The organism is Streptomyces sp. NPDC057702, from assembly GCF_042799315.1.
GTDB lineage: Bacteria > Actinomycetota > Actinomycetes > Streptomycetales > Streptomycetaceae > Streptomyces.
The window spans coordinates 76,424-118,228 of sequence record NZ_JBHVJC010000031.1; the positions used below are offsets into that span (position 1 = coordinate 76,424).

Annotated in this window: 36 protein-coding genes, 3 tRNA genes and 1 pseudogene (1 of these 40 running past the window's edge); 22 read left to right on the top strand and 18 right to left on the bottom strand. The window is 74.3% G+C overall.

Going from position 1 to position 41,805, the window contains the following annotated elements:
• Nucleotides 1-24, top strand: partial view of a MarR family winged helix-turn-helix transcriptional regulator gene (locus ACFVFR_RS23510; protein WP_383704914.1) — the 3' end only. Its footprint begins 387 nt before the window's first position; only the last 24 of its 411 coding nucleotides appear in the window; its start codon lies off the left edge, out of view; the stop codon is at nt 22-24.
• A 38-nt stretch (nt 25-62) separates the two neighbouring features.
• On the opposite strand, the gene ACFVFR_RS23515 is transcribed toward ACFVFR_RS23510, so the two are convergent.
• The 3 genes from ACFVFR_RS23515 to ACFVFR_RS23525 all read right to left on the bottom strand — a co-directional run bounded on the left by ACFVFR_RS23515 (nt 63) and on the right by ACFVFR_RS23525 (nt 2,088).
• A complete protein-coding gene (locus ACFVFR_RS23515; RefSeq protein WP_383704838.1) occupies nt 63-977 on the bottom strand; it encodes a class I SAM-dependent methyltransferase in 915 nt (304 codons plus the stop codon).
• Nucleotides 978-1,143: 166 nt separating this feature from the next.
• Nucleotides 1,144-1,809, bottom strand: coding sequence for a helix-turn-helix domain-containing protein (locus ACFVFR_RS23520; protein WP_383704840.1), 666 nt, complete (start codon nt 1,807-1,809; stop codon nt 1,144-1,146).
• Between the two features lie 60 nt (nt 1,810-1,869).
• The gene (locus ACFVFR_RS23525; protein ID WP_383704842.1) at nt 1,870-2,088 is read right to left on the bottom strand and encodes a hypothetical protein; all 219 of its coding nucleotides are present in this window, start codon (nt 2,086-2,088) and stop codon (nt 1,870-1,872) included.
• An 830-nt stretch (nt 2,089-2,918) separates the two neighbouring features.
• Here ACFVFR_RS23525 and ACFVFR_RS23530 point away from each other — a divergent pair.
• Nucleotides 2,919-3,795: pseudogene (locus tag ACFVFR_RS23530) on the top strand (GNAT family N-acetyltransferase); the annotation flags it as partial.
• A gap of 714 nt (nt 3,796-4,509) precedes the next feature.
• On the opposite strand, the gene ACFVFR_RS23535 reads toward ACFVFR_RS23530, so the two are convergent.
• From ACFVFR_RS23535 to ACFVFR_RS23545, 3 genes are all read right to left on the bottom strand, one after another.
• Entirely contained in the window at nt 4,510-5,499 is a 990-nt protein-coding gene (locus ACFVFR_RS23535) for a CU044_5270 family protein (RefSeq protein ID WP_383704844.1), read from the bottom strand.
• A complete protein-coding gene (locus ACFVFR_RS23540) occupies nt 5,496-6,146 on the bottom strand; it encodes an RNA polymerase sigma factor (RefSeq protein WP_383704846.1) in 651 nt (216 codons plus the stop codon). The genes ACFVFR_RS23535 and ACFVFR_RS23540 overlap by 4 nt, the downstream gene beginning before the upstream one ends.
• Nucleotides 6,147-6,346: 200 nt before the next feature.
• Nucleotides 6,347-8,344, bottom strand: coding sequence for a hypothetical protein (locus ACFVFR_RS23545; protein WP_383704848.1), 1,998 nt, complete (start codon nt 8,342-8,344; stop codon nt 6,347-6,349).
• A gap of 677 nt (nt 8,345-9,021) precedes the next feature.
• Here ACFVFR_RS23545 and ACFVFR_RS23550 point away from each other — a divergent pair.
• The 7 genes from ACFVFR_RS23550 (at nt 9,022) to ACFVFR_RS23580 (ending at nt 15,493) form a co-directional block, all read left to right on the top strand.
• On the top strand, nt 9,022-10,551 hold the full coding sequence (locus ACFVFR_RS23550) for a hypothetical protein (RefSeq protein ID WP_383704850.1): 1,530 nt from the start codon (nt 9,022-9,024) through the stop codon (nt 10,549-10,551).
• Between the two features lie 158 nt (nt 10,552-10,709).
• Entirely contained in the window at nt 10,710-11,546 is an 837-nt protein-coding gene (locus ACFVFR_RS23555) for an NUDIX hydrolase (protein ID WP_383704852.1), read from the top strand.
• A gap of 253 nt (nt 11,547-11,799) precedes the next feature.
• Complete coding sequence (locus tag ACFVFR_RS23560; protein ID WP_176162760.1) at nt 11,800-11,964, top strand: hypothetical protein; 165 nt, start codon at nt 11,800-11,802, stop codon at nt 11,962-11,964.
• Between the two features lie 88 nt (nt 11,965-12,052).
• Nucleotides 12,053-12,346 carry a Dabb family protein gene (locus ACFVFR_RS23565; protein WP_383704854.1) on the top strand — a complete coding sequence of 98 codons (294 nt, stop codon included), beginning with the start codon at nt 12,053-12,055 and terminating at the stop codon, nt 12,344-12,346.
• A 779-nt stretch (nt 12,347-13,125) separates the two neighbouring features.
• The gene (locus ACFVFR_RS23570) at nt 13,126-13,983 is read left to right on the top strand and encodes an RNA polymerase sigma factor SigF (RefSeq protein ID WP_383704917.1); all 858 of its coding nucleotides are present in this window, start codon (nt 13,126-13,128) and stop codon (nt 13,981-13,983) included.
• 186 nt (nt 13,984-14,169) lie between these two features.
• A complete protein-coding gene (locus tag ACFVFR_RS23575) occupies nt 14,170-15,000 on the top strand; it encodes an RNA polymerase sigma factor SigF (protein ID WP_383704856.1) in 831 nt (276 codons plus the stop codon).
• Between the two features lie 151 nt (nt 15,001-15,151).
• Nucleotides 15,152-15,493, top strand: coding sequence for a DUF5713 family protein (locus tag ACFVFR_RS23580; protein WP_383704858.1), 342 nt, complete (start codon nt 15,152-15,154; stop codon nt 15,491-15,493).
• A 199-nt stretch (nt 15,494-15,692) separates the two neighbouring features.
• On the opposite strand, the gene ACFVFR_RS23585 is transcribed toward ACFVFR_RS23580, so the two are convergent.
• Complete coding sequence (locus ACFVFR_RS23585; protein ID WP_383704860.1) at nt 15,693-15,896, bottom strand: hypothetical protein; 204 nt, start codon at nt 15,894-15,896, stop codon at nt 15,693-15,695.
• 667 nt (nt 15,897-16,563) lie between these two features.
• On the opposite strand from ACFVFR_RS23585, the gene ACFVFR_RS23590 reads away from it, so the two are divergent.
• The 3 genes from ACFVFR_RS23590 (at nt 16,564) to ACFVFR_RS23600 (ending at nt 21,269) form a co-directional block, all read left to right on the top strand.
• The gene (locus tag ACFVFR_RS23590) at nt 16,564-17,175 is read left to right on the top strand and encodes a MarR family winged helix-turn-helix transcriptional regulator (RefSeq protein ID WP_383704862.1); all 612 of its coding nucleotides are present in this window, start codon (nt 16,564-16,566) and stop codon (nt 17,173-17,175) included.
• A 15-nt stretch (nt 17,176-17,190) separates the two neighbouring features.
• Nucleotides 17,191-20,025, top strand: a complete 2,835-nt coding sequence (locus ACFVFR_RS23595) for an MFS transporter (protein WP_383704864.1) — start codon at nt 17,191-17,193, stop codon at nt 20,023-20,025.
• A gap of 278 nt (nt 20,026-20,303) precedes the next feature.
• Nucleotides 20,304-21,269, top strand: a complete 966-nt coding sequence (locus tag ACFVFR_RS23600; RefSeq protein WP_383704866.1) for a YceI family protein — start codon at nt 20,304-20,306, stop codon at nt 21,267-21,269.
• 112 nt (nt 21,270-21,381) lie between these two features.
• On the opposite strand, the gene ACFVFR_RS23605 is transcribed toward ACFVFR_RS23600, so the two are convergent.
• From ACFVFR_RS23605 to ACFVFR_RS23615, 3 genes are all read right to left on the bottom strand, one after another.
• Entirely contained in the window at nt 21,382-22,188 is an 807-nt protein-coding gene (locus ACFVFR_RS23605; protein ID WP_383704868.1) for a TetR/AcrR family transcriptional regulator, read from the bottom strand.
• Nucleotides 22,189-22,232: 44 nt separating this feature from the next.
• Nucleotides 22,233-23,705 (bottom strand): MFS transporter, encoded by a 1,473-nt coding sequence (locus ACFVFR_RS23610; protein ID WP_383704919.1) that lies wholly within the window; start codon nt 23,703-23,705, stop codon nt 22,233-22,235.
• Between the two features lie 553 nt (nt 23,706-24,258).
• On the bottom strand, nt 24,259-25,161 hold the full coding sequence (locus tag ACFVFR_RS23615) for a dioxygenase (protein ID WP_383704870.1): 903 nt from the start codon (nt 25,159-25,161) through the stop codon (nt 24,259-24,261).
• A 227-nt stretch (nt 25,162-25,388) separates the two neighbouring features.
• On the opposite strand from ACFVFR_RS23615, the gene ACFVFR_RS23620 reads away from it, so the two are divergent.
• Nucleotides 25,389-25,928: a MarR family winged helix-turn-helix transcriptional regulator gene (locus ACFVFR_RS23620; RefSeq protein ID WP_383704872.1), complete on the top strand. Its 540-nt coding sequence runs from the start codon at nt 25,389-25,391 to the stop codon at nt 25,926-25,928.
• Between the two features lie 269 nt (nt 25,929-26,197).
• Here the strand turns inward: ACFVFR_RS23620 and ACFVFR_RS23625 are convergent, their stop codons facing one another.
• Entirely contained in the window at nt 26,198-26,998 is an 801-nt protein-coding gene (locus ACFVFR_RS23625; RefSeq protein ID WP_383704875.1) for a response regulator transcription factor, read from the bottom strand.
• A gap of 286 nt (nt 26,999-27,284) precedes the next feature.
• Between ACFVFR_RS23625 and ACFVFR_RS23630 the strand changes: the two genes are divergently transcribed.
• The 3 genes from ACFVFR_RS23630 (at nt 27,285) to ACFVFR_RS23640 (ending at nt 29,447) form a co-directional block, all read left to right on the top strand.
• The gene (locus ACFVFR_RS23630) at nt 27,285-28,184 is read left to right on the top strand and encodes a TIGR03620 family F420-dependent LLM class oxidoreductase (RefSeq protein WP_383704877.1); all 900 of its coding nucleotides are present in this window, start codon (nt 27,285-27,287) and stop codon (nt 28,182-28,184) included.
• Between the two features lie 224 nt (nt 28,185-28,408).
• The gene (locus ACFVFR_RS23635; RefSeq protein WP_383704879.1) at nt 28,409-28,951 is read left to right on the top strand and encodes an NADPH-dependent FMN reductase; all 543 of its coding nucleotides are present in this window, start codon (nt 28,409-28,411) and stop codon (nt 28,949-28,951) included.
• Nucleotides 28,952-29,084: 133 nt separating this feature from the next.
• Nucleotides 29,085-29,447, top strand: coding sequence for a DUF4180 domain-containing protein (locus tag ACFVFR_RS23640; RefSeq protein ID WP_383704881.1), 363 nt, complete (start codon nt 29,085-29,087; stop codon nt 29,445-29,447).
• 50 nt (nt 29,448-29,497) lie between these two features.
• Here ACFVFR_RS23640 and ACFVFR_RS23645 read toward each other — a convergent pair whose 3' ends face one another.
• The 5 genes from ACFVFR_RS23645 to ACFVFR_RS23665 all read right to left on the bottom strand — a co-directional run bounded on the left by ACFVFR_RS23645 (nt 29,498) and on the right by ACFVFR_RS23665 (nt 33,534).
• Complete coding sequence (locus ACFVFR_RS23645) at nt 29,498-30,469, bottom strand: amidohydrolase family protein (RefSeq protein WP_383704883.1); 972 nt, start codon at nt 30,467-30,469, stop codon at nt 29,498-29,500.
• 118 nt (nt 30,470-30,587) lie between these two features.
• Nucleotides 30,588-30,661 (bottom strand) — tRNA-Met (locus ACFVFR_RS23650).
• A gap of 131 nt (nt 30,662-30,792) precedes the next feature.
• A complete protein-coding gene (locus tag ACFVFR_RS23655) occupies nt 30,793-31,584 on the bottom strand; it encodes a DUF4097 family beta strand repeat-containing protein (protein WP_383704885.1) in 792 nt (263 codons plus the stop codon).
• 437 nt (nt 31,585-32,021) lie between these two features.
• Entirely contained in the window at nt 32,022-32,549 is a 528-nt protein-coding gene (locus ACFVFR_RS23660; protein WP_383704887.1) for a hypothetical protein, read from the bottom strand.
• Nucleotides 32,550-32,856: 307 nt separating this feature from the next.
• Nucleotides 32,857-33,534: a hypothetical protein gene (locus ACFVFR_RS23665; RefSeq protein ID WP_383704889.1), complete on the bottom strand. Its 678-nt coding sequence runs from the start codon at nt 33,532-33,534 to the stop codon at nt 32,857-32,859.
• Between the two features lie 745 nt (nt 33,535-34,279).
• Between ACFVFR_RS23665 and ACFVFR_RS23670 the strand changes: the two genes are divergently transcribed.
• The 4 genes from ACFVFR_RS23670 to ACFVFR_RS23685 all read left to right on the top strand — a co-directional run bounded on the left by ACFVFR_RS23670 (nt 34,280) and on the right by ACFVFR_RS23685 (nt 37,846).
• Nucleotides 34,280-35,290, top strand: a complete 1,011-nt coding sequence (locus ACFVFR_RS23670; protein WP_383704891.1) for an aldo/keto reductase — start codon at nt 34,280-34,282, stop codon at nt 35,288-35,290.
• 40 nt (nt 35,291-35,330) lie between these two features.
• Nucleotides 35,331-35,750 carry an SRPBCC family protein gene (locus tag ACFVFR_RS23675; protein WP_383704893.1) on the top strand — a complete coding sequence of 140 codons (420 nt, stop codon included), beginning with the start codon at nt 35,331-35,333 and terminating at the stop codon, nt 35,748-35,750.
• Between the two features lie 140 nt (nt 35,751-35,890).
• Nucleotides 35,891-37,084: a low temperature requirement protein A gene (locus ACFVFR_RS23680; protein ID WP_383704895.1), complete on the top strand. Its 1,194-nt coding sequence runs from the start codon at nt 35,891-35,893 to the stop codon at nt 37,082-37,084.
• A gap of 228 nt (nt 37,085-37,312) precedes the next feature.
• On the top strand, nt 37,313-37,846 hold the full coding sequence (locus ACFVFR_RS23685; protein ID WP_383704897.1) for an NUDIX domain-containing protein: 534 nt from the start codon (nt 37,313-37,315) through the stop codon (nt 37,844-37,846).
• Nucleotides 37,847-37,987: 141 nt separating this feature from the next.
• On the opposite strand, the gene ACFVFR_RS23690 is transcribed toward ACFVFR_RS23685, so the two are convergent.
• Together ACFVFR_RS23690 and ACFVFR_RS23695 are read right to left on the bottom strand one after the other, a co-directional pair.
• Nucleotides 37,988-38,060 (bottom strand) — tRNA-Arg (locus ACFVFR_RS23690).
• 467 nt (nt 38,061-38,527) lie between these two features.
• A tRNA-Ser gene (locus tag ACFVFR_RS23695) sits at nt 38,528-38,617 on the bottom strand.
• Between the two features lie 260 nt (nt 38,618-38,877).
• Here ACFVFR_RS23695 and ACFVFR_RS23700 point away from each other — a divergent pair.
• Both ACFVFR_RS23700 and ACFVFR_RS23705 read left to right on the top strand, forming a co-directional pair.
• Nucleotides 38,878-39,324: an SSI family serine proteinase inhibitor gene (locus ACFVFR_RS23700; RefSeq protein WP_383704899.1), complete on the top strand. Its 447-nt coding sequence runs from the start codon at nt 38,878-38,880 to the stop codon at nt 39,322-39,324.
• A 749-nt stretch (nt 39,325-40,073) separates the two neighbouring features.
• The coding region (locus ACFVFR_RS23705; RefSeq protein ID WP_383704901.1) for a PAS domain-containing protein at nt 40,074-41,805 on the top strand (1,732 nt) is incomplete at its 3' end.

Genomic DNA, 41,805 nt, shown 5'->3' on the forward strand with positions numbered 1-41,805 from the left:
CTGGAGAGCCTGCCCCCGACCTGACGCGGGCGCGGTGGGTGAGACGGGCGGGAGGGGGTGGGTCAGCGCGGCTTGTCGAGGACGAGGGCGGTGTAGCCGACGCGGCGGCCGGCCGTCACGTGGGCCGCGACGACCGGGAGCAGGGCGTCCCAGTCGGCGGGGGTGAAGTCCCGCAGGCCCGGCCAGCGCAGGCACAGGGCGCGGCGGCCGGCCCGGTGGGACGCCAGGGCCCCGACGGCGCCGATCAGCCGGGCCGAGCGGCGGACCACGGGGCGCGTCCAGTCGTGCGCCGCCCGCACCCGGAAGCCGGTCGCGGTGGCGCTGGAGACATAGCGGCCCCGTCGCTCGACGTCCTCGAACCGCCAGGCCGCGCGCACCAGATGGGCCGGGTCGAGCTGGTCGATCCGCGGCGCGTCCCCGTCCGGCCAGGTGAAGTCCACCAGCACCAGGCGACCGCCGGGACGCAACAGGCGGTGGCTCTCGGCGAGGAAGGCGTCCCGCCCGGCCGGGCCGAAGTGGAACGCGGCCTCCAGACAGTGCACTCGGTCGAAGGTGCCGGCCACGAACTCCGTACCGCCCGCCTCCGCCGGCAGCCGGGTCGCGTCCGCGACGGCGAAGGAGACCCGCGGGCGGTGCCCGAAGCGGGCGCGGGCCAGGTCGATCTGCCGTTCGCCGATGTCCACGCCGAGCGCCCGGCAGCCGGCGTCGGCCAGCCGGGCGGTGGTGTAGCCGTGCCCACAGCCCGCGTCCAGGACCAGGTGGCCGGGGCCCGCGCCCAGCAGGGCCAGCGAACGGCGCACCAGGGCGCGCTGGAAGTACGCGCCGTCCCACAGCCCCGCGGGGAGCGTGAGCAGCGTGACGTAGCCGACGTTCAACAGGTCGTCCCAGCCCAGGTGTTGGAGGAACCTGAGAAAGATGTTGACCTCGTCGTACCCGTCGGCGCGGGGCGTCCCGCCCGTACGCGTGTCATCCGTCATCCCGCTCCGCTCCCCGCCCGCCGCCAGGCCCCCGCTCCGGCCGCGAGCATCGCACAGCCGGCCGCCCCGGGGCGGCCGGTCACGGGGGCCATAGGGCGCGCTCGCCCGACCGCCGGCCGGGCGGCCGGCGCACGGGAGGGAGCCGGCGCCCGCCCCCCCCCGCGCGCTACCGGCCGCGCGCCCCGGGCGGGCGCGGGGCGCTCGGCGGCGCCTCCGCCGCCAACAGCACCCCCCGTACGTGGGGCGCCTCTTCGGGACGCACCCGCGCCAGGGCCAGGAACCAGCGGCGGGCCGGCGCCCGGCGTACGCCGCAGGCGTGCAGGACGGCGGCCAGGACGTCGGCGGTCACCGGCCGGTCGCCGCGCAGCACGGCCCCGTACGTGTGGTGGGAGAAACCCGTACTGCGGCAGGCCAGGCCGCGCAGGCTCAGGCCACGGAAGCGGCGCATGTGGTCCAGGAGCAGGGCCAGTTCGGCCGGGTCCCGCACCCACTGCGGCGGCGTGATCTCGCGGGTGGTGGCCCAGCGCTTGAGGACGGCCGTATGGCGTACGTCGGCCCGCGCGGTGCGCTGGGCCAGGCGCAGCCCCTCCCACCGGGGGCGCAGGGCGACCGGGTCAGCGCCGCAGGCGCGCAGATAGCCGTCCACCGTGCGCCAGGTGGGCAGTTTGCGCCCACCGTGCGCGTCCGAGAGCGAGGCGACGCAGACGCCGCAGCGCAGCGACATCTCCGCCAGACTCGGCGCGCCCGCCCGCTCCCGTGCCGCACGCAGTGCGGCGGCGAAGCTCACCAGTCGGCCGTCATCGACGGGCAGCGCGTTCATGGGGCGGGCCACCGCAGCTCCTTCCCTTGGGCCGTGGCCCGGAGCGGCGCGCGCCCCGGGCCACGGAGTTCGTCAGGTCTCCGAGAATCGACGGCGCATCTCAGCGGTCACCAGACCCGCCACGCCCACCACGGCCACCGCCTCGGCCAGGGCGACGCCCAGCGCGAGAAGGGTGACGAGCGCGCCCAGGACCACGACCAGGAGCACGAGGTCGATCCAGGACAGACGCGCGCGGTGGGTCGTGGACTCGGAGGGGTGGCCGCTGGATTCCTCGGGGTGGTTCAGGGACAAAGAAGACTCCAAACCGGGAGACGAGAGATCGCTGTGGATCGGCCCTTTCCGGTTGCAGCCGAAAAGGGGCCGACAATAAAGCTACTGCCGTCCACGCGGGTACGTGTGGGCCCGGTTCTGCCCATTCACGGCTTGTCAAGACGCTCCGAATACCGGCACAGGCCCGCTACGCTGCACGGAAATCAAGGTTGTGGCGGTATGCCAGAATTGCGAGACCAAGCGATCGAGAAGACCCCGTCCCCACAGGTCAGGCCGCATATCGCCACACACAAAGAAGATCTTGGAATTCGTCGACAACGCGCGAACAACCCTCTGCGGAGGGCCTGTTCGGGACAGTGTGTACCTCATCGCGGCGCACTCGGGTCCGCTCGCCCCGGCCGCTTCGGGTCGATATCGCGATATCCGTGAACGACCTGAACCGGTGGCGTACGGAGCGACGGCGCGGCTGGCAGGGGATTGCCATTCGTCGATTTTCGCGCCACACTAGAGGACATGGAGTTGCACGCCATGCGTGCCCCGGATGACGTTCCGTATCGCTGTGGACATTCCAGGGACTACCAGGGGAATTTTCGTTGCAGCGAAACCCCCGTCCTTTTCTGAGTCCGCCGCGCCCCGCGAGGGCACGGCGGTGGCGAGCACAGCCAGTGGCCCGGCCGACGACGGCCGGGCCACTCGCCTGTCCGGGCCCCCGCCCGCCCGGGGCCGGGCCCACGCCCCACCGGCTGGCACCCCACCGGCCCCGCGCCCCTCCCCGCACACCCGCCCCACCACGCCGCCTCGGCCCCGACGCCCCATAGCGCCGCACCACTTACCTGACTAGGGTCAGAGGAATGGACGCGGCGGAGATTCAGCGAGTGCGACGGTTCAACCGCACCGTCACCGAGCGCGTGGGCGTGCTCCACGACCGCTACCTGGGCCGGGACCGGCCCGTCGGCGAGGCCCGCCTGCTCTGGGAGATCGGCGAAGGGGAGCGGGACGTCAGGGAGTTGCGCGAGCGGCTCGGGCTCGACTCCGGATACGTCAGCCGCCTGCTGCGCGCGCTGGAGCGCGACGGGCTGGTGACGGTACGACCCCAGGACCGGGACCGGCGCGTGCGCGTCGTACGGCTCACCGACGCGGGCCGCGCCGAACTCGCCGTCGTCGAGCGACGCAGCGACGAGGTGGCCGGCTCGCTCCTGGCGCCGCTCAACGCGGACCAACGGGCCAGGCTGGTCGCCGCCATGACCGAGGTGGACCGGCTGCTGACCGCCGCGACGGTCACCCTGGACGTGGTCGACCCGACCACCCCGACGCCCGGGGGTGCCTGCGGTCGTACGCCGCCGAGATGGCCGAGCGCTTCGACGGCGGCTTCGACCCCGCGCACAGCCTGCTGCCCGACCCGGGGGAACTGCGCCCGCCGCGCGGCCTGTTCCTGCTCGCCCGGCTGCACGGCGAACCCGTCGGCTGCGCCGGCCTGAGACTGCCGGCCCACGCCCCGGCCGAGATCAAGCGGTTGTGGGTGGCGCCCGCCGCCCGTGGCCTCGGACTCGGCCGCCGGTTCCTGACCGAACTGGAGACCCGGCCGCCGCACACGGCCGCGACGTGCTGCGCCTGGACACCCACCGCGCGCTCACCCCGGCCATCGGCCTCTACCACGCCCACGGCTTCCACGAGGTGCCCGCCTTCAACGACGAGCCGTACGCCCACCACTGGTTCGCGAAGCGCGTGTCCCGCACCGGCCCCCACCCCCTCCCCGGTGCCGACCCCGGGTCCGGCACCGGTGCCGGACCCGATCCCGGGCCCGCCCCACCCGCCCCCCACTGATCCCGGAACCACCCCCGATACCCCTCCGGGGGCGGCGGCCCCCACCCGACCACCTCGCGGGACCCACCCCGGGAGCGACCCTGACAGGGGCTGACCCTGAGGAGACGCGGCCAGCTCACGAGCCCCACCCCGGACGCGGAACCGGCCCCACCCCCGAGGCCGGCCCCGGTCCCACCCCGTACGACCCCGACCCCGCCCCGTACCGGAACCCGGCCGACCCGACCCGCCGACCCGCACGCGACGGACCCAGCCGACCCGACCTCGGCCCCACCACTCCGCACCGGAACCCGCACCGGCGTCAGCGTCGGCGTCAGCGTCCGCGTCGGTCACCGAACTCGAACGCCTCCTCCCCCCACCCGGCCCCGTCGGGCGGTGGTCGGCGCCTGCCATCCCCTCCGCGGCAAGCGCCGACCCCTTCCCCCGCACTCCGGTCGCGGCCCGTGGCCCCCACCACGGAGGTCGCCGGTGACCGGGTGTCGCTCCGCGCCGTCGGCCACCCCCGTGGCCGGTCGCGCGGAGTACCGGTGGGGCCCGTACGGGCCCCGGCTTCGGGCGCGGCGCGGGCCGCCGCGCCCGAAGGGCTGAGCGCGCCGCGGGTCGCCCCGGCGCGCGCCCTGGCTACGTCCGGTGGTGCGTGGTGGGCCCGCGCGGCACCTGCGCCCGCCGGTCGACCACGGTCACGTCCAGCAGCGCGGTGTTCTTGGTGCCGAGGTAGGCCAGGCTCTGGGTGTCGAAGACCCAGGTCGTCGGCTCGGTGTCGGGGAACCGGAAGGTCAGCCCCACACCGTGGCGGCCGGCCCCGTCCGCGACCCGTTCCGTGACGGTAACCCCCGGCAGTCGGGAGGCCACCCGGTAGAGCGCGGCGTTCAGGTCCGGTTCCAGGGCGGCGATGTCGAGCAGGCTGGCGATCAGCTCGAAGACGACCTGCCCCCGGTCACCCCCCTGGCCCTCGGTCCGCTCGTACAGCCACGCGCGCAGGGCGGTCGGGTCGGTGGGCAGGTCGCGCAGCCGGTCCGCGCGCCACGGCGGCACTGCGGAGTTGGCCCCCGTCTCGCTCCGGGCCGTCGGCGGGTAGCGGCCGAGCCGCGTGGCGGCCCCCAGCTCCAGCGGCGTGACCCGGATGAGGGCGTCCGGCTTGCCGTTCGCCGGGAACCAGTCCTCCCGCTGACCGAAGCCGCGCAGCCCGAAACCCAGCACGTGCCCCTTCCCCAGGTGGCGTACGTACACGAACTGATCGGCGCGCACGGGGACCGGCGGGCGGCCGTCGAGCGCCGCCGCGGCCTGGTGCAACACCTGCGCCGCCTGCTCGCCGTCCGTCGGGCCCGCCGGGGGCGAGTCGCCCTGGCCGACGGCGCGCACGGACAGGGCGGCCACGGCCAGGGCCACCACCGCGAGCGGCACCACCACGATGGACAGCCGGTGCCAGGAGTACCGGCGGGCCGAGTCCGACGCCCGCTCGGCCGCCCGCCGCTCGATCTCCCGTACGAACCCCTCCCGCAGCTCCCGGTGGCGGCCCGCCCCCAGCGGCCTGACCCCGGGCGCCGGCAGCAACGCGGCCAGTTCCGCGCGCTCCGTCTCCTCGTCCTCCTGGCACGGATAGCCGTTCATGACGTCCTCTCTGTCGCCGCGCCGGGCCCGTATCCGGCCGCGCACGGGCCCGCGTCCCAACGCCCCGGCTCCGGTGCGCCGGCCGCCGCCCGGGGCCTCCTGCGCAACTCCGCCTCGGTGAGCTTGCGCAGCCGCTTCCGGGCGCGCGAGAGCCGCGAACGCACCGTGCCCACCGGTACGCCGAGCGCGGCGGCCACCGTCGTGGAGTCCAGGCCCTCCCACACGCACAGCGTGACCACCTCGCGCTCCAGGCGGCGCAGCCCGGCCAACGCGCGACGGGCGGCGGCCAGTTCCTCGCCGTCCACCATCCGCTGCGCCACCTCGTCGGCGAAGTCGGGCACGGCGCCGCTCACCGGGAGCCGGGCGAGGGCGCTACGGTGCCGGCGCGCGGCCCGCGTGGTGTTGCGCAGCACGTTGGTGGCGATGCCGAGCAGCCACGGGTGGAGGTTGTCGTCCCCGTCGGGCAGCACCCGCTCGCGCAGTCGCCACGCCTCCAGGTACGTCAGCGACACGACGTCCTCGGCCGTGGCCCAGTCGCCGGTGAGCCGCACGGCGTGCCGGTGGACCGCCGCCGCGTGGTCGTCGAACAGCCTCCTGAACGCGTCCGGCTCCCCGGCCCGCACCCGCTCCCGTAATGAATGCTCCACACCCTGAACTGTCCACCCCGGCCGCCGAGTTCACGTGATCTGCGCCACACGGCCCGGCGCGGGGTGGCTGGCCTGCCCGGACACGGCGACGGCCGGGCGGGGACGCGCCCCGCCCGGCCGTCGTACGGGGCCGCCGTACCGGGTCGTTCGCCCCCGACCGGCGTCCCGGGTCGGTGCCCGGGGGCGCCGACCCGGCCGCGTCAGGTGGCCGGGCCGATACCGAAGGGGCTCACGACGTAGGCGCACTCGGTGTAGGTGTAGCCGGGCTCGATACGGGCCGTGGCCGCGCCGGCGTCGTTGCCGGTGCCCTTGGACTTGTGCAGGAAGTAGGTGGTGCCGACCGGCAGGGTCAGGGTGCGCTGCGGATAGCTTCGGCCGCTCTCGCACGCCTTGCCGCGCGCCTGCTCACGGCTGGCGTACGTGGTGCAGCCGGCGCACGCGGCGAGGTCGAACTTGCCGGTGACCGGGCCGGTGTAGAGGATCTCGACCGCGTTGGGGCTGTCGTTCTTGACCGTGACGGTCACGCTGCCGCCGCTGTCCGTCGTGGGCCGCCGCTTGCCCGCGGCGGGCAGCTTCTTGGCGACCTCCGCGGCGATGACGACTTTCTGGGCCAGCGGCCGGTTCCGGTCGTCGGGGTAGGTGCGGGCGAAGCCGTTCATCGTGGTGATGGCCTGAGCGAACTGGCCGTCGTCGTACTGGTCGAGACCACACGCGTACGTGCCCGCGCGCACGTGCCCGCCCGCTGTGCCGACGTCCCTGGTCAGCGCGGCCGACGCGGCGCCACCCGCCTTGGCCAGCGTGGCGGCCTGGGTGCGGAGCACGCGCAGCCGGTCGGTCGCGGCGCACGGCGCGGGCCCCTTGACCCCGTCCCCCGCCGTGCTGATCGCGGCGCTCACCGCCGGCTCCACCCTGGCCGCCTGCGCGGAGTCGGGGAAGTCGGCGAGCAGGGTGCCCAGGTGCTGGTCCTTGCCGTCGCCGGCCGAGCCCGCCGTGCCGAGCCCGCCCACCCCGCACTCGTACAGCGAGGTCGCCAGCCGGCCGTCGGGCCAGTTCACCAGCTTTCCGAGATGCTTCTCGTCGATGCGCTTCGGCACCGTGCGCAGGAACGTGAGGGGCGTGATGGCCGCGCAGTAGTCCTTGTCGCCGTACGTCGCCCCCACGCTCTCGTAGTACGTCCTCATCCGCTCCGGCACCCGCTTCGCGGCCCGCGAGCCGGGGTGGTCGTCGGCGAGGGCGGCGTAGCCGTCCAGGGCCCGCCGGTAGTCGGCCTCGGCCGCGTCGAACGGCTGCCCGGACCGCGCGCTCACCAGCTCGTCGACCTCCGCGAGGCGATCCAGCAGCATCTCCTCGGTGGCCTCGTCGCGCGCGCTGTCGTACGCGAGGTAGCCGCCGCCCGGCGCGGCCAGCAACGCCACCCCGAGCACCACGGCCACCGCGGCGCGCGGCGGCCACACCAGCGGCCGGCGCAGCCCGACGTAGGCGCCGTGCGCCGCGGCCCCCACCAGCAGGACCAGGTATCCGGCGACGACACCGCCGGCCACCCCGTCCGGCTCGGCGGGCAGGGCGACGACCAGCAGGCCGGCCGTGGCCAGCCAGCACAGGGCCACCGCCCACCACAGGCGCGTCAGGGCGTAGCCCACGCCGAGCCCGCTGAGGTTGAGCAGCCCCACGGCCACGGCCCGCGCCGGAACGGGCGGCCCGGCCGGCGCCGGCGGCGCGCCGTGCGGCATCGGCGGCAGCGCGCCCAGTCGCAGCGTGGGCGGCGACACGCCCCCCTCCGGCGCCGCGACGGGCGCGGGCGCCACCGCGTCGGAGGGCGGCTCCGCCGCCGAGAGCGACACCGTGTCGGAGGGCGCGGGCGGGTACGCGGCGTGCGGGCCGACGGGCCCGGCCGCCTCGGGCGCGGCCCCGGGCGAACCGGCGCTCGGCGGCACCCCATCCGGCGAGCCCAGCGCACCCGCGTCGGGCGGCGGGGGCGCGGCGGCCCCGGCCGGCGGGGTCGCGGGCTGCCCCGGTGGGACGGCGGGTCGGCCCGGCGTCGCCCCGTACGCGGGCGGCGGGGGCGGCGGGGTGTCGTACGGGTGGGGCGGCGGGGCGGGGCCGAAGCCGGGCGGGGGCGGCGGCGGGGTGGGAGGCGGCGGCTCCCCGGCGCCCCCGCCCTCGCCTCTACCGGTCGCGTCCCGCTCGTCCCACACCATGGCGCTCCCCCCACGACGTCGCTGCCGTTCGTATCCCCGGCCGGCCCCGCCCGACCGCGCACGCGGCCACGACACCGACCCCCGAACCGGGCCCGGTCCGGGCCCCAGCCACCCCGCTCCCCAGCCGGACGGGCGGCGCGTACGACCCTACGGGGTGGGCGGTCGGACGGACAGCCGATGGGGGCATCAACTCGCTCTGCGGCGCTTGCACTTGGCCGAAGAGCGCAAGACATGCGGTGGTCTGCACCGGGCGATCCGGCGGCCCTGGCGCCCAGCCTCCGTGCGGGTCGACGCCCGCACCCCGCGAATTCGGCCAACTACCCACGATTCACCCCCTCTTGGACGCGAGCGAGCGCTAGCGTGAGGGGTCGCGAAACAACGGGGCCACGCGGGCGCCCGCATCCGGGCCAGGCGGGTCCGTACGTCCGTCACCAGCGGAACAGAGGTGCGCGTGGGGGCGCGCCGCGACCAGTCACGCCCCTACGCGCGCGGCGGGAACCAGCGCGACCCGTCCGGGCCCGGGCCCCGTACGGCCGCGCCTGGACGCGCCTGCCGCCGAGGGAAGCCGACCCGGGGTGCGCCGCGCCGACTTCCCTCGACGCCATCGCGCCACGGTGAACGAGGCGGCCGGCGGCCGAGCGGGAGCTCCGCGACATCTGCGGGGACGAGGGGGAGTCATGGCACGACAGCACGACGAGCAGGTGGCCAGAGTGCGGCCGAGCGGTCTGAGGAAGGGCGCGGTCATCGCGCAGTCGCTGGACAACCAGTGGGTCAACGCGGAACTAACCCGGGAGATGGTCGCCCGCGGCCGGTCGCTGAGCGAAGTCGACGACCTACGCGGCAAGGAGGTGCGGGCCGAGTACTTCCGGAGCCTCATCAACACCCGGCAGGTCGTGGCCAACCGCACCTATTTCTATAACAACACCGCCGTCAGCCGCGATTACTTGTACGACGACGACGCCCGCCGGGCCCACCAGAAACTCCTGGCCGACGGGTCCCTGGTCCCCTTCCTCCTACACGAACGGGAGCCGACCGACCGGCCGGCCAACGTCGACCTGGACGAGACAGCCTTCACCGCCTGGCAGGAGACCACGGCGACGCTGCCCGCCACGGCCCGCATGACCTGCCTGCGAATGTCCTGGGACGACGAGCAGAACCGGCTGGACACCCGGAACGCCCTCTTCCTCCCCTTCGCTGCCCGGGTGCAGGCTCTGACGGCCAAGGATCTCCCGCTGCTGGCCCAGCAGCTCGGCGTGCCGGCCGAGCGGCTGCCCGCCTTCGCCCACCGCATCGGCCAGGTCGTGGACCACAGCAACCAGCTCAGCGTCGAGGGGCGCCCGGTCACCCGCAACGTCCTGTACGAGCAATTCGTCTCGGTACCGGGCCGGCCGGTGTCGGAAGGCCGGTACGACCGAGACAAGCCGTTCGCTGGGGAGATCAAGCAACTGCTCGACCTGATCTACAACGTCAACCTCGCCGACGCCCTGAACATGTATCCGCTGACGCCGGGCGGCAGCTTGCAACGCCTCGCGCTCCAGGAGTGGCGTGACCTGCGGGGTGCCGCCTCCTCCTCGGGGGCGGGCCGGGTCGTCGAGGACCCGGACGAACTCTCCGAACTGCTGCGCTTTCTCCGGCGGCAGGCGTTCAGCACGGTGCAGGACGGCCTCACGCCGGCCGAGCTCGACACCCTCGAACTCAGCGACATCGCCACCCTGCGGGAGACCGGCGCGTGGAACGCCTACGTCACCGCGTTCGACGGCCTCCTCGCGGACCCGGCCACCTTCAACGACCGCGTGGGACTCGTCTTCGACCGTTACGTCGCGCTCAACCGGAAGATCGTCCACCTGGCGGCGGCCCGGCGCGGCGCCCGCTCCACACCCTGGGCCCCGGTGGTCGAGCTGGTCGTCAACGTCGGGGGTTCGGTCGTCACAGCCGTCACTGGCGACGAGACCTGGTCGCTGACCGGCGCGCTGGGCGCCAACGCGCTCGATGTATACGGCGGTTCCGTGCGGCTGGTCCTGCGCAACCGGGTCGCCGGGCACCGCGAGCAGAGGTTCGCGCGCGAGATCGCTGCCGTACGACTGGAGACTCTGGCCGCGTGGGAGCGTTTCCAGAGCCTGGTGGAACGGCTCCCCGACTACCGCGAGGTCGCCCCGAATCCGGGTGCCAGCGGCTCCACCACCATGCGGGACGACCTGGAGTACTGACGGCTCGGGGCCGCCTCGGGCAACGCGGGGGCCGGGTACCGGTGTGGCGAGGCGCGGGCCGTCGCGCGCCCGGCCACACGGGGTGGGCTGAAGCCCAGACGGCAGGCGCCCGCGCGACGGATACTAGGGGCGGAACGCCGTCCGCCACGAAAGGCACCATGAACCGCTACGACCAGCTGCGCGCCGAGCGCCCCGACCTGTTCGTCAACAGCCCGGACGGCATCGACCTACTGTTGACCCCCGAGGCCGTCGAGGCCGCCCGGCGGGGCGCCGGAGCCGCCCCCGACGAGCCGGTCGGTGTGGTCTACGAGGACGCCTACGTCACCGCCGTACGCGACGCGGTGCGCTTCCCCGACGGCTCGCACGGCCTCTACCTGCGGATACTCCCCCGCGCGGCGGGCCCCGGTGTGGTTATCCTGCCGCTCACCCCCGCCGGGCGCGTCGTCCTCGTCGAGCATTACCGGCACGCCACTCGGGCCTGGCACTGGGAGGCCCCGCGCGGCATGGGCGAGGCCGACTCGACGGGCGCCGAGAACGCCGCGCGCGAACTGCGCGAGGAGATCGGCGCCCGGGCGACCGAGCTGGTCCCACTCGGCGACCTCCACCCCGACACTGGGCTGCTCGGGAGCCGTGTCGAACTCTTCGCCGCTCGCCTCCCCCACCCCGCACCCGTCGCTTTCCCACCGTCCGGGGAGACGACGAGCCGCGAGCGCGCTCACGAGCAGGGCAACCAGCACGAGGAGCGGAACGGAGCGGAGCGTGATGTCGGGCCCCGGGAGGAGGGCACCGCGGACATCCGCGCGTACGGCGGCCAGCCGTACGCCGGCACGTGGGACATCGCCGAGGGCATCCGGCGCATGGTGACCGTCTCGTACGCCGCGCTGGGGGAGATGATCGCCGTCGGCGCCGTCACTGACGCGTTCACCATCGCCGCCTACACCCGCGCCCGTCTGACCGGACTCCTCGACACCCCCGCGCCGGCCGCTGCCGACTGACGGCTCGACGCGTACGGAGGCGTCCGGGGCCGCGAGGGGGCGATGACGAGGAGGGCGGCCGACGGCTCCGACACGCCGGTGCGCACACGCGTCAACAGGAGCCCGCGACCCGGCGGGAGGCCCGGCCGCCCGGCCTCCCCCGCGTCCACACGTCCCTGAAGAGCGCGTGAACGATCGCACTAGTCACTCGTTCGGCCCACCCCTGTGGATAGACTCACGCGAGCTCACAGAAGACGCAGGGGAGGCGGACGGTATGGCTCAGGCGAGGAAGATCGCGACCTACATACTCGTCGTCTTCGTGCTGTACACCATCATCAACTCCCCGGCTCGGGCCGCCGAGCTCGTCCAGATAGGCTTCGAGGGCATCTCGGACGCGGCCAAGGGCATCGGCGACTTCATGACCGAGCTGGTCAAGTGACCGGTGGGGCGCCGGTCCGGCCGCCCGCCGGACCGCCCCCGTCACCCGTGTCACCGTCACCCCCGGCATCTGCGCGAAGGGCAGCCCCGTGATCCGTCATCTGGTCCTTTTCAAGCTGAACGAGGGCGTCTCGCGCGACGAGGAGCGCGTGATCGCCGCCGCGAAGGCGCTCCAGGAGCTGGACGGGGTCGTCCCCGAGTTGACGTTCTGGGAGAGCGCCTGGAACATCACCGACCGTCCCATCGCGTACGACTACGCCGTCAACTCGGCCGTCGCCGACCGGGACGCGCTCACCCGCTACCTCGAACACCCGGCCCACCAGGCCGCCGCCGCCCGGTGGCGGGAGTTCGCCACCTGGGTGATCGCCGACTACGAGTTCTGACCCGCTCCACGCACCACACCGACAGCCCCTCGCCACGCGGCGGGGGGCTGTCGGCCGTACGGGGCACCAGGATCGGGCCGGCCACGGCCACCTACGCGCGTCAACTCGCCCGTCAACTGTCCCATCAACACGGAGCTATGCGGTGCTTGCACACAGCGGACATGTCTTGTGATGCTATGACCGCTTTTGCCGGATGCTTGGAGTGGGACGACCTGAAGGGTGGCGTGACCGTGACGGCCCGTACTGCACCCAAAGCCCCATCCCAGGGCGGCACCGGCGAGCGCGCGGAACGGGCCGATCGCGCGGCGGACCCGAACCCCGCCGCCCCCGACACCGCCGACCCGGCCCCCGCACCCCCGCCCCAGCACCCCGACGCCGCCCCGCCCGACGCCCCCACGGCCGCCCGGACGCCCCCCGCGCCCCCCACCCCGACCCCGGAGCCCGAACCGAGCGCGGCGAGCACCCCGGACCCACCGGACAGCGCGGACCCGGCGTACGCGGACGCCCCGAGGGAGCCGGCGGGTCCGGAGCACGCCCACGGCGCGGCACGGCCACCGACCACGACCGGCCCGGCGCGCCAGGCGGGCCCGGTGGACGCCGACCAGGGGCCGGGCACCGGCGAGACCGGGGCCGGCGCCGTCCACCCCCCACGGGACGGCACGGGGCCCACCCGGGGTGACCCCCAGGCCCTCCCGGGCGCCAGCACGCCGCGCCGCGCCGAAACGATCCGGCCCCCCGCCGAGCCCCCACCCCCGACCACCGAACCCCACGCGGCGCCCATCAGCCCGCCCGCGCCCGCACCCGCGCCGGACGGCGGCGCCGGGGGCAGCGATCCGGAGGCCGGTGGCGAAACCGGGGTCACCGCGCGCGAGCGGCGCAGCGCGGACGCGCGGGCGCTGACGCAGGTGCTGTTCGGCGAGCTGTCCGGGCTGGAGCCGGGGAGCACCGAGCACACCCGGGTACGGACCGCGCTGATCGAGGCGAACCTGCCGCTCGTGCGCTACGCGGCGGCCCGCTTTCGCAGCCGCAACGAACCGATAGAGGACGTCATCCAGGTCGGCACCATCGGGCTGATCAACGCCATCGACCGCTTCGACCCCCACCGCGGCGTGCAGTTCCCGACGTTCGCCATGCCCACGGTCGTCGGCGAGATCAAACGTTACTTCCGGGACAACGTACGCACCGTCCACGTGCCGCGCCGGCTGCACGAGCTGTGGGTGCAAGTCAGCGGCGCGACCGAGGACCTGACGGTGCTGCACGGCCGCTCCCCGACGACGGCGGAGATCGCCGAGCGGCTGGGCATCGGCGAGGACGAGGTACTCGCGTGCATCGAGGCCGGCCGCTCGTACCACGCGACGTCCCTGGAGGCCGCGCAGGAGGGTGACGGGCTGCCCGGCCTCCTCGACCGCCTCGGCTACGAGGACCCCGCCCTGGCCGGGGTCGAACACCGCGACCTCGTACGCCATCTGCTCGTCCAGCTCCCGGAGCGCGAACAGCGCATTCTGCTCCTGCGCTACTACAGCAACCTCACCCAGTCGCAGATCAGCGCCGAGCTCGGCGTTTCCCAGATGCACGTCTCGCGGCTGCTGTCACGCAGCTTTGCTCGGCTACGTTCCGCAAATCGGATCGAGTCTTAACTCGCCAAGGGGACCCCACGATCGGCCCGCAGGCAGTAATGTCGACATGGCGCTACAGCGTGTTGCCGACATGTGACATTCTGCAGAAACGGTGTTTGACGCGACCGCTCTTCCGGTATTCAGGGGGAGGTTGCGCCTTCACCCGAGAGCGCTACCGCGACCGTCCGCGACCTCAAAGGGGGTGGCATGTCCGTAGATTTGGGCAGCTCGAAGGTGCTCACCACTGACGCATCACGCGTGCTCGACGACGGCGACGCCATCGACACTCGCACCCTCTCCCGCTCCCTGTTCCTGCGGCTCGCCGCGCTCGACCAGGACAGCGCGGAGCGCACGTACGTACGTGACACCCTGATCGAGCTGAACCTCCCCCTGGTCCGGTACGCCGCGGCGCGCTTTCGCAGCCGCAACGAGCCGATGGAGGACATCGTCCAGGTCGGCACCATCGGCCTGATCAAGGCGATCGACCGGTTCGACTGCGAACGCGGCGTGGAGTTCCCCACGTTCGCGATGCCCACGGTCGTCGGCGAGATCAAGCGGTTCTTCCGTGACACCAGTTGGTCGGTGCGCGTCCCGCGCCGCCTCCAGGAGCTGCGACTGGCCCTCACCAAGGCCAGCGACGAGCTGTCGCAGAAGCTCGACCGCTCGCCCACCGTCCCCGAACTCGCCACGTGCCTCGGCGTCTCCGAGGAGGACGTGGTCGACGGCCTCGCCGTCGGCAACGCGTACACCGCCAGCTCCCTCGACTCGCCCTCCCCCGAGGACGACGGCTCGGACGGCTCGCTGGCCGACCGGCTGGGGTACGAGGACAGCGCGCTGGAGGGCGTGGAGTACCGCGAGTCGCTCAAGCCGCTCCTCGCGCAACTGCCGCCGCGCGAGCGTCAGATCATCATGCTCCGCTTCTTCGGCAACATGACGCAGTCGCAAATCGGCGAAGAGGTGGGCATCTCCCAGATGCACGTCTCCCGGCTGCTGACGCGCACGCTCGCGCAGCTCCGCGAGGGCCTCATCGCCGACTGACCCCGGCTCGCACCCCGCCCCACCGACCCCACCCGCCCGGACATCACCCGGGCCCGGGAGGGGGCGGCCGGGGCGGGGCGGACGCGCGGGGCGTTGTCAGTGGCCCGGTGCATGATCGGCGCGTCAGTTCTCCTCCGGCGACGGGCTCATCATGGCGATCACCAACCAGCGGGTAGTTCAGTACGCGTTTCTGTCCGAGATGTACGCGGACCCGTACTTCCCCCCGCACGTCGTCGACAAGGGCGTGGCCGTGTTGCGGCGGCTCTGCGAGCGGATCGAGGCCGAGCGGCCGGCCGACCTGCCGGCGCTGCACGCACTCACGCACCCGGCGACGGAGGAGTTCAACGCGCTGGAGGAGGACTTCGAGGAAGCCGGCAGCGAGATCGAGACGGCCGCGCGCGACGCGATAGCCGAGGACTTCTGGTTCATCGCGACGGCGTACGGCTTCGCCGACGTGGACGTGGAGGAGCTGATCGCGCCCCGGGACTGGTGAGCCGACACCGGAACGCCGGCCGCCGGTAGCCGCCCCTCCGCCGAAGCGCGGCCCCGCGCGACCCGCCCCCACGCCCGCCGCCCGCTCCGCCCCACTTCGCCCGGAGAAACGGTCCGGCAGCCCGTCGAGGAGCCGCGCGCGGGGCGCGGGCGGTGGCGGGCTGCCGGAGGGGGCGTACGGGGCGGTCGAGCGCGGTGGATCAGGCGAGGGCGAGCCAGGCGACCGCGGCGACGACCGCCACCGCGACGACCACGCCGATGATCACGCCGAGGCGTGGGCCGGACGAGGTGGGCCCGGCGGCGGGCTGAGGCCGCTGCTGGGTGCCGTCGTCGACGAAGGCGCGGAACATCTGGGTGCTGCCAGCCGGGTCGTGGTTGCCCTCGGGGCCAGGGTTGTTCGCCATGGGGCCAGACCCTAGCGAACCCGCGGAATCGCGCACACCCCCGGGGTTTCCAGGGGGTTTGACGGGCCCTTTCCCGACTTGACCGGAGGCCGGCACAGCCTTTGTCGGGTGTTTACTCCGCGACCCCCGATTTCATTTGCCTGTAGCAACTAACTTCCTTATGGTTGCCTTAAGCAACTTGATCACCGGACCCGACGAGCTCGCCGCCAGCGACCGTCCACCGGGCCGTCGAGCCGAAGGGCGCTACCGGGGGCCGGTGGCCACGCCCGGGCCCGGCAGCACCCGCCCCGGGTCGGCCGTGGCGGACCCACTCACCGACCCGAGCCCACCGGGGCCGGGGCGGGCCGTGCCGGGCCCGCTCCCCACGGGGCGCCAGCCGTACCGTCCGGGCGGTACGGGGCGGGGCGTCCACCCGGTCGGGCGAACGCCACGACCACGGCCGCGGCCACCGTGGCCACGCGACACCAGGACAACCGGACATCCGCCCCCGGGCCGGGGCCGGCCGCCGCCGCGCGAGACGGCGTGGGGAGGGGCCGCGCCGGCCCGGTCCCGCGCCGCCGCCCCGGGCGCGACGGACGGCGTACGCCGGGGCCCACGGGCCGCCCCGGGGCCCACGGGCCGCGCGGCGGCCAGGGCACGAGACCACCATGTGACGGAAGGAGCACCGATGGCGACGCGGGAGCAGTACCGCGAGTTGGCCCGACAGCTGTCGGCCACCGCGGCCATCCAGCGCGACCTCGGCCGCGCCCTGCCCGCGGACTGCCCGCCGGCGTCGGCCATCGTGCTGATGGTCCTGAACCGGCACGGCGAGATGCGCATGAGCAAACTCGCCGAGCTGCTGTCCATCGACATGTCCGTGACCAGCCGGCACGCGGCGCACGTCGCCGACCGTGGCTGGATCGACCGGCAGCCCGACCCGCAGGACAAGCGCTCGCGGCTGTTGCGGATCAACGAGCGCGGCAGGGCCCTGCTGGACGAGGTGGCCGACCGGTACACCGAGGTCCTCGCGCAGTACCTGAGCGACTGGTCGGACGCGGACCTGGGGCAGCTGAACGCGCTGCTCGCGCGGTTGCGGGGCAGCTTCGGCGACTGCCGGGCCCGCCCCGCGCCGGCCACGGCCGCCACCCCACGCGCCCCCGGGCCCCCGGACCCGCACCCCGACCCGGGCCCGGCCGCCCGGCCGGCTCCCGCCCGCGCGCCGGAGGCCGCCGCGTCGGCCCCGGCGCAGCCGCCCCCGTCGGCGGACCACGACATCACCCGTACACCCGCGAAGCGATAGGCGAGAAGGAACTCAATGGCAACGACCACACCACCCGGTGTGCGAGGAGACGCGGAGCCCTCCGTGGGTGCGAAGCACGCCGCCGGCGCTTCCCACGCCTCCCCCGCTGAGCCCATGACCCACCGGCAGATCATGGAGGCGCTGTCCGGGCTGCTGCTCGGCATGTTCGTCGCGATCCTGTCGTCCACGATCGTCACCAACGCGCTGCCGCAGATCATCAGCGATCTGGGCGGCAGCCAGAGCTCGTACACCTGGGTCGTCACCGCGGCGCTGCTCGCGATGACCGCCTCCACCCCGCTGTGGGGCAAGCTCGCCGACCTGTTCAGCAAGAAGCTGCTGGTCCAGCTGTCCCTGGTGATCTACATGGCCGGGTCGGTGGTGGCCGGCCTGTCGCAGAACACGTCCATGCTGATCGCGTGCCGTGTCGTCCAGGGCATCGGCGTGGGCGGGCTCACCGCGCTCGCGCAGATCGTGATGGCCGCGATGATCTCGCCGCGCGAGCGCGGCCGGTACAGCGGCTACCTCGGCGCGACCTTCGCGGTCGCCACCGTCGGCGGCCCGCTGCTGGGCGGCGTCATCACCGACACGAGCTGGCTCGGCTGGCGCTGGTGCTTCTACGTCGGCGTACCGTTCGCGATCGTCGCGCTGGTCGTGCTGCAGAAGACGCTGAGCCTGCCGGTGGTCAAGCGCGACGTGAAGGTGGACTGGGCCGGCGCGTTCTTCATCAGCGCCGCCGTGTCGCTGCTGCTGGTCTGGGTCACGCTGGCCGGGGACAACTACGACTGGGTGTCCTGGCAGAGCTACGTCATGGTCGGCGGATCGATCATGCTCGGGCTGGTCTTCGTGCTGATCGAGTCGCGGGCGGCGGAGCCGATCATCCCGCTGCGGCTCTTCCGCAACCCGACGATCACCCTGGCCTCGGTGGCCAGCCTCTTCGTCGGCATCGCGATGTTCGCCGGCACGGTCTTCTTCAGCCAGTACTTCCAGCTCGCGCGGGGCGAGTCGCCCACCATGTCCGGCGTCATGACCATACCGATGATCATGGGCCTGTTCGTGTCGTCGACCGTCTCGGGCCAGATCATCACCAAGAACGGCCGCTGGAAGGCGTGGCTGGTCAGCGGTGGTGTGCTGCTGACCGCCGGCATGGCGCTGCTGGGCTCGCTGCGGTACGACACCCCGTACTGGCACATGGCGGTCTACATGGTCCTGATGGGCCTGGGCATCGGCATGATGATGCAGAACCTGGTGCTGTGCACGCAGAACCAGGTCGCTCCGAGCGATCTGGGCGCCGCGAGCTCGGTCGTCACCTTCTTCCGTTCGCTGGGTGGCGCGGTCGGCGTCTCCGCGCTCGGCGCGGTCCTCGCGCACCGGGTCACGCAGTACTCCCGCGACGGCTTCCGCGAGCTGGCCGAGCAGGGTGGTCAGGTGCCGCCCAGCGGGGGCGGCGGGGGCGGCATCCCCAAGCTGGACGAGCTGCCGCCGCCGGTGCGCACCGTCATCGAGAGCGCGTACGGGCACGGCGTGGGCGACATCTTCCTGTACGCCGCGCCGGCCGCCCTGCTGGCCTTCCTGGTGACGCTGTTCATCAAGGAGGTCGCGCTCCAGACCAAGGTCGCCGGCCACGGCGCCGAGGCGGCCCAGCCCGCGCCGGCCGACGCGACCCCCGGCGACACGGCCCCGACCACGCTGGCCAAGACCCCAGTGGCCGAGCAGGCGAGCGACGGCGTCGAGGCCGACGCGGGCACCCGGGTGCTCGCGACGGTCGGCGCGGCCGGCGCGACGGCCGAGGACGCACCGGGCCCGGGCGGCCTCGCCGCTGGCGAGCCGGTGGCGCCGGGGCCCGACGAGACGGCGGTCGCGCTCGGCGCGGCCGGCGTGCCGCAGCCGGCGGCCGTGGCCGAGGACCGGCAGGCCGTCGCGCGGGCGGCGAGCGAGGGACGCGCGGCGGCGGGCGAGCACGGGGGTGAGCCCGCCGACGCGCTGGCGGCCGGCCACCCGAACGGACACCGGGGCCACCCCACCTCCGCCCTCGCGGTCGGCCAGGACGGCCCGGCCGACGGCGTACCGATCCACGGTCGGATACGCGGCGGCGACGGCACCGGAGTCCCCGGGGCCGCCGTCACCCTCATCTCCCAGGGCGGGCACCAGCTCGCCCGCGCGGTCGCCGGGCGCGACGGCGCGTACGCGCTGCGGGCGCCGGGCGCGGGCGCGTACGTACTCATCGCCGCAGCCGACGGGCACCAGCCGCACGCGGCCACCGTCGTCGTCGGGCAGCAGCCGCTCGCCCACGACGTGCCGCTGGCCGGCGTGAGCGGACTGACCGGCGCGGTACGCGGCGCGGCCGACGGGCTGCCGGTGGCGGCGGCCATGGTCGTGGTCGCCGACGCCAGCGGCGAGGTGCTGGCCAGCGGGGCGACCGGCCCGCAGGGCGAGTTCGCCTTCACCGAACTGGCCCCGGGCAGCTTCACGCTGGCGGTCAACGCGCTCGGCTACCGCCCCGCCGCGCTGCCGGTGGCCATCGGCGGCCAGGGCGCGACCCGGATCGAGGTCGAGCTGCGCTCGGGCGCCCGCGTGCAGGGCACCGTGCGGGCCGGCGCCGAGGGCAGGCCGCTGGCGGACGCGCGGGTCACGCTCGTCGACGCGGCCGGCCAGGTGGTGGCCGCGACCACCACGGGCGAGGACGGCGCGTACGCCTTCACCGACCTGGACGCCGGTGACTACACGGTCATCGCCAGCGGCTACCCGGCCGTGGCCAGCCCGCTGCCGGTGTTCGGGCCCGGCGTGGAGGGCCACGACGTCACCCTCGTCCACCCGGACGGGCCGGGCGACGGCGACCCGCGCGGTCGCTGACACAGCGCCGGCCCCGAGCGCCCGCTGAGCGAACGGGCCCCGTACCCACGGGGTCCGAAGCGGGCGCCCGGGGTCGGAACGGGGCCCGCGGTAGGCCCCGGGGCCCGGAGTGGGCCCAGGGTCGCGGCGGCGGCGAGCGCTCAGGCAGGGGACGGCCTGCTCGCCGTCGCCGCGACCGCACTCCGACCCGGGCGCGCCGGCGGGATGGCCGCCGGCCGCCCGCGACAACGATCGATCCGGCACCCGTGGCGGTGCCGCAACTCGGGAGCGGGAACGGCATGACGACCATGGGAGCGGACCGGGACCGGCCGGACGCGGGCGAGGTCTCGGACCAGGGCGAGGGCACGGCCGGCGCGCCGCCACGGGCCGGGCACGGCCAGCCGGTCGGCGCCGGCGGGCCGGCCGACGGCGCGGGCGCCCGGGGCGGGCTGCGCGCCCGGGTGCGGACGCGGGACGGCTGGGCGCTCCGGCACGCCGTGCTGACCGTCACCGACATGACGGGCCGCCAGGTGGCGCGGGCCACGGCGGACGAGGAGGGCGCGGTGCGCACGGGCGAGCCGCTGCCGCCCGGCCCGTACACGGTGGTCGCCACCGCCGCCGGGTACGCGCCGGCCGCCGCCACCGCCCTGGTCACGGCCACCGGGCAGGCCGAGGTCGGCACGCTCGTCCTGGCCCGGCAGGGCGGGGTCGAGCTGCCACCGCCGGGCACCTGGTCGCTCGACCCGGTGCACTCGTCGGTCACGGCCGTCGCCCAGCACCTGGGCATCTCCAGCATCCGGGGCCGCTTCCTGGGCTTCGCCGGGCGGGTGGAGATAGCGGAGGACCTGGCGGCCTCGCGCGTGTCGGCCGTCATCGAGGCGGCCAGCATCGACAGCGGGAACGACATGCGTGACGGACATCTGCGCTCGGCGGACTTCCTCGACGTGGAGCACTTCCCCCGCATCACCTACGCCAGCACGGGGCTCACGCCGGTGGGCTCCGACCGGTGGACGGTGCACGGCGAACTGACGATGCGCGGCGTGGCGCGCGAGGTGGACCTCGACCTGACGTACCTGGGCACCGGTCAGGACCCGTGGGGCGGGGTGCGCGCCGCGTACCGGGCCACGGCCGAACTGCGCCGCGAGGACTTCGCGATGCACTACAACCAGGTGGTCGCGGCGGGCATCGCCGCCATCGGCACCACGCTGCGGGTCGAGCTCGACATCCAGACCGTCCAGGGCGACCTGCCCCAGCAGCCGGCGTAGCCGCCCCGGCGCGGGCGCCGGTCGCCGCGCCCGCGCCCGGCGCCACCACCCGCGCCCGGCGCCACCACCCGCGCCCCGGAAGCCCGGCCCCGGTGGCGCCCGGCCCGGGGCGCTACGCGTGGGGCGTCGCGTCGGCCGGGTGGCCGGCCCGTTCGCGCATGACCTCCAGGCCCGCGATCACCATCTCCAGCCCGAAGGCGAAGTCACGCTCGCGCATCTCCTGGACGGTGGCGCCGCCCCGGGCGCGCATGATGCGGCTGGCGTTGCCGAAGGACTCCTCCAGTTCGGGGTTGGCCTCGATGGTGTGCATGACGTGGGAGAAGTAGTCGTCCTGGCTGATGCCCGACTCCCGGCAGCGCAGCGCGAAGCGGCCCTCGATCGTGCCGAAGCCGTACACGAACTGGAAGACCACGCTCAGCGCGCCCGTCATGCCCTCGTCGGGCACCCCGCTGCGCCGGATCACCCGCTGCGCGGCGTCGGCGAAGGCGCGGGCGTTCGGGCCGATGTTGAGGTACTCGCCGACCAGCTGCGAGACCCACGGGTGCTGGACGAGGAGTTGCCGGTACGCGGCGGCGAGTTGGCGCAGTTGGACGCGCCAGTCCTGGGGGCGGCCGGTCTCGTCCACCGCGTCCGGCCGCGGGAGCCGCATCTCGGCGTTGACCTCGTCGAGGGCGAGTTCGAGCAGGTCGTTCTTGGTGGCCACGTACCAGTAGACGGACATGGCGGTGACCCCGAGTTCGGCCGCGAGTCGGCGCATGGAGAACCGCGCCATGCCCTCGGTGTCCAGCAGGCGCACCGTCGCCGCGATGATCTTCGCCCGGTCCAGGCCCGCGGGCTGCTCGGCCTTCCGCTTGCCGCTGGGCGGACCGGCCAACCACACGCTGGGCCGTGGCCTGCTCGTGCCGCTGCCGGTCGCCATCCGCGCTCCTCCGTCGATCCCCCGCCCGGTGTCCGTACCCGATGCTATGCCGCACGAGCTGCCGCGTCGGCCTCGCGTCCGGGCGCCGCCAGGCGTTCCGCTCGCCACAGCAGCAGCGCCGCCAGCACCCCGCCGAGCAGCACGGCGCCGGCCCCGACGAGTTCGCTGGCCTCGATGCCGCTGGCGAACGCGTCGTGCACGGCGGCCCGGTCGGACTCCGTACGCACCCGCTCCAGCGCGGTGGGCAGCGACCCGGCGCCGGCCGCGACGGCGGGCACCAGCGCGGCGAAGCGGGAGCCCAGCACCGCGCCCAGGATGGCGACCCCCAGCCCGTTGCCGAACTCGGTCAGCGTGCCGTTGACGCCCGCCCCGACGCCCGCCTTGGCCGGCGGGATGGCCGACATGATCGCGTTCGCCATGGCCGGCATCGACACCGCCATCCCCGAGCCCATCAGCACCAGGCCCGCGAAGACGCCGCCGTAGCCGTCGCGGCCCACCAGCCCGACGACCGCGAGGCCGCCGGCGATCATCCCCATCCCGCCCAGGATGGTGACCGGCGTGCCCAGCCGCGTCAGCAGCCGGGCGCCGACGCCGCCCAGGTTGAGTACGACGATCATCAGGGCCAGCGGCGCGGTGCGCAGACCGGCGGCCAACGGTTCGTACCCGAGGACGAGTTGCAGGTGCTGGGTCAGCAGGAACAGCGAGCCGCCCATGCCGAAGGCGACCAGGATGCCGCCGGTGACGGCCCCGACGAAGCGCCGGTTCTCGAAGAAGCTGAGGTCCAGCATCGGGTACGGGACGCGCCACTCCCAGGCGGCGAAGGCCGCCAGCGCCAGCAGCCCGACGGCCGCCGCGACCAGCACCCGGGCGGAGAGCCAGCCGTGCTCGGGCCCGGAGATGATCGCGAAGACGACGCCGGTCATGCCGATGGTGGACAGCAGCGCACCCAGCAGGTCGGGGCGCTCCGCGCCGCCGCTGCGGGACTCGGGCACCAGCCGCACCACGGCGACCACGCCGAGCAGCGCCACCGGCACGTTGATCAGGAAGATCGCGCCCCACCAGAAGTGGTCGAGGATCGAGCCGCCGATCAGCGGCCCGGCCGCGAAGCCCAGCGAACTGACCGCGCCCCACAGCCCGATGGCCTTGGTCCGCTCGTCCTCGGCGAAGACCTGCACGACGACGGCGAGGGTGGTCGTCATCAGCAACGCCCCGCCCACGCCCATGCCGGCGCGGGCCGCGATCAACTGCCCCGGACTCTGCGCGTACGCGGCGGCCACCGAGCCGATACCGAACACCACCAGCCCGGTGACCAGCATCTTCTTACGCCCGTACCGGTCGGCCGCACTGCCGGCGGTAAGTAGCAGCCCGGACTGGGCCAGCGCGTAGGCGTTGATCATCCACTGCACGTCGGCGGTGCTCGCGCCCATCTCGCGGGTGAGCGAGGGCACGGCGACGGTGAGGACCGTGTTGTCGAGCAACACGGTGAGCTGGGCCAGGCAGATGACGGCGAGGATCAGCCAGCGCCGGGGGTGCCGGGCGGGCGCGCCGCCCTCCTCCGGCGCGGGCGTGGCGGGCGGGCCGGGCGGACCGGCCTCGGGCGCGGGGGCCGCCTTGGACGTGGGGACCGCCGGGGGTGGCTCGGCCTCGGACGCGGAGGCGGTGGCGTGAGCCGGGTCGGGGGGCTCGGCCTCGGGGTCGGGGGGCGCCGCCGCGTGCCGGGCCGGGCCGGCGGGAGCGGGGACGCCGCCGGCGCGCGGTGCCGGATCGGGCAGCGGCGGGCGACCGACGGCCGGCGGGGCCGACGCGCGGTCGGGGGCCGACGAGGGGCGGTCGGGCGAGCGGTGTCGGTCGGGAGAAGGGGGAACGGCGGCCACGGGCAGCTCCTTGTACGTCGTCGCGCGACAGCGTCGCGCGTCGACGTACACCGTATAAGCGACTCCTCTACGCCGTACAGGGCGACGTGCGGCCGGATGGGCCGCCGCCTTTCGCCACGTCAGCCCGGACCGACCCCGGCCGACCCGCCGCCGGCCGGGGCCGGTCCGGGCGCCCGGGGTGTGCGGGCCGCGCGCCTCACGCCGCCTGGAAGGAGCGCTTGGCCAGGCCGATCGCGTAGCCGTCGATGGCCGTCTCGGGCGGCGCGCTCGGGTCGGTGGCGGCGCCGAGGGTGACGAACAGGGGCGTGAAGTGCTCCACCGTCGGGTGCGCGTAGGGCATGCCGGGCGCGCGCGAACGGAAGGCGGCCAGCTCGTCGACGTCGCCGCGCGCGAGCGCCTCCTTGGCCCACAGGTCGAACTCGGCCGACCAGCCCGGGACCTGGTCGGGCCGGGACCAGTCGAGGAAGGGCAGGCCGTGCGTCATGTACCCGGACCCGATCACCAGGACGCCGGCCTCGCGCAGCGGCCTGAGCCGGCGGCCGAGGTCCAGCAGGCGGTCGGGGTCGTGGGTGGGCATGCTCAGCTGGAGGACCGGGATGTCCGCCCGCGGATACATGATCTTCAGCGGCACCCACGCGCCGTGGTCCAGGCCCCGGGAGCGGTGTTCGTGCAGCGGTTCGCTGTCCGGCATGAGCGTGGCGATCCGCGCGGCCAGGTCGACGGCGACGGGGGTGTCGTACCGCATCCGCTGGTACATCGGGTCGAAGCCGCCGAAGTCGTAGACCAGCTCGCGCGGCGCGGTGCTGCTGAGCGCGAGCGGCGCCGACTCCCAGTGCGCCGAGACGATCAGGATCGCCTTCGGCTTGGGCAACGACCGCGCCCAGGTGTGCAACTCGGTCATCCAGTCGGTCATCTCGAACAGCATCGGCGCGCCGTGGCTGAGATACAGGCTCGGCAGCGCCCCGTCCGCCGCGCTCCACTCCCGGTGCGCGCCGGCGCGCTCGGCCGCCTCGGCCCGGCGCAGGTGCGCGGCGAACGGGTGCTGGTCCGGTATCCGGCCGTCGGCGACGGCGGTGGTGCTCAACGCTTCGCGCGTCATGGCGACTCCTGGGGGTGCGTGACCGGGGCGGGCCGGGGCGTCGGCCGGGGCGGCGCTGCCGACCCGTCGCCGCGCGGAGCGGCGGCCCACCTCGTGGCGCCGGCCGTGCTGGCGTGCCTCACCACGGGAGGCCACGCCCACGCACCCGCGCCATTGATTGCGGATTCAACAAAGACGTTAACACTCAAAGGTTGTCGCGACAATCAAATGGGGGAGAGGATGGGGCCATGAACGACGTCCGCTGGCTCGACGACCGGGAGCGCGCCGCCTGGGTGCGCCTGGCGTCCGTGCTCGAACTGCTGCCGGGGGTCCTCGACTCCCAGCTCCGGCGCGACGCGGGGCTCACCCACTTCGAGTACTACTGCCTCGCGATGCTCTCCGAGGCGCCGGAGGCCACCCTGCGGATGACGGCCCTCGCGGCGCAGACGAACGCGACGCTGCCGCGCCTGTCCCACGTCATCCGCCGGCTGGGGGAACGCGGCCTCGTCGCGCGCTTCCCCTGCCCACAGGACGCCAGGGCCACCAACGTCCGGCTGACCCCGGCCGGCCGGGAGGCCGTCCGGGACGCCGCGCCGGGCCACGTCGCCACCGTCCGCGAGCACGTGATCGACGCGCTCACCGCCGAGCAGGTCGACCAGCTCCACGAGATCGCCGCCGCGCTGCTGGGCCGCCTCGACCCCGACGCCAGGATGGCCGCGACCTACCGCCGCTACGACCCCGCCGAACCCCCCACCCCGCCCCCGGCCGAAGGGCCCTCGTCCGGCTGAGCCCCACCCGACCGAGGTTCCCCCACCCTCCTCCTCGCCGGGACAGGACGGACCGCTCCGGCCGCCCCCGGGGCGGCGCGAGCCAGCCCCGGGGGCGCGCGAACCAGCCCCGAGCGGCGCGTACGGGGGGGCAGCGGCACGTACGGGGACAGCGGCGCGAACCGGCTCACGCGGCGCGAACCGGTCCGCGCACGCCACGGCGTCCGCGCCACCGGGGCGGCGCGGACGCCGGATACGACACGTGGAGGCACCCCCCGGGGGGCGCGGCCTCAGCCCCGTGCGCGCGCCGCCGCTCCCACGGGCGGGCTCGCGGACCCGGCCACCGGCGCCACCGCGTCCGCCTCCTTGATCAGGTAGCCCATGCCACGGCGGGTGTGGATCATCCGGGGGCGGCCGGTGTCGATCTTGCGCCGCAGGTAGGAGATGTACAGCTCGACGACGTTGGGCCGGCCGCCGAAGTCGTAGCTCCACACCCGGTCCAGGATCTGCGCCTTGCTCAGCACGCGCCGGGGGTTGCGCATCAGGAAGCGCAACAGCTCGAACTCGGTGGCCGTGAGCCGGATCGACACGCCGGCGCGGGTGACCTCATGGCTGTCCTCGTTCAGCGTCAGGTCGCCGACGGTCAGCAGCGAGCCGGGCCGGGCGGCCGGCGCCACACCGCGCCGCAGCAGCCCGCGCAGCCCGGCGATGACCTCCTCGACGCCGAACGGCTTGGCGAGATACGCGTCGCTGCCCGCCGTCAGCCCCGCGACCCGCTCCTGCTCGGGCTGCCCGGCGGTCAGGAACAGCACGGGCACACCGGGCACCTCGCGGCGCAACCCGGCCAGCAGCGCGCGGGCGCGCGCGCCGGGCGGCGTCAGGTCCAGGACGGCGGCGTCGGGGCGGAAGGCGCGCGCCGCCCGCACGGCCTGGTCACCGCCGCCCGTCGTCCGCACCTCCCAGCGCTCGGAACGCAGCGCCATCGCCAGCAACTCGGCGAGCGGCGCCTCCTCTTCGACGACGAGGACCCGCACGGGAGTGCCGTCGGGTCGGGACAGCTCGGTGTGCCCGGTGGGCGAGGACGTGGCCATGGCGCAAGCGTGGGGCGGCAGCGTGAGAAGGACCTTGCGGCTTTCTGTGAATCACCTGAGAAACCCCTCCCGGAACCCCTCCGGGCCGCCCCCGAGAGGCCCGCCCGCACGCCACGGAACCCACTCCGGCCCGGCCACCCGGCCCCGCCGGCCCCTCACCCGCACCCGCACTCCCACCCGCGCCCAAACCCGCGCCCGCAGCAGCAGCCGCACCCGCACCCGCAGCCGCGCCAGGAACCGCCCGGCTGGCCGGAATACGCGTACGTCCGGGGCCGCTGTACCGGGCATGGCACTTCATGAACGTCTTGGCAGGGTCGGTGTGTGGGCGCTCGGGCTGCGCGTGGACGATCCGGCGCGCGCCGGCGAGGTGGGCGAGGCCGCCGCCGAGCTGGAGGAGCTGGGGTACGGGACGCTGTGGATCGGCGGCAGTCCCTCGGTCGACCACGCCGTCCCCCTGCTGAGCAGCACGAATCGCGTCACCGTGGGCACGAGCATCCTCAGCGTCTGGGACCACCCGGCCGCCGGTGTCGCCGCCCGCCACGCGGAGGTCAACGCGGCGTACGGGGGCCGCTTCCTGCTCGGCCTCGGCGTCAGCCACGACGAGATGGCGCACAAGGGCGACCATCCGCTGGCGAACCGCCCGTTCTCGGCCATGCGCGAGTACCTGACGGCGCTGGACACCGCCCCCGTCCCCGTCCCACGCGAGCAGCGCGCGCTGGCCGCGCTCGGCCCGAGGATGCTCGAACTCTCCCGCGATCGTGCCCTCGGCGCCCTGCCGTACCTGGCCACGCCCGAGCACGTCGCCACGGCCCGCGCCGCCCTCGGCCCCGACGCGGTGCTGGCCCCCGAGTTCAAGGTGGTGCTGGACGCCGACACCGAGCGGGCCCGCGCCACCGCCCGCGCCTACCTCACCTTCTACCTGGGGCTGGCCAACTACACCAACAACCTGGTGCGCCTCGGCTTCACCCAGGACGACTTCGTGGACGGCGGCAGCGACCGGCTGGTGGACGCCGTCTTCGCCATCGGCACGGCGGAGGCGGCCCGGCGGCGGGCCGACGAGTTCCGCGCGGCCGGCGCGGACCACCTCGCCGTGCAGGTGGTGGCCCCCGGCGAGAAGGGCCAGCTCGCGCCGCTCCCCCGCGCGCAGTGGCGCGCGCTGGCCGAGGCCCTGCCGCTGACCGACTGACACCCCGCCCCGGTTCGGACCCGCGCCCCCGGGTCGGCCCCGCCACTCCCGCCCGGCCCGCCTCCTCGCGTGCGGGCCCGCGTACGCGAGCGGGCCCGCGTACGCGGCGGGTGGGGGTACCAGCCGCGCGGGTCACGGTCGTCCGCGCGCCACGACGGCTGGAACGGGCGGGAGTTGTCCACAGGCCCGGTCGGCACGACGTCTCGTCACGTACCGTCAGGCCCATGAGGATTCTCGCGATCTCCGGCAGCCTGCACACGCCCTCGTCCACCACGGCGGTCCTGGACACGGCGCTGGAAACGCTCGACCCGTCGACGTGGACGGCGACGCACGGCGACATCGGAGCGCTCCCGCACTTCAACCAGAACCTGGACCGCGAGGGCGCGGCGCCACAGCCGGCGGTCGCCGCCCTGCGTTCGGCCGTGGCCGACACGGACGCGCTGCTGTTCGTGAGCCCGGAGTACGCGCACGGCATGCCCGGCGTCCTGAAGAACGCCATCGACTGGCTGGCCGGCTCCGGCGCGCTGGAGGGCCGGCCCACGGCCGTCGTCACCGCCTCCGGTCTCCCGGCCGGCGGCGTGTTCGCCTACGACCACCTGCGCGAGAGCCTGGGCAAGCTGGGGGCGCGGATCGTCGAGGACGCCTGTCTGCGCGTCCCCGAGCTCGGCACCAAGGTCGACCGCGCGACGGGCCGCGTCACGCACGAGCCCACCCGCGCCGAGCTGGCCTCGGCCCTGGCCGCCCTGGCCACGGCCGCCCAGAGCTGACGCCGCCACACCGCCCCGCACCCCACCCGGCCTGGGTGCGGGGCCGGTCACCGGCCGCGTACCCGACTCGACCCGCGTGCCTCACCGGGACGCACCCACCCCCGGCCCCACGGCCGCCCGAGGAAAGCCACCCATGAGCACCCTGCGCACCATCCACGACGTGCCCGTCCTCGTCTACCCGGCCGACGGCGAGCCCATCGCCGGCGAGGCGGACGCCCTGGACCTCATCGGCAACGCCTCCTACCAGGGCGCCCGGTGGGTCCAGATCCCCGCCACCCGCCTCGCCCCGGCCTTCTACGAGCTGCGTACGCGCGTCGCCGGCGACATCGTCCAGAAGTTCGTCAACTACCGCCTGGGCCTGGCCGTCATCGGCGACATATCCGCGCACACCGAGGCCAGCGCGGCCTTCCGCGACTTCGTCCGCGAGAGCAACCGGGGGCGCCAGACCTGGTTCCTGGCCGCCGAGGACGACTTCCACACCCGTCTGGCGGGCTGACCGCCCACGGCGAACGCACGGCCCGCCCGCCAGCCCCGTGGGTCGGCCGCTCAGGCCGTCGGCCCCGGCCCGTCGAGATTCCACAGCCGGGCGGCGTTGTCGTGGCAGACCGCGCGCAGCCACGCCGTGTCCTGGTCGAGCCGGGTGAGGACGTCCAGGGCGTGGTCGTAGCCGTACGGGATGTTCGGGAAGTCGCTGCCGAAGACGATGCGCTCCCCCAGGTCCGCGAGCCGCGACCGCAACGCGCGCGGGAAGGGCAGCAGTTCCTCGGTGAAGTCGGTGAACACCATCGTCGTGTCGAGGTGGACCCCCGGATAGCGCTCGGCCAGATCCATGAACTCCGCGTACTCGGGCATGCCCAGGTGCGCGACGACCAGCCGCAGCCTCGGGTGCCGGGCGAGCACCGCGCCGATCGGTCCGGGCCCGGTGTGCGCGCCCGCCGCCGGGCCCGACCCGCAGTGCGTCACCACGGGCACCCCGGCGTCGGCGACGGCCCCCCACACTGGGTCGAGCAGCGGATCGGCCGGGTCGTACGCGCCCACCTGCACATGCGACTTGAACACCCGCGCGCCGCCGGCCAGCGCCTGGTCCACGTAGGCGGCGGCCTCCGGCTCGGGGTAGAAGGTCGCGGTGTGCAGGCAGTCGGGCGTACGGGCCGCGAAGTCGGCGGCCCAGTCGTTGAGCCAGGCGGCCATACCCGGCTTGTGCGGGTAGAGCATCGACGTGAAGGCCCGCACGCCGAACCCGCGCAGCGTCGCCAGCCGTTCGTCCTCCTGGTGCCGGTAGGTGATCGGCCAGGGGCGGCCGATCAGCGGGCCGGCGGCGTCGAAGTACGCCCAGACCTTGGCCAGCACCCGCTCCGGCATGAAGTGCGTGTGCGCGTCGATCAGCCCCGGCAGCCCGAGTTCGGACCAGAACCGTCGAACCCGTTCCCGCTCGTCGGCCCGCGCGCGCTCGCCGGCAGCGCCGTGCGCGTCCCCGTCCTCCGGCCGGCCCGCGCCGGCGCCCCCCACAAGATCCATGCCGGCAACCGTGCCAGACGAACCGGTCCGCGACCAGGGACGAACCGGCGGCTTCTCGTGACGGGGGCGGTCAACGATCGAGGGCCCGGCATCAGATGCCGGGCCCTCGATCTTCGAGTAGCGGGGACAGGATTTGAACCTGCGACCTCTGGGTTATGAGCCCAGCGAGCTACCGAGCTGCTCCACCCCGCGTCGGTGAATGCAACCTTACGGCAATGTCCCCGGAGAGGGAAATCGATTCTCCCGTCGCAGGTCAGGGCCGCCCGAGGCCCGATTCCGGGGTGCGCTGGGCCGGCTCGCCAACGGGCCCGGCGCGCCTCGTCTCAGGCGTTGCGGACCGTGACGCTGCCGTCGCCACTCGACGCCGTGATCACCCGGCGCGCGTCGCGGCTCTGGTCGACCTTGACGGTGCGTGACCCGTCGCCGGTTCGGCCGCGCACCGCGTACCGCTCCCCGTCGTCCGGCACCTCGACGACCAGCGACCCGTCCCGCACCACACCCCGTACCGACTCCGGGGCCCGCTCGAAGACGGCCCGGACGCTGCCGTCGCCCGCGCTCAACTCCGAGACGCGCACCCGTAGTCCGGTGGCCGACACCCCGCCGTCCCCGCTCGCCAGCCGCACGCTGGCCCCGGTCACGCCCTCGACCCGCAGCGCGCCGTCCCCGGTCCTGACGTCCAGTGAGCCCCGGTGCCCGCCGACCGTGACGCTCCCGTCCGAGCTGGTGATCCGCATGTCGTGGGCGAACCCGGTGGCCCGCACCGACCCGTCGTGCGCCGCCACGTCGGCCCGTACCCCGCGCGGGACCCTGACCTCGAAGCGGCCCCCGCACCGCACCGTGATCCCGCTACAGGTGACGCCCAGCTCCAGCCGGTCGCCGGACAGTTTCCACCGCCCCCGGGGCCCGTCCGTGGCGCGGCCCTTGAGGTACCGGTCCACCTCGACGGTGTCCCCGTCGTAGGGGGTCAGCCGCAGTGCGGCGTCCGCGCTGTCGACCACGAGGTGCCTGCCGCCGTACGCGAACGACTTCCGCTCGTGCTTCTCCTCCCCCGACGCGCACCCACCCAGCGCCCCCACGGCCAGGACGACCGTCCCCACGGCCACCCCCGCGCGCACCGCACCCGCTCCCCACGCCCCACCCCGCGCCATGATGCCCCCTGGTCGTAGGCGATTCCCGACGAACGCCCACGACGCTACGAGCCGCGCCCACCCCCGACCATCCGGCTCCCACCCCCACCCCGGGTAGGGAAATCCCGACCCGACCCCCGGCCGCGCCCTGTCGCCCCTCCGCGCACGGGCCCCATCCGCCCCATCCACCTCATATCGAATTCCGGCCCCACAAACCTGCCAATGCCCCGCGAGCCCCGCCCGCTCCGCCAACCCGTTTGATCGCATCGAAAAACACGACGGCGGCCCCCGGACGCCCCGCATCCGAATATCGGACCGCGAGCCGACCAAAGGCCGCCGCATAATGACGGGTGAGAAATTCCGACCCGCCCCGAATGACGAGAAATCTCGAAATTCGGAATGAATCTTGCCGTGCGAACCGGCTGTCAGCCGATTGCCGGCTCGATCTTGCCGTGTGCGTTGGCGGGCATGAACTTCTTGTTACCCGCGTAGTGCACCTGGTAGCCGGAACCGACGGCGTTCACCCAGGTCAGGGGGTCCAGGATGTTCGACCCGCTGTCGAGGTACGCGACGCCGGTCGCGTCGGTCACCGCCGTGCCGAACTGACGGCCGTTGGCCAGCGTGAACGAGATCGGCTGGTTGGCGATCGGCTGCCCGTCACCGTCCACGAGCGTCGCGCTCATCTGCGCTTGGGCTTGGCCCAGCACCGTACCCTTGACCGTGGCCGCGCTCAGCTTCGGGTACGTCTTCTCGTCGCTCGGCTGGGGCTGCGGCGGGTAGTAGTACCCCCCGCCAGGCTGCGGCGGAGGCTGCGGCGGGTAGTACCCGGGCGGCGGCGGCTGCGGGGGGTAGTACCCGGGCGGGGGATAGTACCCGGCGGGCGGGGGCTGTGGGGGGTAGTACCCGGGCGGCGGCGGAGGCGGGTAGCCCTGCTGCGGGTATGGGTGCGTCAACGAAACTCCTTAGCGAGTATCGAGGCGGAGGCGCTTTATCGCCCTGCGCATTCACCTTGACACGCGGCACGACCACACTGGGATACCAGGACCAGGGTATTCACCCGCACGACGCGCACCGCGTCACGGCGTTGACGCACTCCACACCACATCCACAATTCAGTGAATGCATCCCAAACGCATTGCGAACCGCGACAAATAAACAAAACGCGGCGCAGAAAGAACGTTCGCCGCCCGCGGGAAAGCATTTCCCACCAGGTCGCTCCGCCGCCAGCGGCGATGCCGTACGGCCTCCCGCGCCGCGCGGTCAGGCGTCGGGGTTCTCGCCCGCCGCGACCTTTCTGACGCGCTCGACCTGCACCCTGGCGAGTCGTTCGAGCTGGTCGCGGGCGGCGGCCTCGTCGAGCCCGTCGCTCCGCGTCTCCACGAAGGCGACGACGCCGCCGACGCGTACCAGCGCGTGCGGGCCGTCGTCGTCGGCGTACGCGTGGGTCTCGTCGGCGCCCGCGTCGACGCTCAGCCGCGTGACGCCGCCGTAGGTCTTCTGGCCGGTCGCCGTGCGCATGGCCGCGTAGACGACCTTCGCGTTCTCGGGGGTGTCCACCGCGTACATGGAGAACTCCGCGAAGGCGGCGTGCGCGGCCTGGCCGTTTCGCATGAACTTGGTGTCGCCGCCGGCCAGCACGCCAGAGCAGGACGTTCCGGAGAACACCTGACACGCGCGGGCGGTCTCGGCGCCGTCCCGTACCCGGGGCGAGCGCGTCGCCCCCCACCCCTCGCCCAGGCTGACCCGGCTGGGCAGCGCCTCGCTCACCTGCCGCGCGTCGCCCAGCACGGGCGCGGGCGCCCGCCCGTCGCCGTCCGACCCCCCGATGACACCCGGCCCCGAGCCACCGTCGCCCCCGCCTCCGCCCCCGTCACCACAACCAGCCAGCACCGCCACCAACACCGCTCCCGTCAAGGCCCCCCGCACCCACATGGACACGCCGCGCTCCCTCCCGTCAGCCAACTTGGACGCGTACAGTCAACCCCACGTTTCGGTGGCCGTACCAAACAACCGAGCCGCGCGGCGTGAAGCGCGCGAGCGCCGACGTCACACCCCGCCGGCTCGCGAGCGGAGCCGCCGACCATCGACCGCCACCGCCCGGGCGACCCGCCGCCACCAGCGCCGACGCGGCTCGACGTCATCGACGCGAGCACCCGCCACCGGGGCGTACGGCCTCCCACCGGGGCATACGGCCTCCCGCCGAGACCCGGGCGCCGCCACAGCCCGCGCCGCGCGACGCCGCCACGACGCCCCACGCCGCCGGCGCCAGCGCCCACCCCCGGGCCACCCCCGGGCCTCCGCCGTGCCGCCCCCGGGCCGCCAGGCCAGGCATGCCACCCCACCCCCGAGACGCCCACCGCGCGTCAGACGCGCACCTCCGGCCACCGGCCCGCTCCCCGTGGTGGCCGGCCGCCACGGGCCCTCAGGGCGGCGGTCGCGGACCCAAACCCACCCATTTGCATTAACCCGCGTCTGCAACTATTGTCTACGCATGTAAGGCGCGTCTGCATTTAACCCGGTTCGCTCATCCGCCCACCAGGCGCCGGCCGCCTCCACCCGCACGAGTCGCTCGACGCGCGCCACGAACGGATCGTGGGCCCTGACAGGTAGACCCTGCCGGGTGCTCCGGCCCCGTCCGGTGACGCCGCCGCGCACCCGCCCCCCACCCCGAAAAGGCTCTCTCATGTCACTCAAGGAAATCCTCCCCGGCCGTCTCGGCTTCGGCACCGCCCCGCTGGGCAACATGTTCCGCGCGATCCCCGACGAGGAGGCCCGCGCCACCGTCGAGGCCGCCTGGGACCAGGGCATCCGCTACTACGACACCGCCCCCTTCTACGGCGCCGGCCTCTCCGAGGAGCGCCTGGGCCAGGTGCTCTCGGGCAAGCCCCGCGAGTCCTACGTGCTGTCCACCAAGGTCGGCCGCGTCGTCCTCGACGAGCACGAGACGGACGTCCCCGACTTCGGCGAGAAGGGTGGCCTGTTCGAGCACGGCAACCCCAACAAGATCCTCCACGAGTGGACCGCCGAGGCCACCGAACGCTCCATCGAGGGCAGCCTGAAGCGGCTGGGCACCGACCGCCTGGACATCGTCTGGGTACACGACATCGCCCAGGACTTCCACGGCGACGCGTGGCTGAGCAAGTTCGAGGAGGCCCGCACCGGCGCGTTCCGCGTCCTGTCCCGCCTGCGTGACGAGGGCGTCATCAAGGCCTGGGGCCTGGGCGTGAACAAGACCGAGCCGATCGAGCTGACCCTGGCCCTCGACGAGCCGCAGCCCGACGGCTTCCTGCTCGCCGGCCGCTACACCCTCCTCGACCACGAGCACGCCCTCCAGCGGCTGCTGCCCCTGGCCCAGGAGCAGCACGTCGACATGGTCGTCGGCGGCCCCTACAGCTCCGGCGTCCTGGCCGGCGGCGCCCACTTCGAGTACCAGCAGGCCCCGCCGGAGATCGTCGAGCGCGTCAGCAGGATCAAGGCCCTGGCCGAGCGGCACGGCGTGAGCATCAAGGCCGCCGCCCTGCAGTTCTCCCTGGCCCACCCGGCGTCCGCCGCCGCGGTCCCCGGCGCCACCCGCCCCAGCCGTATCGCCGAGGACGTCGCCGCGCTCAACGAGAACGTCCCCGCCGCGTTCTGGCAGGACCTGCGTGCCGCCGACCTCATCAGCCCGGCCGCCCCGCTGCCCGCCGGCGCCTGACCCCACCCCCCGCACCCCCACGACCACAGGAGAAGCGATCATGGCTTCCACATCCGTCTCCCGTACCGTCTCGGCCTCGCCCGAGGCGGTGTGGAGCCTCATCGGCGGCTTCGACGCGCTGCCCGACTGGCTCCCCTACATCCCCGAGAGCACCAGCCTGGAGGGCGGCCGGGTCCGCCGGCTGCGGAACCCCGAGGGCGAGGTGATCATCGAGCGCCTCGTGGACTTCAACGAGACCGAGCGCCACTACAGCTACGCCATCCTCCAGGCGCCGTTCCCCGTCAACGGCTACGTCTCCACCATTCGGGTCCACACGGTGCCCGGCCGGGACGACGTCGCCGAGGTCCAGTGGTCCGGCCGCTTCCAGCCCGACAACGCCACCGAGCAGGAGGTCGTCGATCTCTTCACCGGCATCTACGCCGACGGCCTCGACGCCCTGGAGAGCACCCTCTCCGGCTGAGCCCGCCGCCCCGGGTGGCGTGGGCCCGGTCCCGCGCCACCCGAGCCCGGGCCCGGGCCACGCGTTGCGCACCGCGCCGACCAGCCGGATCGTGAACCTGTGACGATCGACGCCAGACCGCCGCGCGACGCGGCGACCGCGTGAACCGCGCGTCCTGGGAGACGCTCCGGCGCAGCGTCTCCCCGCTGGAGCTGTTCTTCGACCTGGTCTTCGTCTTCGCGTTCGGCCAGCTCGCGGAGCACCTGCACGCCGAACTCTCCTGGCGCGGCGCCGGCGAGACCGCGGTGATGCTCGTCGCCGTCCTCAGCCTCTGGGCGCTGACCAGCTTCGACGCGACCTTCCTGGACGTCGAGCGGCCCATGACCCGGCGGCTGGTGCTGTCCGTGATGGGCCTGGGGCTGTTCATGAACGCCCAGATCCCGCACGCCTTCGCGGGCCGCCCCTGGGCCTTCGCCGTCCCGCTGGTCGCCATCCTGCTCCTGGTCGACCTCACCGCCGCCACGACCGCCCCCACGCCCGTCCTACGCCACCACTACCGCCGCGTGACGGCGTGGGCGGTGGCCTCGGTCCCCCTGTGGCTGATCGGCGCGGCCGTGGACCACGGGCCACGGCTGGCCTGGTGGGCGGTGGCCGCGGCCATCGACATGGCGGGGGTGTGGCTGGCCCACCCGCTGCCCCGCGACCGGCTCCTGTCCCAAAACCTCGTGTTCGACGCGCAGCACATGGTGGAGCGCATCCGCCTGTTCATCATCGTCCAGCTCGGCGAGACCGTGCTGACCATCGGCGGCGCCATCTCGAAGGCCCCCGTCGACGCGGCCACCGTGACCGCCGGCCTCGGCGTCTTCGTCGCGCTGGTGTGTCTGTGCGCCAGCTACTTCCACGGCGGCGAGGACATCCTGGCCCGGCACGTCGCCGCCACGACCGACAAACTGCTACCGGTCCGCCGGGCCGTCAGCGGCCAGTACCCCACGCTCGCCGGCCTCGTCGCCCTGGCCGTGGGCGCCGAACTCGCCATCAGCCACCCCACCGGCCACGGCGACACCACTCTCGGCCTCCTCCTCTTCGGCGGCCCCGTCCTCTACGTCATCACGCAGGCGTGGTGGTACTACGCCTCCACCCGACGGGCCTGGGGCGCCCGCCTGCTCGCCTGCCTCGCCTGCGCCGTCGCCGGCGTCGCCGCCGTCCACCTCCCGCCGCTGGCCTCCGTACTGATCCTGGACGCGATCCTCGTCACCCTCGTCCTCACCCTGGGACGGGTGCACCACCGGGTGCTCACGACGATGCCCACCGACCCACCCGACCAGGCCACCCCCGACCTCCCCCCACGACGCTGAACCCACCACCCAGGCCCGCGCCCGGACGAACCCGCCCCGGCACCTTCGGCGACGCGAACACACCGCCACCCGGTCACGCCGATGTCAGCGCCGACGTCGCCTCCCGCCGGCCGGACGCCGGCCGACGACCGCCCCACCCGACGCGCCCCGCTCGCCTCCCCCCACCCCGCTCGGCCCCGGCCTGACCGTCTGGGATGCTGACCCCACCGGTGCGAAGGGGCGGCGTCCATGCGATGGAAGACCTACGGCGAGCGGCAGATCTACACCAACCCCTGGGTGAACCTGTGTCTGGTCGACGTGGAGCAGCCGGACGGGCGGCGCTGGGAGCATCACGTGGTGCGGCTGCGGCACCTGGCCGTGGCGGCCGTGGTCAACGACCAGCGCGAGATCCTGATGATGTGGCGGCACCGCTTCATCACCGACGCGTGGGCCTGGGAACTGCCCATGGGACTGATCGAGGAGGGCGAGACGCCCGAGGCAGCCGCCGCCCGCGAGGTCGAGGAGGAGACCGGCTGGCGACCTGGCCCCCTGAAACCGCTGGTCTACGCCGAGCCCGCGAACGGGATCACCGACTCGCAGCACTACGTGTTCCGCGCGGACGTGGCCACGTACATCGGGGAGCCGACGGAGAAGAACGAGTCCGACCGCGTCGAATGGGTCCCGCTGCCTCGGGTGCGGGACATGATCGACCGCCGCGAGGTCGTCAGCAGCGGCTCCCTCGTCGGCCTGCTCTACGTCCTGATGGACGAAGCCACCCGCTGACCCCGCCCACGCGGCACGGCCCGTGACCGTGTCTCGAAGCCCAAGGCCACGGGCTCACCCCGGGACGCGGTCAGCTCAGTCGGCCGTCATCGCATACGCCAGAGGCCCCCTCCACCGAGTGGAGGGGGCCTCTGACTGCTGCGCGCTCGGCAGGATTCGAACCTGCAACCTCTTGATCCGTAGTCAAGTGCTCTATCCGTTAAGCTACGAGCGCTTGCTTCCCGGCGTTTTCTTGCCCGGTCGGCGTTGCGGGAACAACATTACATGACCTGCGCCGGGAGGCGAAATCCATTCGCCTCACCCAACCTGACCTGCACAAATGCCCGCCGGACATGATCGCCTGAGGGCGAGCGCGACACGGGCGCGCGGGCGGTCGGTGGGGTCGAGGGCCGACATCGCGCCACGGGTCGCCCAGCGCGGCGCGTGGTGGCGGCCCGCCACGTCCGAGGGTGCCCCGGCGGCAGGCGCGAGCGCGCGGGCGCCCCATGTGAGCGTCCTCGACGCCTCGGGCACGCCTCCGCGCGCTCACCGCGCGTACCCGCGCCCGACAGGCGCGCGCCATCCGGTCGCGAGCCGGGCCCGCCGCCACCGCGCCCGCCACGCGCGCCCGGAGCCGCCGACACCCGCTCGCGGGCAACACGAAGGCCCCGGCCGTACGAGACGGACGGGGCCTTGGAAGTGCGGAGGCTCCGGGATTTGAACCCGGGATGGGGGGTTACCCCAAACCGCATTAGCAGTGCGGCGCCATAGACCAGACTAGGCGAAGCCTCCATACACGGATCACGCGAGTGCGTGGCGCGTGTGCAGATGATGGCACAGCCCTGCGGGCTGTCACCAATCGCGGCCTACGGTACTAGGCGCTCGGCCAGGGCGGCAAAGCCGTATCGGGGTCGTACGGGTGGTTTTTGTGGTGCTTTTCGGCGATTCGTCGCCTGTTGGCGGACTTCTTGCGCAACGCGGGCCGTGTCAGCGCGTTAGTGGGACCAGGGCGCGCCGCGCCCCGTAGTCGCACGATCCCCTGGAGTCCAGAGATGTCATCGCACCGCCTCGTCGTCGCCGCCGCTGCCGCCGCGGCCGTCGTTCCCGCCTTACTGGGCGTCGCGCCACACGCCGCCGCCAAGCCGCTGCCGGTTCCGGCGCCCGGGCCCGCGCACCACCTCACCGTCACGGTGTCGGAGACCGGCAAGGCCACGGACGCGCGGACGTACGACCTGTACTGCCACCCGACCGGCGGCAGTCACCCGAGCCCCGAGGCGGCCTGCGCCGAGGTGTCCAAGAAGACGGTGTGGGGGGCCGACCCGTTCGCGCCGGTGCCGAAGGGGACGGCTTGCACCAAGATCTACGGCGGGCCCGCGACCGCGCATGTCGACGGGCGCTGGTCGGGTCGCCCGGTGCGTGCCGACTTCTCGCGGGCGGACGGCTGCGAGATCAGTCGCTGGAACAAGTTCGCGAAGCTGCTGGGCACCCCGCGCGACTGACGCGCCGCCCACGGCCTGACCGCGTCCCGTCCGACGCGGGTCCCGCGCGCGGGACCCGCCACGGGGCGTCGTGCCCCCGCCCAGGACCCCGGTCCCGGTCGGGGGCACGTTCTCTGACACCCCGCCATCGCCGCGCCGGCTCGCCCCGTACCGCCGCACCGCCGCTCCGTAGGGGCCCGTCGAACCCGGCGTAAGGGGCACCGTTCGCCCCCGGCCGGGACCCGCCTCACCGCCTCGGGGGCGCCCGCCCGCGCGCCGCGCCACCCTGACGGGGGGCGCCGCGCCCCGGGGTCCGTGGCCGCGAGGTGCGGCCCCACGCGGAAGTGCGCATTTCGGTGGTTCCCCGACCCCTACCGCGATTCCCACGCGATCCCCCGTATCGCGGGCCGCGACGCCCGCTGTCACGCACCCCGACGCGCGGGCCGTCCGCTGTCGCTTCGGGGGAGGTTTGGCGCGGCGCGGTCACTCGTGGGCGTGGTGTACGGGACGGGTGCGGGTGTCGATTCGGGGGTGGTGGGGGCGGCGGCGGGAGGGGGCGTGGGGCCGGGCTGGTCCGGGTTCGGGGGCGAGCGCCGGGCCCGACGAGGTTTGCCCCAGGGTGCGCCGCGCGCGCCACGGCTCGTGCTCATCCGCCATCGCGCCGAGAGGGCCTGCCCGTAGACTCCTCCCCTAGTGGCACCCGAGGGGTGAACGGCAGGATGGCGCCGGGGTGTCCGTACGGAGCAGTAGATCTGGGAGGAAGCGTCGTCGTGAGCAGCAGGCCATCGCGAGGCGCTGCTCGCCTCGCGGCGATACTCGACGCGCTGCCCGACGCCCTGTTGCTCGTCAACGCCAACGGCACCGTCGTCAACGCCAACCACATCGCCCTGGAGACCTTCGAGACCCCGGGCACGGCGCTGGTGGGGCGGGGGTTGCTCGACCTGTTGCCGTCCTTCGACTCCAAGCGCATCCCCGGTTCGATGCGCCCGAGCGACCACGGCGAGGGCGGTCGCACGAAGCCGACCCGCATGATGGCGCGGCGTACCGACGGCCTGCAGTTCCCGGTCGAGGTGACCAGCGCCAACCTGGAGGACGGCCGCACCCCGTACGTGGACCACCACAGCTACACCGGCGACGAGCTGTTGATGCTCGTCGTGCGCGACCTGACCGGCACCCTGGACACCGAGGCCGAACTGGCCCGGCAGCAGCGGCAGACCGAGATGATCCTGCGCGCCGCCGCCGAGGGCGTGGTCGGGGTGGACATCGAGGGCAAGGTCGTCCTGGTCAACCCGTCGGCCGCGCAGATCCTCGGCTACCGCGCCAGCGACCTGGGCGGGCAGGAGCTGCACCCGCTGGTCCAGCACACCCGGGCGGACGGCACGCCGCTGCCGTACGAGGAGACCCCGCTGGCCGACACGTTGCGCTCGGGTCGCAAGCACCGGGTGCGCGGGCAGGTGCTGTGGGCCAAGGACGGGCGGGCGGTGCCGGTGGACCTGACCACGGCGCCGGTACGGGACGGTGACCAGCTCGTCGGCGCGGTGATGACGTTCACCGACCGGCGCTCGTACGACGCGCTGGCCGCACGCCACGCGCAACTCCTGGCCGTGCTCGACGTGTCGCTGCGCGGGCCGCTGACCGAGCTGCGCGGCGAGCTCGGCGGGCTCGCCGCCGACCCCGCCGGGCAGTTGTGGCCCGAGGCCAACCAGGTGCTGCACTACCTGGCCGCCGGGTACGCCCGGATGACGACGCTGCTGGACAACGTCCTCAGCTACCAGCGCCTGGCCTCGGGCAAGGAGCGGCTGGCGCGCGAGAGCGTCTCGCTGGAGGGCGTGGTGGCCGCCGGCGTCGAGGGCGCGATCGAGCTGATCGGCCCGGGGCGGGCCCAGTTCGCGGTGCACGCGCCGCCGATCGAGGCCGAGGTCGATCCCGTACGCCTCGCGCAGGCACTCGCCCATCTCATCGCGGACGTGGCCGGGCTGGACGCGACCGGCAACGCGAGCGCCGGCGGCGCCCCCGAGGCGGCGCGGCAGCCAGGCGCCCCCGGGGACTCGACCATCGTGGTGGCGGCGGCGCAGCGCGGCGACGTCGTCCGCATCGAGGTACGCGGCCCGCACCCGGGCGGCGATCCGGTACACGAGCCGATCGTGCGCGGCATCGTCCGCAAGCACGGCGGGGTGTTGCAGACGCACGAGATGCCCGGCATGGGCGGCAGCGCGTACGTGCTCGAAGTGCCCGTCTCGGCCGACGGCAAGCCGCTCGCACCCGGGCGGGCGGACACCGACGACAGCACGGGCGCGGTGCGCGTGCCCGTGGACCAGGACAACGCGACGACCGTGATGCCGGTCCCCAAGGAGCCGGCGCGCGGCACCGGTGGCGCGCCGGGCGCCACGGGCGGCGGTCCGGGCGAGGGGGACGGCGCGGCACCGCAGGCGCCCGGCGGCCAGCAGCCGTCGGGGCGGCGGGCGCGCCGCGCGACACCGGCGGGCGCCGGGGGCGCGGTGG

Excerpts from the sequence above, each read along its gene's own strand:
- ACFVFR_RS23560 (WP_176162760.1), top strand. The coding sequence starts at position 11,800 with ATGGCTCAGGCGAGGAAGATCGCGACCTACATACTCGTCGTCTTCGTG.
- ACFVFR_RS23605 (WP_383704868.1), bottom strand. The coding sequence starts at position 22,188 with ATGGCGACCGGCAGCGGCACGAGCAGGCCACGGCCCAGCGTGTGGTTG.
- ACFVFR_RS23635 (WP_383704879.1), top strand. The coding sequence starts at position 28,409 with ATGAGGATTCTCGCGATCTCCGGCAGCCTGCACACGCCCTCGTCCACC.
- ACFVFR_RS23535 (WP_383704844.1), bottom strand. The coding sequence starts at position 5,499 with ATGAACGGCTATCCGTGCCAGGAGGACGAGGAGACGGAGCGCGCGGAA.
- ACFVFR_RS23600 (WP_383704866.1), top strand. The coding sequence starts at position 20,304 with ATGACGACCATGGGAGCGGACCGGGACCGGCCGGACGCGGGCGAGGTC.
- ACFVFR_RS23620 (WP_383704872.1), top strand. The coding sequence starts at position 25,389 with ATGAACGACGTCCGCTGGCTCGACGACCGGGAGCGCGCCGCCTGGGTG.
- ACFVFR_RS23615 (WP_383704870.1), bottom strand. The coding sequence starts at position 25,161 with ATGACGCGCGAAGCGTTGAGCACCACCGCCGTCGCCGACGGCCGGATA.
- ACFVFR_RS23545 (WP_383704848.1), bottom strand. The coding sequence starts at position 8,344 with ATGGTGTGGGACGAGCGGGACGCGACCGGTAGAGGCGAGGGCGGGGGC.
- ACFVFR_RS23630 (WP_383704877.1), top strand. The coding sequence starts at position 27,285 with ATGGCACTTCATGAACGTCTTGGCAGGGTCGGTGTGTGGGCGCTCGGG.
- ACFVFR_RS23645 (WP_383704883.1), bottom strand. The coding sequence starts at position 30,469 with ATGGATCTTGTGGGGGGCGCCGGCGCGGGCCGGCCGGAGGACGGGGAC.
- ACFVFR_RS23515 (WP_383704838.1), bottom strand. The coding sequence starts at position 977 with ATGACGGATGACACGCGTACGGGCGGGACGCCCCGCGCCGACGGGTAC.
- ACFVFR_RS23555 (WP_383704852.1), top strand. The coding sequence starts at position 10,710 with ATGAACCGCTACGACCAGCTGCGCGCCGAGCGCCCCGACCTGTTCGTC.
- ACFVFR_RS23675 (WP_383704893.1), top strand. The coding sequence starts at position 35,331 with ATGGCTTCCACATCCGTCTCCCGTACCGTCTCGGCCTCGCCCGAGGCG.
- ACFVFR_RS23640 (WP_383704881.1), top strand. The coding sequence starts at position 29,085 with ATGAGCACCCTGCGCACCATCCACGACGTGCCCGTCCTCGTCTACCCG.
- ACFVFR_RS23590 (WP_383704862.1), top strand. The coding sequence starts at position 16,564 with ATGGCGACGCGGGAGCAGTACCGCGAGTTGGCCCGACAGCTGTCGGCC.
- ACFVFR_RS23550 (WP_383704850.1), top strand. The coding sequence starts at position 9,022 with ATGGCACGACAGCACGACGAGCAGGTGGCCAGAGTGCGGCCGAGCGGT.
- ACFVFR_RS23670 (WP_383704891.1), top strand. The coding sequence starts at position 34,280 with ATGTCACTCAAGGAAATCCTCCCCGGCCGTCTCGGCTTCGGCACCGCC.
- ACFVFR_RS23685 (WP_383704897.1), top strand. The coding sequence starts at position 37,313 with ATGCGATGGAAGACCTACGGCGAGCGGCAGATCTACACCAACCCCTGG.
- ACFVFR_RS23580 (WP_383704858.1), top strand. The coding sequence starts at position 15,152 with ATGGCGATCACCAACCAGCGGGTAGTTCAGTACGCGTTTCTGTCCGAG.
- ACFVFR_RS23625 (WP_383704875.1), bottom strand. The coding sequence starts at position 26,998 with ATGGCCACGTCCTCGCCCACCGGGCACACCGAGCTGTCCCGACCCGAC.
- ACFVFR_RS23595 (WP_383704864.1), top strand. The coding sequence starts at position 17,191 with ATGGCAACGACCACACCACCCGGTGTGCGAGGAGACGCGGAGCCCTCC.
- ACFVFR_RS23575 (WP_383704856.1), top strand. The coding sequence starts at position 14,170 with ATGTCCGTAGATTTGGGCAGCTCGAAGGTGCTCACCACTGACGCATCA.
- ACFVFR_RS23700 (WP_383704899.1), top strand. The coding sequence starts at position 38,878 with ATGTCATCGCACCGCCTCGTCGTCGCCGCCGCTGCCGCCGCGGCCGTC.
- ACFVFR_RS23585 (WP_383704860.1), bottom strand. The coding sequence starts at position 15,896 with ATGGCGAACAACCCTGGCCCCGAGGGCAACCACGACCCGGCTGGCAGC.